This is a genomic window from Micromonospora sp. CA-246542 (assembly GCF_050942905.1).
In the GTDB taxonomy this organism is placed as follows: Bacteria; Actinomycetota; Actinomycetes; order Mycobacteriales; family Micromonosporaceae; genus Micromonospora.
Map to the genome: position 1 here is coordinate 2,800,172 of NZ_CP192040.1, position 57,671 is coordinate 2,857,842.

The 57,671-nt window shown below is 69.7% G+C and carries 49 protein-coding genes (2 of these 49 running past the window's edge); 20 read left to right on the forward strand and 29 right to left on the reverse strand.

The genetic code is table 11. From position 1 onward, the window contains the following. A protein-coding gene (locus ACQP0N_RS13100) for a hypothetical protein (RefSeq protein WP_433120292.1) crosses the window boundary here: on the forward strand, positions 1 to 351 show its 3' portion. Its footprint begins 15 nt before the window's first position; 351 of the gene's 366 nt are visible here — the last part of the coding sequence; its start codon lies beyond the left edge, outside the window; the stop codon is at positions 349 to 351. A 532-nt stretch (positions 352 to 883) separates the two neighbouring features. On the opposite strand, the gene ACQP0N_RS13105 is transcribed toward ACQP0N_RS13100, so the two are convergent. The 4 genes from ACQP0N_RS13105 to ACQP0N_RS13120 are packed head-to-tail and all read right to left on the reverse strand — an operon-like array spanning position 884 to position 4,253. After that, on the reverse strand, positions 884 to 1,696 hold the full coding sequence (locus ACQP0N_RS13105; RefSeq protein ID WP_433120294.1) for an ABC transporter ATP-binding protein: 813 nt from the start codon (positions 1,694 to 1,696) through the stop codon (positions 884 to 886). Then, positions 1,689 to 2,504, reverse strand: coding sequence for an ABC transporter permease (locus ACQP0N_RS13110; protein ID WP_433120296.1), 816 nt, complete (start codon positions 2,502 to 2,504; stop codon positions 1,689 to 1,691). The genes ACQP0N_RS13105 and ACQP0N_RS13110 overlap by 8 nt, the downstream gene beginning before the upstream one ends. After that, positions 2,501 to 3,271, reverse strand: a complete 771-nt coding sequence (locus ACQP0N_RS13115) for an ABC transporter permease (RefSeq protein WP_433120298.1) — start codon at positions 3,269 to 3,271, stop codon at positions 2,501 to 2,503. Before ACQP0N_RS13115 ends, ACQP0N_RS13110 begins: the two co-directional genes overlap by 4 nt. 7 nt (positions 3,272 to 3,278) lie before the next feature. Next, positions 3,279 to 4,253 carry an ABC transporter substrate-binding protein gene (locus ACQP0N_RS13120; RefSeq protein WP_433120300.1) on the reverse strand — a complete coding sequence of 325 codons (975 nt, stop codon included), beginning with the start codon at positions 4,251 to 4,253 and terminating at the stop codon, positions 3,279 to 3,281. On the opposite strand from ACQP0N_RS13120, the gene ACQP0N_RS13125 reads away from it, so the two are divergent. The 3 genes from ACQP0N_RS13125 to ACQP0N_RS13135 are packed head-to-tail and all read left to right on the forward strand — an operon-like array spanning position 4,240 to position 6,688. Beyond that, positions 4,240 to 5,730 carry a flavin-dependent oxidoreductase gene (locus ACQP0N_RS13125; protein ID WP_433120302.1) on the forward strand — a complete coding sequence of 497 codons (1,491 nt, stop codon included), beginning with the start codon at positions 4,240 to 4,242 and terminating at the stop codon, positions 5,728 to 5,730. The two genes, ACQP0N_RS13120 and ACQP0N_RS13125, sit on opposite strands and share 14 nt — an antisense overlap. Beyond that, positions 5,727 to 6,194 carry a MarR family winged helix-turn-helix transcriptional regulator gene (locus ACQP0N_RS13130; RefSeq protein ID WP_433120304.1) on the forward strand — a complete coding sequence of 156 codons (468 nt, stop codon included), beginning with the start codon at positions 5,727 to 5,729 and terminating at the stop codon, positions 6,192 to 6,194. The genes ACQP0N_RS13125 and ACQP0N_RS13130 overlap by 4 nt, the downstream gene beginning before the upstream one ends. After that, positions 6,191 to 6,688: a DUF3237 domain-containing protein gene (locus ACQP0N_RS13135; protein WP_433120306.1), complete on the forward strand. Its 498-nt coding sequence runs from the start codon at positions 6,191 to 6,193 to the stop codon at positions 6,686 to 6,688. Before ACQP0N_RS13130 ends, ACQP0N_RS13135 begins: the two co-directional genes overlap by 4 nt. Positions 6,689 to 6,970: 282 nt before the next feature. Here ACQP0N_RS13135 and ACQP0N_RS13140 read toward each other — a convergent pair whose 3' ends face one another. The 11 genes from ACQP0N_RS13140 to ACQP0N_RS13190 form a co-directional block, all read right to left on the reverse strand. Beyond that, positions 6,971 to 11,071, reverse strand: coding sequence for a tetratricopeptide repeat protein (locus ACQP0N_RS13140; protein ID WP_433120308.1), 4,101 nt, complete (start codon positions 11,069 to 11,071; stop codon positions 6,971 to 6,973). Next, positions 11,068 to 11,394 (reverse strand): hypothetical protein, encoded by a 327-nt coding sequence (locus ACQP0N_RS13145; protein ID WP_355050174.1) that lies wholly within the window; start codon positions 11,392 to 11,394, stop codon positions 11,068 to 11,070. The genes ACQP0N_RS13140 and ACQP0N_RS13145 overlap by 4 nt, the downstream gene beginning before the upstream one ends. 331 nt (positions 11,395 to 11,725) lie before the next feature. Further along, positions 11,726 to 12,805, reverse strand: a complete 1,080-nt coding sequence (locus ACQP0N_RS13150) for a right-handed parallel beta-helix repeat-containing protein (protein ID WP_433120311.1) — start codon at positions 12,803 to 12,805, stop codon at positions 11,726 to 11,728. 172 nt (positions 12,806 to 12,977) lie between these two features. Next, positions 12,978 to 14,039: an LLM class flavin-dependent oxidoreductase gene (locus tag ACQP0N_RS13155; RefSeq protein ID WP_433120313.1), complete on the reverse strand. Its 1,062-nt coding sequence runs from the start codon at positions 14,037 to 14,039 to the stop codon at positions 12,978 to 12,980. Between the two features lie 61 nt (positions 14,040 to 14,100). Beyond that, positions 14,101 to 15,336: a vanadium-dependent haloperoxidase gene (locus ACQP0N_RS13160; protein ID WP_433120315.1), complete on the reverse strand. Its 1,236-nt coding sequence runs from the start codon at positions 15,334 to 15,336 to the stop codon at positions 14,101 to 14,103. A 50-nt stretch (positions 15,337 to 15,386) separates the two neighbouring features. Beyond that, positions 15,387 to 16,451, reverse strand: a complete 1,065-nt coding sequence (locus ACQP0N_RS13165; protein ID WP_433120317.1) for an aldo/keto reductase — start codon at positions 16,449 to 16,451, stop codon at positions 15,387 to 15,389. Positions 16,452 to 16,471: 20 nt separating this feature from the next. Continuing rightward, positions 16,472 to 17,803, reverse strand: a complete 1,332-nt coding sequence (locus ACQP0N_RS13170; protein ID WP_433120319.1) for an LLM class flavin-dependent oxidoreductase — start codon at positions 17,801 to 17,803, stop codon at positions 16,472 to 16,474. Between the two features lie 2 nt (positions 17,804 to 17,805). Further along, positions 17,806 to 18,543, reverse strand: coding sequence for an ABC transporter ATP-binding protein (locus tag ACQP0N_RS13175; RefSeq protein WP_433120321.1), 738 nt, complete (start codon positions 18,541 to 18,543; stop codon positions 17,806 to 17,808). Beyond that, positions 18,519 to 19,355: an ABC transporter permease gene (locus tag ACQP0N_RS13180; RefSeq protein ID WP_433120323.1), complete on the reverse strand. Its 837-nt coding sequence runs from the start codon at positions 19,353 to 19,355 to the stop codon at positions 18,519 to 18,521. The genes ACQP0N_RS13175 and ACQP0N_RS13180 overlap by 25 nt, the downstream gene beginning before the upstream one ends. Beyond that, complete coding sequence (locus tag ACQP0N_RS13185; RefSeq protein ID WP_433120325.1) at positions 19,352 to 20,416, reverse strand: ABC transporter substrate-binding protein; 1,065 nt, start codon at positions 20,414 to 20,416, stop codon at positions 19,352 to 19,354. Before ACQP0N_RS13185 ends, ACQP0N_RS13180 begins: the two co-directional genes overlap by 4 nt. Further along, complete coding sequence (locus tag ACQP0N_RS13190; protein WP_433120327.1) at positions 20,417 to 20,929, reverse strand: flavin reductase family protein; 513 nt, start codon at positions 20,927 to 20,929, stop codon at positions 20,417 to 20,419. 509 nt (positions 20,930 to 21,438) lie between these two features. Between ACQP0N_RS13190 and ACQP0N_RS13195 the strand changes: the two genes are divergently transcribed. From ACQP0N_RS13195 to ACQP0N_RS13240, 10 genes are all read left to right on the forward strand, one after another. Further along, entirely contained in the window at positions 21,439 to 23,082 is a 1,644-nt protein-coding gene (locus ACQP0N_RS13195) for a lectin (protein ID WP_433120329.1), read from the forward strand. Between the two features lie 121 nt (positions 23,083 to 23,203). Further along, positions 23,204 to 23,887: a hypothetical protein gene (locus tag ACQP0N_RS13200; RefSeq protein ID WP_433120331.1), complete on the forward strand. Its 684-nt coding sequence runs from the start codon at positions 23,204 to 23,206 to the stop codon at positions 23,885 to 23,887. Between the two features lie 441 nt (positions 23,888 to 24,328). Next, positions 24,329 to 24,841: a hypothetical protein gene (locus ACQP0N_RS13205; protein WP_433120333.1), complete on the forward strand. Its 513-nt coding sequence runs from the start codon at positions 24,329 to 24,331 to the stop codon at positions 24,839 to 24,841. A gap of 194 nt (positions 24,842 to 25,035) precedes the next feature. Beyond that, positions 25,036 to 27,063: a TIR-like protein FxsC gene (locus ACQP0N_RS13210; RefSeq protein ID WP_433120335.1), complete on the forward strand. Its 2,028-nt coding sequence runs from the start codon at positions 25,036 to 25,038 to the stop codon at positions 27,061 to 27,063. A gap of 2 nt (positions 27,064 to 27,065) precedes the next feature. Beyond that, the gene (locus ACQP0N_RS13215; RefSeq protein ID WP_433120337.1) at positions 27,066 to 28,040 is read left to right on the forward strand and encodes an AAA family ATPase; all 975 of its coding nucleotides are present in this window, start codon (positions 27,066 to 27,068) and stop codon (positions 28,038 to 28,040) included. An 8-nt stretch (positions 28,041 to 28,048) separates the two neighbouring features. Continuing rightward, positions 28,049 to 28,924, forward strand: coding sequence for a hypothetical protein (locus ACQP0N_RS13220; protein ID WP_433120339.1), 876 nt, complete (start codon positions 28,049 to 28,051; stop codon positions 28,922 to 28,924). Positions 28,925 to 29,368: 444 nt separating this feature from the next. Next, on the forward strand, positions 29,369 to 34,534 hold the full coding sequence (locus tag ACQP0N_RS13225) for a caspase family protein (protein ID WP_433120341.1): 5,166 nt from the start codon (positions 29,369 to 29,371) through the stop codon (positions 34,532 to 34,534). A gap of 25 nt (positions 34,535 to 34,559) precedes the next feature. Continuing rightward, on the forward strand, positions 34,560 to 35,417 hold the full coding sequence (locus ACQP0N_RS13230) for a hypothetical protein (protein WP_433120343.1): 858 nt from the start codon (positions 34,560 to 34,562) through the stop codon (positions 35,415 to 35,417). Between the two features lie 62 nt (positions 35,418 to 35,479). Beyond that, positions 35,480 to 36,775, forward strand: a complete 1,296-nt coding sequence (locus tag ACQP0N_RS13235; protein WP_433120345.1) for a hypothetical protein — start codon at positions 35,480 to 35,482, stop codon at positions 36,773 to 36,775. A 383-nt stretch (positions 36,776 to 37,158) separates the two neighbouring features. Continuing rightward, positions 37,159 to 37,257, forward strand: a complete 99-nt coding sequence (locus ACQP0N_RS13240) for a hypothetical protein (protein ID WP_433121609.1) — start codon at positions 37,159 to 37,161, stop codon at positions 37,255 to 37,257. Here ACQP0N_RS13240 and ACQP0N_RS13245 read toward each other — a convergent pair. From ACQP0N_RS13245 to ACQP0N_RS13265, 5 genes are all read right to left on the reverse strand, one after another. After that, on the reverse strand, positions 37,254 to 38,225 hold the full coding sequence (locus ACQP0N_RS13245) for an ABC transporter permease subunit (protein WP_433120347.1): 972 nt from the start codon (positions 38,223 to 38,225) through the stop codon (positions 37,254 to 37,256). The genes ACQP0N_RS13240 and ACQP0N_RS13245 overlap by 4 nt on opposite strands. Next, on the reverse strand, positions 38,222 to 39,121 hold the full coding sequence (locus tag ACQP0N_RS13250; RefSeq protein WP_433120349.1) for an ABC transporter ATP-binding protein: 900 nt from the start codon (positions 39,119 to 39,121) through the stop codon (positions 38,222 to 38,224). The genes ACQP0N_RS13245 and ACQP0N_RS13250 overlap by 4 nt, the downstream gene beginning before the upstream one ends. After that, a complete protein-coding gene (locus tag ACQP0N_RS13255) occupies positions 39,118 to 39,513 on the reverse strand; it encodes a GntR family transcriptional regulator (RefSeq protein WP_433120351.1) in 396 nt (131 codons plus the stop codon). Before ACQP0N_RS13255 ends, ACQP0N_RS13250 begins: the two co-directional genes overlap by 4 nt. A gap of 298 nt (positions 39,514 to 39,811) precedes the next feature. After that, a complete protein-coding gene (locus tag ACQP0N_RS13260; protein ID WP_433120352.1) occupies positions 39,812 to 40,381 on the reverse strand; it encodes an AAA family ATPase in 570 nt (189 codons plus the stop codon). 214 nt (positions 40,382 to 40,595) lie between these two features. Further along, positions 40,596 to 41,462 (reverse strand): NAD(P)H-binding protein, encoded by an 867-nt coding sequence (locus tag ACQP0N_RS13265; RefSeq protein WP_433120353.1) that lies wholly within the window; start codon positions 41,460 to 41,462, stop codon positions 40,596 to 40,598. On the opposite strand from ACQP0N_RS13265, the gene ACQP0N_RS13270 reads away from it, so the two are divergent. Next, positions 41,452 to 42,426 carry a LysR family transcriptional regulator gene (locus ACQP0N_RS13270; protein WP_433120355.1) on the forward strand — a complete coding sequence of 325 codons (975 nt, stop codon included), beginning with the start codon at positions 41,452 to 41,454 and terminating at the stop codon, positions 42,424 to 42,426. The two genes, ACQP0N_RS13265 and ACQP0N_RS13270, sit on opposite strands and share 11 nt — an antisense overlap. 30 nt (positions 42,427 to 42,456) lie before the next feature. On the opposite strand, the gene ACQP0N_RS13275 is transcribed toward ACQP0N_RS13270, so the two are convergent. Continuing rightward, on the reverse strand, positions 42,457 to 44,304 hold the full coding sequence (locus ACQP0N_RS13275) for a glycoside hydrolase family 15 protein (protein ID WP_433120357.1): 1,848 nt from the start codon (positions 44,302 to 44,304) through the stop codon (positions 42,457 to 42,459). 159 nt (positions 44,305 to 44,463) lie between these two features. Here ACQP0N_RS13275 and ACQP0N_RS13280 point away from each other — a divergent pair, with 159 nt between their 5' ends. Beyond that, complete coding sequence (locus tag ACQP0N_RS13280) at positions 44,464 to 45,699, forward strand: low temperature requirement protein A (protein ID WP_433120359.1); 1,236 nt, start codon at positions 44,464 to 44,466, stop codon at positions 45,697 to 45,699. A gap of 87 nt (positions 45,700 to 45,786) precedes the next feature. Here the strand turns inward: ACQP0N_RS13280 and ACQP0N_RS13285 are convergent, their stop codons facing one another. The 7 genes from ACQP0N_RS13285 to ACQP0N_RS13315 all read right to left on the reverse strand — a co-directional run bounded on the left by ACQP0N_RS13285 (position 45,787) and on the right by ACQP0N_RS13315 (position 52,538). Continuing rightward, entirely contained in the window at positions 45,787 to 46,353 is a 567-nt protein-coding gene (locus ACQP0N_RS13285) for a hypothetical protein (protein WP_433120361.1), read from the reverse strand. A 109-nt stretch (positions 46,354 to 46,462) separates the two neighbouring features. Next, positions 46,463 to 47,305: an oxygenase MpaB family protein gene (locus tag ACQP0N_RS13290; RefSeq protein ID WP_433120363.1), complete on the reverse strand. Its 843-nt coding sequence runs from the start codon at positions 47,303 to 47,305 to the stop codon at positions 46,463 to 46,465. After that, positions 47,302 to 48,519 (reverse strand): MAB_1171c family putative transporter, encoded by a 1,218-nt coding sequence (locus ACQP0N_RS13295; RefSeq protein ID WP_433120365.1) that lies wholly within the window; start codon positions 48,517 to 48,519, stop codon positions 47,302 to 47,304. Before ACQP0N_RS13295 ends, ACQP0N_RS13290 begins: the two co-directional genes overlap by 4 nt. Positions 48,520 to 48,526: 7 nt before the next feature. Beyond that, positions 48,527 to 49,105, reverse strand: coding sequence for a hypothetical protein (locus tag ACQP0N_RS13300; protein WP_433120367.1), 579 nt, complete (start codon positions 49,103 to 49,105; stop codon positions 48,527 to 48,529). A gap of 3 nt (positions 49,106 to 49,108) precedes the next feature. Continuing rightward, entirely contained in the window at positions 49,109 to 49,618 is a 510-nt protein-coding gene (locus ACQP0N_RS13305; RefSeq protein ID WP_433121611.1) for a hypothetical protein, read from the reverse strand. A gap of 297 nt (positions 49,619 to 49,915) precedes the next feature. After that, positions 49,916 to 50,965, reverse strand: a complete 1,050-nt coding sequence (locus ACQP0N_RS13310) for an SMP-30/gluconolactonase/LRE family protein (RefSeq protein ID WP_433120369.1) — start codon at positions 50,963 to 50,965, stop codon at positions 49,916 to 49,918. Positions 50,966 to 51,053: 88 nt separating this feature from the next. Then, positions 51,054 to 52,538 carry a family 43 glycosylhydrolase gene (locus tag ACQP0N_RS13315; RefSeq protein ID WP_433120371.1) on the reverse strand — a complete coding sequence of 495 codons (1,485 nt, stop codon included), beginning with the start codon at positions 52,536 to 52,538 and terminating at the stop codon, positions 51,054 to 51,056. 324 nt (positions 52,539 to 52,862) lie between these two features. On the opposite strand from ACQP0N_RS13315, the gene ACQP0N_RS13320 reads away from it, so the two are divergent. Both ACQP0N_RS13320 and ACQP0N_RS13325 read left to right on the forward strand, forming a co-directional pair. Further along, a complete protein-coding gene (locus ACQP0N_RS13320; RefSeq protein WP_433120373.1) occupies positions 52,863 to 53,579 on the forward strand; it encodes an alpha/beta fold hydrolase in 717 nt (238 codons plus the stop codon). A gap of 58 nt (positions 53,580 to 53,637) precedes the next feature. After that, positions 53,638 to 54,096, forward strand: a complete 459-nt coding sequence (locus ACQP0N_RS13325) for an N-acetyltransferase family protein (protein ID WP_433120375.1) — start codon at positions 53,638 to 53,640, stop codon at positions 54,094 to 54,096. Here the strand turns inward: ACQP0N_RS13325 and ACQP0N_RS13330 are convergent, their stop codons facing one another. After that, a complete protein-coding gene (locus ACQP0N_RS13330) occupies positions 54,097 to 55,497 on the reverse strand; it encodes a PLP-dependent aminotransferase family protein (RefSeq protein WP_433120377.1) in 1,401 nt (466 codons plus the stop codon). Positions 55,498 to 55,856: 359 nt separating this feature from the next. On the opposite strand from ACQP0N_RS13330, the gene ACQP0N_RS13335 reads away from it, so the two are divergent. Together ACQP0N_RS13335 and ACQP0N_RS13340 are read left to right on the forward strand one after the other, a co-directional pair. Continuing rightward, on the forward strand, positions 55,857 to 57,320 hold the full coding sequence (locus tag ACQP0N_RS13335) for an anthranilate synthase component I family protein (RefSeq protein WP_433120379.1): 1,464 nt from the start codon (positions 55,857 to 55,859) through the stop codon (positions 57,318 to 57,320). Continuing rightward, positions 57,317 to 57,671 carry the 5' portion of an anthranilate synthase component II gene (locus ACQP0N_RS13340; protein ID WP_433120381.1) on the forward strand. 338 nt of this gene lie beyond the right edge of the window, so the window shows 355 of its 693 coding nt (coding positions 1-355); it begins with the start codon at positions 57,317 to 57,319; its stop codon lies off the right edge, out of view. The genes ACQP0N_RS13335 and ACQP0N_RS13340 overlap by 4 nt, the downstream gene beginning before the upstream one ends.

The window sequence follows — 57,671 nt, forward strand, 5'->3', positions numbered from 1 at the left end:
GTGGTGGTTGTTTGCGCCTGCGCCGTTGGCTGGGTGCGTCAGTTCGGCGTTCCGCTGACGGAGCGTGACCATAGTGCGGAAACGTTCGTAGTGGAGAACCGTCTGGCGAGCAGGCTGACGGTTGAGGAGACGGGTGGCGTCCCTATCACCTATAGCGTGTCTGCTACGAGCTCGGCATTGGTCCCGCTGCGAAGCAGTTGCGAGCGGTTGATGCGGCTGGTGGCCCGAGATCCGGCCGGTCGAGAGATCGCCAGTCTGGATGACCCGCTGTGTGAGCCGCGTACCTGGGTGATCGAGGCCGACGGCTCGACGCAACTGCTGCGTGAGCGCCGCTGGCCCTACCCTGGATAGTGCGCGCTCAACCTGGGCGCAGTGGCCGCCAGTTCGTCTGGGGCGATTGATGATGTTCCGTGGGCTCGCGGCGGTGCCTTTGCTGGTCCGGGGGACACCGGACGCCCATCACCGCGGACCCGTGGGTCTACCGACCGGTGGTTGGAGCCGCAGGCGATCGTGCAAGACAAGAGTCGCCCGGATTTCTTGGCATGGGAAGCGCTTGACGATCCGCGGTAACGAGCCCGGTAACGGAGGGGATCGCGATGGCGGATGAGGCGGTGTGCCACGGCATGAATCGGCAGTTCTGCTCTTGATTGCGCGTCAAGCGCTGCAGATGTTGCCGGCTGTCGCTACGTCGGGCGTCTCGACCTGCCCGGAGGCGAGGCAGGATCGCTGGCTCCCTAGTCCTGGTCTGCTCAAGTCGATCGCAGAAAGTGAACCAACCTGCCATCGCGTCGGCGGTGAGGTCGACGCCTGGCGGGGCTCGGGTGACTACCACCTGAGCGAGCAGCTCGATGAGCGCGCTGTCGGCTTGGTGAGGATCGGCGCGTCACGGTGCCGGGTGGGGCGCCGAGGTCGGCGCACGCTTGGCCCGCTGGATCTGCGCGTAGACGTGGGTCCGCAGCTCGGTGAACCGGGGCAGCGCCCGGGTGGTGAGCTGATCGCGCTCTGGCGGGAGGTCAATCACGAGGTCTTCCTGCACCCGGGTCGGCGAGTGGGACAGGACGAGCACGCGCTGGCCCAGATACACGGACTCGTCGATGTCGTGCGTCACGAAGACAGTGGAGATACCGCGGTTCAGGTGCAGGTCGCGTACGAGGTCCTCCAGGTCCGCGCGGGTCTGCGCGTCCACCGCCGCGAACGGCTCATCCATGATCAGCACCTCGGGGCGGTACGCGATGGCGCGCGCGATGGCCACCCGTTGCTGCATCCCGCCGGAGAGCTGCCACGGGTGGCTGCGTGCCGACTGCGGCAGTCCGACCGCGTCGAGGGCGTCGGCGACCCTGCGGTCGCGTTCGGCGCGGGAGAGCTTCTGGTGTCGAAGGGGAAGCTCCACATTGCCCCGGACCGTCAGCCAGGGATAGAGGCTGCGGCCGTACTCCTGGAACACCACTGCCATCGCCGGGCTCGGGCCCGTCACCGGAGATCCCTCCATCGTGACGAGGCCGCTGGTGGGCCGGAGCAGTCCGGCGAGGCATTTCAGGAGGGTGGTCTTTCCGCAGCCCGACGGGCCGACGACGCACAGCAGTTCGCCGGGCATCATGGTGAAACTGAGATCCCCGATCGCCTCGACCTCGCCCCGGCCGGAGGCGTAGACCTTGCGCAGGTGCTCGACCCGCAGCAGCGGACTCGCGTCAGGCACGGTTGACCTCCCTCATTCCGTGGTACCAGCGCAGGACGCGGCGTTCGACGATCCCGAAGACCACGGCGAGGAGGACGCCGATGAGGCCGAGCAGGAGGATGCCGCTCCACATCTCGGCGATGAGGTAGTTCCGCTGAAAGTAGGCGATCCGGTAGCCGAGGCCGGCCGAGGACGCGAACATCTCCGAGATGACCATGAGGATCAGGGCCACCGAGAGCGCCTGCCGTACGCCGGTCATGATGCGCGGACTCGCCGCCGGGAGGATCAGCAGCCACACGCGTTCCCAGCGGGAGATCCGGTACGAGTCGGCGGTCTCCAGCAGCACGCTGTCGGTCGCCCGGACGCCCTCGATCGTGTTCAGCAGGATCGGCCAGATCGCGCCGGACGAGATGACGACGACCTTCATGGTGTCGGTGATGCCGAGCAGCAGCATCGCGACCGGAATCAGCACCGGTGGCGGAATCGCGCGGAAGAACTCCAGCAGCGGTTCGAGGATCTCGCGTAGCGGGCGGATCCGGCCGATGAGGACGCCGGCGGCGACGCCGAGCAGGATCGACGCGATCAGGCCGGCCAGCAGCCGGTACACGCTCGGCAGCACGTCTTCGACGAACGCCGGGCCGATCCAGGTCTGCCGGAACGCGTCGACGAGTGGGCGGGGGCCGACGAGGAACCGGTTGGCCGACCGGGTGGACCAGACGGCCCAGAGCCCCACGGCCAGGACGGGAAGCCCGACCGCGTACAGGACGTCCTCGGCGACCCGGACGCCGAGGCCGCGAGGGGCGGTCCGGCCCGCACCGAGGGCGGTCATCGGGTTGCCTCGTCCGCGAGCACCGACTGGTGCCAGGCCAACGAGCGGCGTTCGGCGAAGCGGAACACGACGTTCACCACCACGCCGAGGAGCCCGGTGACCACGACGAGGCCGTACAGGCCGACGGCGTTCCCGGCGGAGCGCGACTGCTCGATCATTCGTCCGAGGCCGGGGTTACCGATCACCATCTCCGCGGTGACGGCCAGGATGAGCGCGACCGTCGCGGCGAGGCGCAGGCCGGTCATCAGGTACGGCAGAGCGGTCGGAAGGACGAGATACCGCAGCCGCTCGTAGCGGGTGAGGCCGAAGCTCCGCGCGGTGTCCCGGGCGACCGTGTCGACGTCGGCGACGCCGTAGATCACCTGCACGAACACCTGCCAGAACGCCGCGTAGACGATGATGACGAGTGCGGCGCGCATCTGCAGGCCGAACATCAGCACGGCGAGGGGGATCAGCGCGACCGACGGCACCGGCCGCAGGAACTCGACTGTCGTGTGCGTGGCGCGACGCAGGAACGGCACCATCCCGACCACGGTCCCCAGCGCGATCGCCGCGAGCGTCGCCACCGTCAGGCCGATCGCCCAGGACGTCATGGTGAGCCGGAGCCGCCGCCAGAACGCCAGGTCGCGGACCTCCTGGAACAGCCACCCGAACACGTCCGTCGCGTACGGCAGGTCGTGCGGGTCGGCCAGTCCCAGTGTCGGGAGCAGTTGCCAGACGGCGAGGAACCCCAGCAGACCCACGGCGCCCAGCAGGATCTTGCGCATCGGTCGGCTACTGCTGCTGAATGAGGCGGTCGAAGTCGGGTCGCCGGTCGAGGACGCGGTACTTCTGGGCCAGCGTCGCCAGTTGCTCCAGGCCGGCCCGGTCGAGCTCCCACCCGAATGCCGGGAGCCGTACCGAGTCCGCCACCGGCTCCGGCAGTTCGAGGTTGTCCTTGATGGCCTGGCGGAGGTCCTTCTCGTTCGCCGGATCCTTGGCCCAGGTGAGCGTCTTCTTCATCGCCGCCGAGAAGTCCGCGATCAGTTCGGCGTCGGAGTCCTTCAGCTTGCTCGACGTGATCGTGGTCAGGGTGGTGAGCCCGGGAATGGTGGCCTGGTACGGGGCGACCACGAGGACGTCACCGCGCTTGCGCATCTGGGTGATGAACGGCTCGGTCACCCAGGCGGCGTCGATGTTGCCGGCGGCGAGCTGGGCCGGTGCGTCCGGGAAGGCCACCTCGACGAACTTGACCTTGGTGGGGTCGCCGCCGTCCTTCTCGACCGCCGCCATGATCGTGACATCGCCGGCGGCGCCCAGGCTGTTCACCGACACCTTGCGTCCGGCGAGCTGGGCCGGCCGGGTGATACCGGACTTCGCGGACGCCAGCACGGCGTTGATGTCGTCGCCGTCGGCGTAGGACGACGCGTAGTTCCCAATGATCACCACGCCGAGGTTCTGCAGATCGGCGCGGAACGGGCCGAACGGCTGACCGATGGCGAAGTCGATGTCGCCGTTGATCATGGCCGGGATGGCCTGGGCGCCGCCCTGTGCGGGCACCACCTCCACGTCGAGCCCCTGCTCCCGGAAGATGCCCGCCTTGATGCCGCCCCACAGCGCGGCGGTCTCGCTGATCGGCAGCGCCGCCACGCGGACCTTCCGCAGGTCGCCGCTCGCCCCGGGGGACGGATCGGTGGCATCGGAATCCGTGCAGCCGGTCAGGGCGATCACGACGCCGGCGAGAACAGCGAGGGCGGTGACCTTCTTCATGGACGGGCCCTTCCGTGCGCAGCGCTTGTGCAGCCTGAGGAGTGAGGTCGACGGAGTGCCGGAAGCATCCGACCGCGTCGATCAGCGTCATGCAGGAGCGATTGATTGTCAAGAATTCTTAAAGGGCGAATCGCATAGCGGTGCCAGTGGTCCGATGGCGATGGGAACACGTCTTGACGGCCGACGATTTTGTCACCAAACTGTGCGGTTGGTGGCGTGGGGCGGAGAGGGCGACGACGTGGCAATCGTGATCGTGGGCGCTGGTATCGGGGGCCTCGCCACCGCGCTCAGCCTGCACCGGGTCGGCTTCGGTGAGATCACCGTCTACGAGCGCGCCGCCGCGCTGCGCCCACTCGGCGTCGGAATCAATCTGCTCCCGCACGCCGTCCGTGAGCTGACCGAATTGGGTCTCGGGGAACGCATGGAAAGGCTGGGCGCCGCACCCGGCACGCTTGCCTACTACAACCGCTACGGTCAGCAGATCTGGAGCGAGCCACGCGGACTGGACGCCGGATATCGCTGGCCGCAGCTTTCCGTGCACCGCGGCCGGTTCCAGATGGAACTGCTCGCCGTGGTGCGGGAACGGCTGGGCGCCGACGCGGTGCGCACCGGGCACCGGCTCGTCGGCGTCCGCGACGGCGTCGCGCACTTCGAGACGGCGGCGGGGGAGGTGAGCGTCGCTGGTGACCTGATCGTCGGAGCGGACGGCATCCACTCCGCGCTGCGCCGCCACCATCGGCCGGGCGAGGGGGCGCCACTGTGGAACGGGCTGACACTGTGGCGGGGGACCGCACGGGCACCCGGATTCCTGGACGGGCGAACCATGATCATGGCCGGGGACGCGGAACAGAAGTTCGTGGCGTACCCGATCGGCGCCGGCCTCATCAATGTCGTCGCCGAGCGGCGCGGGCCCGGTTTCGCCGGGCCCAACGCGGACTGGAATCGGACGGTCGACCCCGCGCCGGTCGTCTCGCTCTTCGCGGACTGGCGTTTCGCGTGGCTCAACGTGCCGGAACTGCTGGCCGCCGCCGACGAGATCCTCGAATACCCCATGGTGGACCGCGATCCGATCGACACGTGGACCCACGGCAACACCACGCTGCTCGGCGACGCGGCCCACCCGATGTATCCGAACGGTTCCAACGGGGCGTCGCAGGCGATCCTGGACGCACGTACCCTCGCCTTCCACCTCGCCACCGCGCCGACGGTCGCAGCGGCGCTCGACGCCTATGAGGCGGACCGGCGGCCCGCGACCACCGCGCTCGTGCTGAGCAACCGGCGGCAGGGCCCGGAACAGGTGATGGTGCTCGCCCACGAGCGCGCTCCGGACGGGTTCACGCACATCCACGACGTCATCCCGCCGGAGGAGCTCACCGCCATCGCCACCGGCTACAAGAAGGCGGCCGGTTTCCTCCCCGCCGACCTCAACGAACGGGCCTCCCTGACGCCGACGGCCTTCCCGGGCGCCCTGCCGTGACCGGCCCGGAGCCGACCGAACTGGACGCGGCGCGACTGGCGTCGGTGATCTCGCCGCTGCGCCGCACGCTGCTGGCCGCAGCCCGGGCCGCCGAGCACCTGCCGGAGATCCCGGACGCGCAGATCGAGATCGTGCGGGCCCTGCCCCGAGGCACCGTGGCCGGCCCCGGTGAACTGGCCGAGCGGCTGCGCCTGAGCCGATCCACGGTCAGCAACCTGCTCACCGCGATGGAAGGCAACGGTCTCGTCGAGCGTCGCCCCCGTCCCGGCAACCACCGCCACGTCGACGTCCTCGCCACAGCGAAGGCCCTCGACCTGTTCGACCGCTTCGACCTCGCGAGCGGAGACCTGGTCGCCCGCGCCGCGGCGACCCTGCCGGCGGCGGACCGCGCGGCCCTCGCCGCCGCGGTGCCCGCGCTGGAACGCCTCCGCGACGCCCTCGCGCACGACAAGGACACTCCATGAGTACGCGCCGAACCGCCGGTCGGGACGCCATCACTACCCCGCCGGTTCCCGGGCTGGAGGCCGCGTTCGAGGTGGAGGTGCGCCTCGGCGCGCTGGAGGACCACGGGATAACCCGTGCCGGTCACCGTCGCGTGGTGCCTGTTGTCGGCGGCCGGGTCACCGGTCTCTTCGAGGCCGACATCCTGCCCGGCGGCGCCGACTGGCAGGTCGTTCGCCCCGACGGCGCGATCGAGATCGACACGCGCTACTCGGCGCGTACCGCCGACGGCGGTCACGTCTACCTGCGTACCTTCGGCGTCCGCAGCGGCCGCGCGGAGGTCCTCGAGGCGTTGCTGCGCGGCGACGCCGTCGAGGTGTCCGAGTACTACTTCCGCCTGGGCGTACGACTGGAGACGTCGGTGCCCGCGCTGGCCGTCCTGGAGCAGTCCGTCTTCGTGGCGTCGGCGATCCGCGAGGCCGACCAGGTCCGCTACACCGCCTACCGCGTCACGTAGCTGTTCCCGCCCCGGGCTGCGACGGGGCGCGCTTGTCGGGCTTGCCGCTGGGCGTCACTGCCACCCGGACGTTCGACTGGATGGTCCGGGGGGCCGACGGTTCCCCAAGCGTCCGCGCCACCACCGCACGCAGCCGTTCGGCATCAGGCACGCGACCGGCGGCAGGCGCCACGTACGCGTGCGCCGCCCCTCGGTGACGTCGTCCGGACGCGCGCGATTGATGTGTTGCGGGCTCGCGGCGGTGCCTCCGCTGGTCCGGGGGACACCGGACGCCCCAGCAGGTCACCGATTGCTGTCGTCGATGGCGACGTTCAGGGCGTCGATGAAGGCCTGCGTCGCGTTTGCTTGAACGACTCTTTCGAAGTCGACCCTGTTCAACTGTTCCCGAATCTGCTCTAGAGCAGTCAAGGATTCAGCAGGCCATTGGTCGTAGATGATTCGCCACATCACAGCCGCTTTGACCAATGCTTCCGCTGCTTCCTCAAAGCGCTGCTGTTCCTGCGCGACCATGCCGAGCTGGTGGTGGGTGATGGCGGCGCTGTGCCGGTCGTTGAACTCCTCGAAGAGTGTGAGGGCTTGCCGGTAGTGGGCTTCGGCTTCTTCGAGGCGTCGTTGTTCCTGCGCGACCATGCCGAGCTGGTGGTAGGTGATGGCGGCGCTGTGCCGGTCGTTGCCTTCCAGCTTGATGTCGAGGGCTTGCCGGTAGTGGGCTTCGGCTTCTTCGAGGCGTCGTTGTTCCTGCGCGACCGCGCCGAGCTGGTGGTAGGTGCTGGCGGCGCTGCGCCGGTTGTTGAACTCCAGCGCGGTGTGGAGGGCTTGCCGGTAGTGGGCTTCGGCTTCTTCGAAGCGTCGTTGTTCCTGCGCGACCCTGCCGAGCTGGTGGTAGGTGCTGGCGGCGCTGTGCCGGTCGTTGAACTCCAGCTTGATGTCGAGGGCTTGCTGGTAGTGGGCCTCGGCTTCTTCGAAGCGCCGCTGTTCCCGTGCCACCCAGCCGAGCTGGTGGTAGGTGCTGGCGGCGCTGTGCCGGTCGTTGAACTCCTCGAAGAGTGTGAGGGCTTGCCGGTAGTGGGCTTCGGCTTCTTCGAAGCGCCGCTGATTCTGCGCGACCATGCCGAGCTGGTGGTAGGTGATGGCGGCGCCGTGCCGGTCGTTGAACTCCAGCGCGATGTCGAGGGCTTGCCGGTAGTGGGCTTCGGCTTCTTCGAGGCGTCGATGATCCTGCGCCACCCTGCCGAGCTGGTGGTAGATGCTGGCGGCGCTGTGCCGATCGTTGAACTCCAGCTTGATGTCGAGGGCTTGCCGGTAGTGGGCTTCGGCTTCTTCGAAGCGTCGTTGTTCCTGCGCGACCCTGCCGAGCTGGTGGTAGGTGATGGCGGCGCTGTGCCGGTCGTTGAACTCCAGCTTGATGTCGAGGGCTTGCCGGTAGTGGGCTTCGGCTTCTTCGAAGCGTCGTTGTTCCTGCGCGACCCTGCCGAGCTGGTGGTAGGTGCTGGCGGCGCTGTGCCGATCGTTGAACTCCTCGAAGAGTGTGAGGGCTTGCCGGTAGTGGGCTTCGGCTTCTTCGAAGCGCCGCTGTTCCTGCGCGACCACGCCGAGCTGGTGGTAGGTGATGGCGGCGCCGTGCCGGTCGTTGAACTCCAGCTTGATGTCGAGGGCTTGCCGGTAGCGGGCTTCGGCTTCTTCGAAGCGCCGCTGATCCTGCGCGACCATGCCAGCCAAATGATGTAGTTCTGCCAGCTCTCGACGTAGATCGGTGCGGCCAGGCTCGCGGTCGGCAGCGATGGCGATATCGAGAAGGTGGCGGCGGGCGTCCTGTTGTTTGGTCTGGTCGAGGTACTCCTCTACTGCGGCAACGATGCCGATGACGGGTTGCCCCGTGCGTAGTCCATGGTTGAGAGTGGTGGTGAGGTTGGCGTACTCGATGCCTGCGGCCACATGCCCGACCGCCCGCTCTTGCGGCTCAGTGGCGGTGAGTAACTCCTGAATCGTCTGCCCCAGTAATGTGTAAAGCTGGTAGTGCGCCTGTCGTACGGCTTGCTGGAGGTCGGGGTGTTGGTGGAGCCGGGTGCGCAGGAAGTACGGCAGCACCGGCAGGATCTGCACCCAAGTGACCAGGCGCGGGTGCGGCGCGGCCAGTCCGACGCGGACGGTCTCGGCGACCGCTGCGCGAAGGTCGATCGGGCCGAGGGCCTTCACCGCGTCGTGATCTGTCAATAGCTGATGGTAGGCGTCGAGGAACCCGGTGGGGATACTGGCGGTGAACGGCGCCAACAGCAGCAAAGAGTTCTGTGTGCTGGGGTCGAGTTTGCCGTGGCTGTACTCGATCGCCCGGTTGATCAACCCGACCGACTCCACATCGCTCGTCCCTTGCTGGAGGTCGGCTAGGACCTGGGCCGGCGTGTGGGCGTTTAGGGCGGGCAGGACCACAGTCAGGGGGAGGGGGTACCCGCCGAGCAGGGTTGTCAGGTCGTTCAGCGCTTCGCGTTGGTCTTTGTCGGTGAGGTGGTGCGTGCCGCCGTGACGGGTCAGGATGGCGTCAATGAGCACCGACGCGGCCTGGTCGTCTAGGCCCGCTAGAAGGTAGGTATTGTCACCGAAAGTGCGTGGGCCGATCCACTGCTCATCCTCCCGCGACCCGAACAGCACAAGGGTTTTGCCGCCCCGCAATCGAGCCAAGAAAGTGGCAAGGCGCTCACGTTCCGGCTCGGGCAGGGCGTGGGGGATCGCCGCAGGGGTAGCAGTGATGGACTCGGTGTTGTCCAGCACTATCAGGTAGCGGCGTGCCCGTAGCAGTTGCGCGATACGCGAGGTCTGCCCGGCTTCGGTCAGCATCTCCAGCTTCGCCTGCTCCACCTTGTCCAGCAGCCTGGAGGCGACGTCGCGGACGATCTGGTTGAGGGTCCAGGCTCGGTCCTCGTAGCTGAATCGGAACACCATCTCCACCAGCCCGGTGCGTTGCCACCACCAGGCCAGATGCGCCAGCAGGGTGGACTTGCCGGCCCCGGCCATTCCCCTGACCAGCAGCATGTTGCGGTCCTCGCGGATCAGCAACCGCCGTTCGATCGCCTGGATGTCCAGATCGCGGCCGACGAACCCGTACTCGGTGTGAGGCTCGTCGCCAACCAGCGCCTCCCGCTCGAAGTAGCGGGCCTGCTGCTCCACCGACATCTCCGACAGCTGCAATCGCACGTCCTGCTGGGCGAACACAACCGGCAGGACCCAGTCCTCCAAGTCGAGGCTCTGATCGAAATACGCCCGCCGAGCCTTGTCATCAAACAAGGACCGCCGCGCCGTCTGCATCGCCGTGACCAAGTCGTCGCCCTGCGCCAGACCCGTATACAGCAGCGGGACCGCCTTTTCAGCGGCCGACACGGTTACCGAGTACGCCATGCCCACGGTCACCGGCACGCCGGCGGCGACCAGGCGCTGCGCCAAGCTGGACTCGCTGACCGGTTCCTTCGCAGACTGACACGCGTTCAACACCGCAACGGGCACTCGATGCTCGGCCAGCAGGTCAGCGATGTCCTGCGCCGACACCGGCTCGGCCTTACCCTCCTTGGTGGTCTCGAAGAACAAGAACGCCCGCTCGCCGTCGAATGCTGCTAGCCGGCCGGACCCGAACAGGTACTGGTCAGCGGCACGGCCCTGCTCCAGCTCGTCGTACCCGGCCACCGCACCGTGCACATCGAAATGAATCACCTGGTAGTAACCCGACCCGTGCAGTTTCGTCGCGGACCGTAGGTGCTGCACAAGCGCCTGCCAGGTCCCTGGGCGCACCAGATCCACAACTAGTGGCCGGTCGGCGATGCGTAACCCGTCCAGCAGCGGCCGCGAGATGGTGCGGTAGCCGACATCAGCACGGCCCGCGGGTCGAGCCGTGACTACCAGGATGTTCAGCGTTGATCGCTCGGGCGGTAACTCGAAACCGGCCGGGGTCAGGTCTACCCGGCGGGTCACCGGCAACCGCATCACCGCGGGGACCGGCAACTCCGGGTCATAGAGCGCTTCCCAGTGCATCCGGTGAAACGCCGCCGAACCCGTCACCTCAAGCCGGCACCCATCGAAGCCGCGCCGAGCCAACGTCCGGTAATGCCCTGCGCCAGCACCCGTGAAAACCTGCGTGAACAGTCGCTCACCGTAAGCCCGCAACCGTCGCACGGCATCCTCGGCCCAGTCCCGGTCCAGGAACGGGAACCGTAGGTGTTCTTCGAAATACCAGGCCAGCCGAGCCTCGTCGCCAGGCTCCGCGGGGTCCGTGACCGTGACCTCGTACTCGGCAACGCCTGGGAAGGACACCCGCGCGACGAACGAGCCGTCCGGCTGGCAGGACCGTTCGGACACACTGATGGCTCTCACCCGTTCGGGGCTACTGCTGGTGGTCACTGGGCGCTCCGGCGTACCCGGACCACCACCACTCGGTCATCACCAGATACCGTCTCGGCCAGCTCCAACTCCGTCACGTCTACTGCCGGACGTTGCTGCACCAGCAACCGCCGGAGCAGGTCATACAGCACACTGCTAGCCAGATTCACGGCCAACGGAACCCAAATCAACTCGGCCAGACCGGGCAGAAACGCGCCCGGAGAAGACGGCTGCACCGCCGCCGTGCCCAACCCGGCGGCCTCCTCATCGCTGTCCCACGCCTTCGCCAACGCGGCCGGCTCCACACCCACCGCAGGATCCACCGCCACCACCAGCCGAGCCATCCACCAACCTCCGGTCTCGACGCAACGTGCCACCACGATGACACAGCGATCAAGCAGACAACATGGCACGAATACCTGAGACCAGAGCGCAGGGAGACGACAATCGGACAGCGCGGCAACCTTCCAGCTTCACCCCTTGCGCGGCGCGTGCGCGCGACGTGCCCGTGCTATTCGTCGACAAGGATCAGCGGGCGGCCGCGTCACCGGATCGGCGGCGAATGAAGGGCGGGATCACTTGTCCCGGCAGACAAAAAGCCCTGACCAGCACCTCTGCTGGTCAGGGCTTCGAGCGTGTCTATGAGTTCTTGGACCGCTGTCCAAAACCCCTTTGCTACCAGGGCCTGGTGGAGACGTACGAGTTGGTGCCGCTGAAGGTGATCGGGTCACTCGAGCAGCCGTAGAGGTTGGCGTCAGTCGCTGCGTCATGCCCCCACAGACGCACCCGGACGATGCTGATCGAGCCCTGACCGTCCTCGTTCCACCTGTCGTTGTTGTACGTCGTGGTGCCGACCTTGTTCGCCGAGAAGATCCCGTTCGTGCTGCATCCCTCGGTGGTGTACCGCCAATCGCTGAAGATCGCGTACGAGCCGGTCTTCCAGAACATGTTGCCGTCGACGAGGGTGTTGTTCGCACGGTTGCGTGTCCGTACCGGGTCACCCGAGATCGACTCGAACTTGTTGCCGTAGATGGTGGTGTTGCTCCCGTAGTTGGCGACGTACACGCCGTGTATCTCGGCGACGCCGGTGCCCGCGGTGTTCTCCAGGTTTTGGAACATGTTGCCCTCAACCCGTAGCCGGGTCGTGTAGGTCGCGTGTACACCTCCGTAGCCGTTGCCGGGCCCGGCCTGGTACTTGCTGCCAAGACGTCGGAACGTGTTGCCGTAGACATTCAACGCGTCGAGCGGGTTGGCCGCTGTTCCGTTGGCCCGGATGCCTCCGTTGCGGCAGTTCTGGTACGTCTGACCTGAGATGCGGACGTTGTCAGCGGAGACGATCACGCCGTACTCGGTGTTGGAGCTGCCGTCCTCGTACAAGCTGCAGTCGATCACGGCCGCGGCGCCGATCCCGGCGATCGTGAGGCGCCCGCCCGGAGGTGACCAGTCCACCTTGATCGGCTCGGTCGGCTGGTAGAGGCCGTCCGCCAGGAGCACCTTCGCGTCCTTGACGTTCCGGGTGCGCAAGATCGCCTGCGCCTGCTCGATCGAGGAGACAGCGGTGTCGCGGGTCAGTCCGGCACGGCTACCCATCGCCGTGGCGCTGGCGGTGCCCGTGGGGCTCACGTACACGGTCAGCTGGTCGACCGGGGCGGCGCTCGCGGGCACCGGCGGGAGCGCGCCCGCGAGCGCGGCGCAGGCCACCGCCGCTGCCAGGAAGGACCATCGTCTGCCACCCGATCGTTGCCAACTTCTCATTGAACTCCCCATTCTGTTCGTGGGGACATTCGGTCCGTCGCCCCCGTGCCGATGAACCTAGGGACGGGACCTGCACTGCCTCTTGTAGCGACCTTGAATCCTCAGGGCAGAGCAGGGCACGGGCAGGACAGCGAAGGGGAACCCGGCGACGGGCACCGACGGGGCGGCGTGGTCAGGAGCGCAACAGCGGTAGCAGTTGCTCGCCCTGACGCCTGATCTCGCCGAGGTAGGGCGTGTCGGACAGTACGAAGTGAGTGACACCGAGCCGCTGGTATTTGCGCAGCGAGCTCGCGACGTCCGCGGGGGAGCCGACCAGCCAGGTGGTCCCCGCTCCGCCGCCACCGTACCTGCCGGGGGTGGTGTAGAGGTTGTCGTCGAGGACCTCTCCGCGTGCGGCGAGGTCGAGCAGGCGGCGCTGGCCGACGGCGGTCCGCCACCTGTGGTCGTGGGCGACACCGGTGCCCTTGGCCATGGCGGCGACCTTGGCCTCCGCGTCGGCCCAGGCCTCTTCGGTGGTGTCCCGCACCAGTGTGGTGACCCGCAACCCGAACTCCAGCGGTGCGTGCTCGCGTCCCAGTTTCTCGCTGAGCTGTTTGAGTCGCTCGATCCGCTCGGCCACGCCGTCGAGTGGCTCGCCCCAGAAGAGCTGGACATCGGCTTCGGTCGCGGCGACCTCCTCGGCGGCGGGGGAGGCGCCACCGAAGTAGAGCCGAGGATGGTGGCGACCGCCGTGAACGACCGGTCGCAGCGCCAGGGTGGAGCCGGTGACGGCGAAATGCTCACCCTGGTAGGTGACGCTTTCCTGGGTCCAGAGCTTGCGCACGATCTGCAGAAATTCCCGGGTACGGGCGTAGCGGTGGGCCGGGTCGCTCTCGCCGTCGCCGTACGCGGCCAGGTCGTCCTTGCCCGAGACGATGTTGATCAGCGTGCGGCCCTGGCTGAGGTGGTCGAGGGTCGCGGCGGCGGAGGCGAAGTTGGCGGGCCGCCAGTAGCCGGGTCGGATCGCGATCAGCGGCTGGAACGTGGTCGTCCGGGCGGCGAGCGCGGTGGCCACGGTGAAGGTGTCGGGCCGACCCCAACCGGTTCCGATGAGCGCGCCGCCCCACCCGTGCTCCTCGAGAGCCCTGGCGTGGTCGGTGAGGGTCTCCAGGCTGTTGTGGTTGTCGGTCACGTCGTCGCCGCGATGGCCGGGCTGGACCTGGTTCGGGATGTACCAGAGGAACTCGAGGCTCATGAGAGGTTCTCCCCGCTTCGGGGGCGGGGCGGCTGTCGCCGCTCCGCCCCGATGGGTTCGGTCAGCGGAACAGCTGCCGTGCGTTGCGGAGCGTGTGCGCGGCCACGTCACGGCCGAGCCGTACGCCGACCTCGTCCGCGGTACGGGTGTGGATGCCCGACCACACCCGGGCGTCGACGTTCTCCCTGGTGGGCCGCCGCCAGTCGCGGTAGGTCCGGGTGGCGCCGGGCTGGCTCGGGCTGGTGACGGTGTACGGCTCCCGGGCCTGCGGCCCCAGCAGCGCGGTGAGCACCTGTTCGGCGGCGCCGGAGTAGGTGTTGTGTCCGCTCGGGTAGTCCGGATGCGCCGGCGTGGTGTGCAGCGGCGTCCAGGCCGGATCGCCGCCCGCCTCGGCCCGGATGGCGGTAAACGGTCGCCAGCGGAGGTACGCGTACTTGGCGTCGGAGGTCGCGATCTGGGTGTCGACGAGCGCGACGTGGAAGAGGGCCACGAGGCTCGCCCGCCCGGCGACCGACCCGGAGGACTGCGCGAGCGCGGCGCGCAGGATCCCGGTGTAGAGGGTCAGTGAGGAGCCGAGCCAGAAGGTCGCCGTGTCGGTCTGCTGCGGTGTGCGTACGGCGCTGTCCACAGCCCCGTACGCCCGGACCTCGGCGAGGTCCGCCCGGTAGGGCTCCGAGTCCAGGGCGGGCGGTGGGCCGGGCCGGTACCGGTCCGCACGGTCGAGCAGGAACGGCCGGGCGAAGCGAGTTCCGGCCTGCTGACCGGGGGAGAAGTCCGGTGGGGTGGGCTGCCAGCTTCCCGGGCCCGGTTGGGGGTTCGGATACGCCGGGTTCACCGAGGCCGCGTCGAGCCCGTCACCCGTCCGCTGGGCGAGCAGCCGGCGTGCCTCGGCGCGGCCGGTGGCCGTGCCCCGGTCCTTGGCCCGCCCGTCCGGGATCCGGTCCAGTGTGGTCCCCAGTGCCGTGTCGAGCGCGGCAGCATTCTCGGGAATCAGGGTGCTCAGCGCGGTGTGGACGGCGGACGCGAGCGCGGCGTCCCGGTAGTGGCGGGGGTTCCCGGTAGGCGCGGTGCGGGTGGCGCGGGCGGCGGCGAGCCAGCTGATCGCCCACGCGCGGCTGTTGGCGACCTGTGGCCGGGTGCCGGTCGCGACGGCGGCAGCGGTGGCGTCGTACCACTCGAGAGCAGTGTCGGTCGTCGTGGTGGCCGCGGCCGGCACGGCGGGCAGGCCGGCGACCAGGACGGCGGCGGCGATAATCGCCAAACCACGGCGCCAGCCGCGGTGGCTCGACAGGGTCATGATGCGGTTGCTCCTCGGGTGGGAAGGGTGCAAGGGGGAGGAAAGGCTGCTCATCGGGCTGGTCCGGCGGCGTGTGGCGTCGTCCCGCCGCGTCGGCGGTTGGCCGGATCGGTCAGCGACGGCGGCTGGTAGCCGGCATCGGCGGGGTTGAGCGTGGTGCCGGGCGGGACGATGGCGTCGATGCGGTCCAGCACGTCCTTGGACAGCGTCACCTTGGCGGCGCCGAGCTGTGACTCCAGGTGTGCCAGGGTGCGCGGTCCGATGATCGCCGACGTGACCGCGGGGTGTTCGAGAACGAAGGCGATCGCGAGGTGGATGAGGGAGAGGCCGGCCTCGTCGGCGAGCGTGGCCAGCTCGTCGACGGCGGTCAGCTTGGCGGCGTTGGCGGGCAGTGTCGGGTCGAACCGGGCCGGCAGTCGTTCGGCGCGTCCGGAGATCGGCGCCTGCAGGCCGGAGTGGTAGCGGCCGGACAGCCAGCCGCCGGCCAGCGGGCTCCACCCGATGACCGCGAGCCCGTACCGCTGGGCCACCGGTAGCACCTCGCGCTCGACGCCGCGGGCCAGGATCGAGTACGGCGGCTGCTCGCTGACCGCCCGCTCCCGGCCGCGCCGCTCCGCGATCCACTGCCCCTCGACGATCGCGGACGGCTCGAACGTGGACGTGCCGATGTAGCGGATCTTGCCCTGACGTACCAGGTCGGTGAGCGCGCCGAGGGTTTCGTCGAAGTCGGTCTCCGGCTCCGGCCGGTGTGCCTGGTAGAGGTCGATCCAGTCGGTGCCCAGCCGGCGCAGGCTGTTCTCCACCGATCGGACGATCCAGCGGCGCGAGTTGCCGCGGTGCTGCGGGTTGTCACCGACCTGGCCGTGGAACTTGGTGGCCAGGAAGATGTCCTCGCGCCGCCCGCCCGCGAGGGCCTTTCCGACGATCTCCTCCGACTCGCCGTTGGAGTAGACGTCTGCGGTGTCAATGGCGTTGATGCCCTCGTCGAGGGCCCGGTGGATGATCCGGATAGCGTCCTCGTGGTCCGGGTTGCCCCGTTGTCCGAAGTTCATCGCGCCCAGGGTCAGGGAGCTGATGCGGACACCGGTGCGTCCGAAGGGCCGTTGGTCGACCATGACTTCTCCTTCGCGCTGGGTCAGCGGGACGCGGTGGTGAGTTGCCGCGTGAACTGGTTTGTCGGTCGGGTCAGCCCGTAGTGCTCGCGCAGGGTGGTCCCGGTGTACTCGGTGCGGAACAGCTTGCGGCGTTGCAGGATCGGCACGACGTGGTCGACGAATGTCTCCAACCCGGACGGCAGCACGGGAGGCATGATGTTGAATCCGTCCGCCGCGCCGCCGTGGTACCACTGCTCGATGGCATCGGCGACCTGCTCCGGCGTGCCGGCGAAGGTGCGGTGCCCGCGCCCACCGCCGAGCCGGCCGATGAGTTGGCGGACGGTCAGGCGTTCGCGCCGGGCCAGGGTGACGATCAGCGTGTAACGGCTCTTCGCGCCCTCGATCTCGTCCTCGCTCGGCAGGTCGGCGGGGAGTTCCCGGTCCAGGTCGAGGTCTTCCGGGGCGACCCGCAGCGTCGTGGCGAGCTGCTGCCGGGCGTACTCCGGTTTGATCAACCGGTCCAACTCCTCCTCCAGCGCGCGGGCCTCGGCCTCGGTGGCCCCGATGGCCGGCACGATGCCCGGCAGGATCTTGATGGTGTCCGGGTCGCGGCCGACCTGCGCGGCACGCTGCTTGAGGTCGCGGTAGAACGCCTGCGCCTCGCTGAGTGTCTGCTGGGCGGTGAAGACGGCCTCCGCGTAGCGGGCGGCCAGGTCCTTGCCGTCCTCGGACGACCCGGCCTGCACCAGCAGTGGATAGCCCTGGGGTGAGCGCGGGACGTTGAGTGGGCCGGCAACCTTGAAGTACCGCCCGGAGTGCTCCGGCGGATAGAGCAGCTCGTCGTCGCCCCACCGCCCGGCGTCCTTGTCGCCGAGCGGCGCGGCGTCGTCCCAGCTGTCCCAGAGTTTCTGGGACACCTCGATGAACTCGGCTGCCCGCTCGTACCGGTCCCGATGCGCCGGCAGGTCGTCCAGGTTGAAGTTCCGGGCCGCCTTCTCGCCGGCGGTGGTGACGATGTTCCAGCCCGCCCGTCCGCCACTGACGTGATCCAACGAGGCGAAGCGGCGGGCCAGGTTGAACGGCTCGTTGTACGTCGTCGACGCCGTCGCGATGAGCCCGATGCGGCTCGTCGCTCCGGCCAGGGCGGTGAGCAGCACGGTCGGTTCCAACGTGCCGCCCGGCCGTCGACCGATGCTGTTCCAGAGCACCGGGCTGTCGGCGAGGAACAGCGAGTCGAGCTTGCCGCGTTCGGCAATCCGGGCCAGGCGCGTGAAGTGTTCGACGTCGGTCTGCGCGAACGGGTCGCTGTCGGGCAGGCGCCAGGCGGCCTCGTGGTGGCCGACGCCCATCAGGAACGCGTTGAGATGCAGCATGGTCATCCTTCTGTCTGGTCGACGCCGAGCGCCCGCAGCAGGGTTTCGCGGTACGCGAGGAACTGCGGCTGTCGGTACGACCTCGGGGCGGGCAGGTCGATGGCGAGGTCGACGGCGATCCGCCCGCTGTCCAGCAGCAGCACGCGGTCCGCGAGAGTGATGGCTTCGTCGACGTCGTGGGTCACGAGCAGCACCGTGGGTCGGTGCCGGGCATGCAGCACGCGCAGGAGGGCATGCATGCGCAGGCGGGTCAGCGCGTCCAGCGCGCCGAACGGCTCATCGGCGAGCAGGAGGTCCGGTTCGGACACCAGCGCCCGGGCCAGCGCCACGCGTTGCTGCTCGCCGCCGGACAGCTCACTGGGCCAGGCCCGTTCCCTGCCGGCGAGGCCGACCTCGGCGAGCGCGGCACGGCCGCGTTCGGTGGCGTCCGGCCCGCGCAGGCCGAGGACGACGTTGTCCAGCACGCGCTGCCACGGCAGAAGCCGGGCGTCCTGGAAGACGACAGATGATTTTTCCGGTACGTCGATCAGGCCTGAGCCGGTGGCGTCGCCGTCCAGGCCGGCGAGCGCGCGCAGCATGGTGCTCTTGCCCGAGCCGCTGCGCCCCAGCAGCGCGACGAACTCGCCACTGGTGATCTCCAGGTCGAATCCGTCGAGGATCACCCGGTCCCCGAATCCTCGCGCCAGGCCGTGCACGCGTACGGCGCGAGACGCGGTCAGTCCGCCAGCGTGCGTCGCCACGACAGCGCCCTCCTCTGCGCGAGTCGGACGGCGCCGTCGGACAGCAGCCCGAGTAGTCCGTACAGCACGAGTCCAACGATGATCACGTCGGTCTGGCCGTACTCGCGGGCCAGCTCCATCATGTAGCCGATGCCGCTGGTGGAGTTGATCTGCTCGACGACCACCAGGGACAGCCACGCCCCGACGACCGCGAACCGCATGCCGAGCAGGAAGCCGGGCAGGGCGCCGGGCAGCACGATCCAGCGGATGAAGGCGGTGCGCCGCAGCCGTAGCGACTCGCCCAGTTCGACGTACCGGCTGTCGATGGTGCGCAGCCCGTTGTGGGTATGTATGTAGACGGGAACGAACACACCCAGCGTGATGGTGATGACCTTCATCTGCTCGCCGATGCCGAACCAGAGGACGAGTAGCGGAATCAGTGCGAGGGCGGGGATGGCCCGTTTGATCTGGACCGGGCCGTCGAGGATGGCCTCGCCCCACCGGCTCAGACCGGCGAGCAGGGCCAGCGCCGTGCCGACGGCCGTGCCGATGGCGAGGCCCAGGCCCGCCCGTTGAGCCGAGATGGCCAGGTTTTCCTGCAACCGGCCGTCGGCGATGAGGTCACCTGCCGTGGTCACCACGGTCCAGGGCGCGGACAGGGTGCGGGGGTCGATCCAGCCGGTTGCCGAGCCGGCCGCCCACACCGCCAGCAGCAGGGTCGGGCCGATCGCCGCCCCGAACGGGATGGGGCGGCGCGGCGTGAGCCGGCGTCGCGGCCGGCCGGCGCGAACGGCGGCGTCCGACCGGGGTCGGGCCAGGGTCGAGGCGGTCACTGGGCACCTCCGGCAGTCAGTGCCTGCGCGCCCAGCGATTCGTACCGTCGGTCGTACAGGTCCTCGGCCGTGAGGCGCTTGTTGCCGGTCTCCTTCGCCAGCAGGTCGATGGTCTCCTGGTGCCGGGCGATGGCCTCGGTCCAGCTCGCCGGGATGTCGGCCACGCCACTGTTCGCGACCAGCCACCTGCCGTCGTCGGCGGTCAGGCCCTGGTCCTTGACGTAATACCGCTCGATCCACTCATCCGGATTGGCCTCGCGCCACCGCCAGGCCCGCGCCCACGCCTGCACGTACTCGCGGATCGCCGCGGCCTTCGCCGGATCCCCGAGTACGGTGACCGGCGCGTACAGGTGACCGGGGTCGTCGCGCAGGCCGTGCGCGATCGTCGTGCCACCGTCCCGGGTGTACTTGGTCTCGTACCGCTTGATCTGGACACCGCCGATCGGCGCGACCTCGACCTGGCGGCTGGCGAGCGCGGTGTTGTAGACGTCGCCCGTGCTCGGCAGCTCGACCAGCTTGACGTCCTTCTTGCCAAGGCCGGCCTTGTGCAGTACCCGCAGTACCAGTGCCCCCTGCGCCTGGCCCGGGCTGTACGCGATCTTCTTGCCGGCGAGGTCGGTGAGGGTGGCGACCGTGACGCCCGGTGCGATGCCGAGCCGGTAGATGGCGTGGTTGAGCGGGTCCTGGCGGAACTTCGAGGCCACGATCTTCGTCGGGATACCCGTCCAGTGCGAGTGGATCGGCGGGATGTCCGCCACCGAGCCGATGTCCAGCGCCTTCGCGCGGAACGCCTCCAGGGTCTGCGGCCCGCCGCTGATGTTGGCCCACTCCACCTCGAAGCTGAACCTGTCCGCCTCGCCGGAGAACTCGATCGCCTTCTGGTGCTCCTTGTCGCCGACGACGAGCTTGGTGCCCTTCGGCACGGACTGCGGCAGCGGAGCGCCCGCGGCCAACGCCGCAACGGGTGTGTCGTCGCCGGCGCAGGCGGTCAGGCCCAGTGTGACCGCGCCGAGGGTCGCGGACAGGAAGGCCCGACGGTCCAGGAGGGATGGTGAGGTCACTTACAACTCCTTCGTCGCTGGTTGCAGGGCGGCGTAGCGCCCCATGTGGTAGAGCAGTGGCGCACCGTCGCGGTGGCTGGCGGTCAGCGGTTCGGCGATCACGATGGTGTGGTCGCCCGCGGGTACCCGTTGGGTCACGCGACACAGGAGCCACGCGACCGGCTCGTCCAGCAGCGGCACGCCGTGCGGCCCGTACCGCCACGCCGGATGGGCCGCGAACCGGTCGATGCCGCTCGTCGCGAAGGTCCGCGCGACGTCCTCCTGGTCCGCACCGAGCAGGTGCACCGCGACGTGCTCCGCGTCGGCGAGAGTCGGCCAGCTCGACGACGATCGGGCCAGGCAGAACGACACCAACGACGGCCGTAGCGACACCGACGTGAGCGAGGAGACGGTGAACCCGACCGGTGGCTCGCCAGCGGCGGTGACCACCGCGACCCCGGCGGCGTGCCGCCGTAGAAGAGCACGAAACATGGTCGCGTCGAGCGGAGTCACGGGTTCGGCGATGACGGTCATGGCTGTCCTCCTGGGTCGACGACGACAGCTACGCGCCGTCACGGGTACGCGTGGACCCAGGGCGGCGAGCAACCGTCGATCGGTACGAGGAATCGGCTGCCGGTCGTCGTCGAGCCGGCGGCGCGAGTGGAAACAGAGGGGATCGCGGGCTCAGCGGCAGCAGCCGCAGGCGGCGGTCCAGCCACGGCAGCATCCCCGCGACACCGCGATGGCGGTGCCCTGAAGCAGGGTGTGTTGGCTGGTCACGGATACGACGCTATCCCACATTTCCTATGTGTCAAGTAGGATTTCAGGCGCTGGGACGTACGGTGGTGTATTGAGGCCATCGACCGGCGCGGCGGTCGGCCGTCGACGAACGGGCGGCCGGAATCCTCGTACTCTTAAGGTTCTTTGAAGTTCTTCCGCTCCGCTTGATGCTCGGCAAACCGGCTCACTAACCTCATCCCGTCCGGATCACCCTCAGCTCCGCGATCCGGGCGAAACGTCCCCTGAGGAAAGTTGCCGCTGTCATGAGGCTGTCCCGCCGTACCCTGCTCGGCTCCGCGATGGCCGGCACCGCGGCCACCGTCGCCGGCGTCTCGCTCGACGCCCTGACGGCCAGTCCCGCCGCTGCCGCGGTCAGCCCGCCCGGCGACGTGGTCGGAAAGATCACCGTCGGCTACCAGGGGTGGTTCACCGGGGCCGGCGACGGAAGCCCGTTGTCGGGCTGGTGGCACTACGGTCAGGACTGGCAGAAGACCCCGTCGCCCGTCAACGAGGCGCTCAAGTCGTGGCCGGACGTGCGCGACTACGACCGGGTGTACAAGACCGGATACCAGAACCTGGGCAACGGGCAGCCCGCGTCGCTGTTCTCGTCCTATGACCAGCAGACCGTGGACACGCACTTCCGCTGGATGCGGGAGAACGGGCTGGACACCGCCGCGCTACAGCGCTTCAACCCGGTCGGCGGAGAGGGACCGATCCGCGACGCCGTCACGATCAAGGTCCGCAACGCGGCCGAGGAGTTCGGCCGCAAGTTCTACATCATGTACGACGTCAGCGGCTGGACGGACATGCAGCAGCAGATCAAGGACGACTGGACGAACAAGATGAAGGCGTACACGGTCTCCCCGGCGTACGCGAGGCAGAACGGCAAGCCCGTCGTCGGCATCTGGGGATTCGGCTTCAACGACAGCAACCATCCGTGGAGCGCCCCGGTCTGCCTGGACGTCATCAACTGGTTCAAGGCGCAGGGCGTGTACGTCATGGGCGGTACGCCGACGCACTGGCGCAGCGGCGACAGCAACGGCGACTCGCGGTCCGGCTTCTCCGACGTCTACCACGCGTACGACATGATCTCGCCGTGGATGGTGGGCCGGATCGGCGACGTCTCCGGGTCGGACTGGTTCTACACGAACGTCACGCTGCCCGACGTGCAGGACTGTGTGGCGCACGGCATCGACTACCAGCCCTGCGTGCTGCCCGGTGACCTGCAGGAACGTCAGCGTGCGCACGGCGACTTCATGTGGCGGCAGTTCTACAACATGATCAGGGCCGGCGCACCGGCGATCTACATCTCCATGTTCGACGAGTACAACGAGGGCAACCAGATCGCCAAGACGGCCGAGACGGCCGCGTTCGTCCCGGTCGGCTCGAAGTTCCTGCCGTTGGACGAGGACGGCACGAAGTGCTCGGCGGACTACTACCTGCGGCTCAGCGGTGACGGTGGTCGGATGCTCAAGGGCGCGATCGCGTTGACCCCAACCCGCCCGACCGCACCGGTGCTCGGCTCCACGCCGACCCCGCCCGCCGCCGTCGGCATCCGGTCCCGGGCCAACGGCCGCTTCGTCGGAGGCTCGCCGTTGGTCGCCTCGCTGACCTCGGCGTCGGAGACGTTCACCGTCGTCGACGCCGGTGGCGGTCTGGTGGCCCTTCGATCCAGCAGGACCGGCAAGTACGTCTGCGCGGAGGAGGCCGGCGCGGCGGCGTTGGTGGCCGACCGCGACGCGATCGGCGGCTGGGAGACGTTCACGAAGGTGACGAACCCGGACGGCAGCGTCAGTTTCCGCAGCGCCGCGAACGGCAGGTACGTATGCGCCGAGGACGCCGGCGCCGGGGCGCTGATCGCGAACCGCACCGCGATCGGCCCGTGGGAGTCCTTCGACCTCGTCTAGGCCGGCGGTCCTGGCCTGCGACTGTTCCGCAACAGCGGAAATGCCGGGGCTTGGCCGCAACTGTCGCGAACGGTAATGCCCCGGTTCGTATCAGTTGACATCCCGATTCATGATGACCCGGATGCGACGAGTAGCGACAGCGATGGTCAACCGTCATTGGGACCTGACGGAGTTGGTCGGCGCCGTGTGGGGGTCGATCATTGGTGGCGTGGCCGGTTGGGTGTTCGGCAGCGGCGCGGGCTACATCGGCTGGGTCGGCGCCACGCTCGCCGCGTACTTTCTGGGACTGGGGCCCGTCGTTGTCGCGATCGCGCACGAGCGGGGCGTTCTACGCGGCCTGGGCGTCGCTGTCTCGCGCGTCGCCTGGTCTGTCGCCGGCGTGGCGGTGGTGGTGGTGCTCATGGCAATCGTCGCCATGCCGCTGGCCGCCGTCCTGGACACCCCGGGAGGCGGTTGGCTACTGGAGCGTTTTCCCAACGCAACGGACGCCCTGGTCCAGGGGGTGCTCGTGGCGGTCAGCGTCGCCATCGTCGGACTGCTGGTCAAGACGGAGATCGGGTTGGTGGTCCTGGGCTTCGCGTTCCAAGGGATGGGCAAAGGCGCTTTCGTGATCGTTCCAGTGGTGTGGCTGGTGTTCATGGCGCTGCCGACCTACCCGCTCGTCCTGTTGATCGTCTGGCTGCTCGGATGGCCGGACGGGTGGATCGGAGGGCTGTTCGGCCTGACGCTGGGCGCTGCGGTCGGTGGCTTCCACGGATATCGGTCGGCGGGCGACACGTCCATCGAGGCGGGACAGGACTGGTGACGGCGTCACGACGCCAGGGCCGGCGATCCCGCGCAACTGCGCCGTGACCCCGTTCGCAGAACGACGTCGCTGCTTGATACTCCGGGCGCGCGGTGTCTACTCATCCCCCGGTGATCCAGGTCGGGCTCGAAAGACCCCCACCACCTCGCCCACCATGACCGCGCTCCGGAACCCTTCGGGTCCCCTCTCGGGTTGCTAACCCGGGGGCACACCGCGCGAAGGAGCGCCCCTCCGGGCGTCGCCCGGCGCGCACGTGGCGGCGGGGTCGACGGGCGGGTGGTGATGGCAGAGGCGCTGCGGAGGCTGTCGGCCATCTGACCGAACCGCGCGAATCGACTCGTCCAAAGTTAACTTGCGCAAAGTCGCCCCGGAGATCGATGAGAACCTGGCTCTCCCATCCACGTCGCAGGCACCGGTCTTGCCGACAGATAGGACAACGTCGTGGCCGATTCCGATAAATCAGTCGAAGCGATGGAGCGCCTTCTGCAGGCTGCGGAGGAGGCGGCGAGGCAGGGCAATCTACCGCTCCTGGAAAGTCTGGAGCGCACCATCAGATTCGCGATGGAGGACGCGCGGACCCGGCAAGCGTTTGAGCAGCAGGAGCAGCAGTCGAGCGCGACTTCGTCGTTGCGTAATCGGGCATTCTTGCATCGATCGAGATTGGAGACCATGCGATTCGGTGTCGCTATCCTCCTCATCGTTGCGCTTTTCGGCGTGATTCTTGCGGGCGTGTTGAGGGATGTCGAAGGTGGCAGCGTGGCCCAGTTCGCAGCTCCGGTCAGCGGCCTGGCGGGTATCGCCATCGGCTGGCTCTTCAGTGGTCGTGATCAAGGATCTGTGGTGACTGAGCCGGCACCTTCCCTCGGGCCGCAGGCGACCGAAGTTTCTCCTGTGCCACCTGGCATTTACGTCGGCGGTAGCAACTTCGGTACCGTGGGAAATGATCGCCATTAGCCGTCCCTGCCGGAGTCGGGGACGGATGGCGACGCGAGCCGGGCACGCTGTCCGCGGTGCGGTGAGGGTGCTGGTCCGGCTCCACGCGGCGATCGCGGAACGCATACGCAGGCTGCCCCGATTGCCCGGAGCCGAACACTCCACTTTCTCGCGTCGACCCCATACCGTGAGGGCACGTCGATCAGGGAGCGTCGGTGCTGTACTTCTACCTCAGCTATGCGCGGGGGGACGACGACGCCCTCGTCAACCGCTTCTACGAGGATCTGAACGCGGAAGTCCGCCTGATCGCGGGTCTTCCCCGCGACCCTGAGGTCGGGTTCGTGGACCGGGCTATCCCCCTAGGCGAGACCTGGTCCGAGCGGCTCAGCGCCGCGCTCTCCACCTGCCGGACGTTCGTCGTCCTCAGCTCGCCACGCTACTACCTGAGCGACGTGTGCGGCAGAGAGTGGTCGGTCTTCAGCAGGCGTCTTCAGCAGGTGCCGGACCAGCTCTGGCAGGCGTCGTCGAGAACTCTGGTCGTGTTGCCGTGGATCCCGCACGACGACGACCGGGTACCGGAGATCGTCAGACCGTTCCGACCCTCGACCCTGATGCCTGAGCCCGTCTTCGAGCGCGACGGGGTGCGTCGGCTCATGCAGCTGCGGCGGCTCCATGACGACTATTTGGAACTGGTGTCCAGGCTCGCGTACCGCATCGTCAGGGCGGCCCGGGAGTTCCTCGTCCCCGACACCGAACTCTTCTCCGTCGCCTCGGCGCCGAACGCCTTTCAACCCGATCGCAAGAGTCCTATCAGGTCACCCGCCGGCCGGGACGCTCTGGCGGTGGTGCAGACTGCCTTCACCGCCGCTGGTCGCCCGTTGGACGAGACACGATTGCCGGGCATGTTCACGCCCGGTCCGGTCTGGGTGGTCACGGACGCGACGACCGCGGCCAGCGGGCTTCCGCTCTTCGGCGAATACGCACGCCATGGCCGCCTCAGCTATCTCGTGCACGCTGACGCGCTACGGAGCGACGTGGAACGCGGCCTCGACCGGGTGCGGCTCGAGGGCAAGCCGGTGGTGACGGTGCCACTGCGCGCCCTCCGGGCCGCGCTCACCGACGGCCGGGCCAAGCCGTTCCTCGATGAGCTCGAACGCCGCTACGGCACCCAGGACAACCTCTTCGACACCAAGAACGCCCTCACCGACGAGCGTTTCCTCTTCGGTCGCGAGGCCCTGCTGAACACCATCGGCGGCGCGATCAAGCGTGACGAACATGTGCTCATCACCGGTCTGCGTAAGGTCGGCAAGACCAGCCTGCTCAACATCCTGCGCCAACATCTGGTGGACCAGCCCGTCTGCATGGTCGACCTGCAACGCTTCGACCGCCACACCGAGGACTGGCCCGCGGAGTTGTCGCGCCTGATGATCGAGGCGTTCGACCGGTGGGGCCGGCTCGAGCAGGTCGACTGGCCGTTCACCACATCGACGCCCGCCACCATCAGCGAGCTGGAACGGCAACTGCACGCGCGGATCGACCACCTGGGACGGTCGATCCGTCTCACCGTCGTACTCGACGAGATCGAGCGCGTGTTTCCCGAGCCCAATGAGCTCGATGCGGGCCGCCGGTGGGTACGCGCCAGCGGAGCGCTCCGCCTGCTGGCCCAGGGCGACCGGCGTACGGTGGTGGTGATCGGGGCGGACCTGCGGCCCGTGGCCAACCGGGTCAACGATCTGGGTCCGGCCGGTACGAACCCACTGTTCAGCTTTTTCCAGGAAATTCCGCTGCCGCTCCTGGACGCCGAGGCGCTCACCGAGATGGTCCATGCGCTGGCCCGCGAGATGGGCGTCCTCGAGGTCACGAGCGGCTTCACCGAGCGGCTGTTCCGGCTCAGCGGTGGCCATCCGTCGCTCGCCCGCACCATTGCCGCCGAGTCGTACCGTCAACGGCGGGACGCCACGCTGCTGACCGACGTGGATCTCGATGCCGGGCTCGACTACCTCGAAGAGTCGGACGCGGTGGGGTATGTCCTGCGCAACAACCTCTGGGATTTCCTGACGCCCCAGGAGCGGGAGGTCCTGGAGGGGTTGGCCCGACCGGGTTCCACGCCCCCGTACCGCACCGCCGAGCGCAGCCAGGCCGAGGCGACGCTGCGACGGCAGGGACTCGTCGCCGACCAGCGGATCCGCATCGGACTGTTCGAGAAGTGGATACTCGACCGCGACGAAGCTGGGAGGTGGTAGCCATGCCCCAGAACCCGCTGCTCTCACCTGACCTGTTCGTCGGGCGTCAGGACGAGTTGCGGCAGGTTTCGGCCCTCCTTCGGCAGGGAAAGTCGACTCTCCTCATCGGGGGACGGCGGGCCGGAAAGAGTACCCTGGCGCGCCAACTACGACGTGGCGAGCTTGACCGGAACCTCGTCTGGACCGACGCCGCCGGCTGGGACCTCACCACCGAAGCCTCCGGGCTGGGTGCGCTGCGCGGCGCGGTGGAGCGACGGCCGGAGACCACCTACCGGCAGGCGACCCGTGCTGAGATCGTGCGCGCGCTCGGTGACCTCCGGCCGGTCGCCCTGGTCATCGACGAGGCAGACCGCCTCCTCCAGGCGCGCTGGGGGCCGGGCTTCTACTCCTTCCTCCGCTGGCTGGACGACACCTATCTCCGCGGCGACATCTCGATCCTGCTGGTGGGTGGCCCGGTGCTCGTCATGTTCCGGGACCCGGACGACAAAGGTTCACCGCCGCTCAACACCGCCGAGGTGCGCTACGTCGATCCGCTCGATGTCACCGCGGTGGCGGAGTTGGTGGAACTCGCCGGCGCGGACGTCCTGGACCGGGTCATGGAGCTCGCCGGCGGTCATGCCTGGCTCTCCACCCGGTTGCTCGCCGAGGTGTGGGACGGTCGGACGCTCGACGAGGCGGAAGACAACGTCGCCGACAGATGCCTGCCCACCTTCCATGCCTGGCAGCAGCAGGTCGGCGTCGATGGCATGGCGCTGGTCCGCAAGTTTCCCGAAGCCGGTCTGCCCCGCGCCGACCTCGGAAAACCGCCCTGGTCGCGGTATCGGCGAGCGGCGCGGTTCGCCCGGTGTGTCGGTGTCCTCCGACTCGACGGTGCGCGACTGTGTCGCGGACCGCGGCTTTTCTTCGACTGGATGGCCCAGCATGACGTGGGCGACGGAGCTCGCGACATCGCCGTCTCGTACGCGTCGGACGACTAGGGTCTGGCGTGCGAGACGTCGCTGACGCCGTCGGGGAGGCCGTGCGCTGGCTCACGGTGGACCGGCTGTCGACGGCGGTGGCGCTGTTGGCGCTGCTGGGTCTCTTCTACAGTTGGCGTTCCGCGCAGGCGGCCAGGGCGTCGGCCGAGGCGGCCCGTTCGCAGTCGGAATCGGCGCGGGAGCAGACCGAACTGGGGCGACGCCAGATCGAACTGCTGCTCCAGCAGCTCGCCCAGACCGATGCCGCCCAGCGTGCGACCCGGCAGGCGCAGGAGGAGTCCCTGCAACCGATGGTGGTGGTGGACATCGGGCCGGCTCCGAACGACCGTAGCGTCCTGATGCTGACGATCGAGAACATCGGCCCGTCGATCGCCCGCAACGTCCGCATCGACCTGGCGGATCCGATAGCCACCTCCCTCGACGACGAGGGGCGGGCCGCCATCCACGAGTGGCACGTCATCACCAGGGGAGTGAAGACGATGCCGCCGGGTCATCGGATGGAATTCTTCTTCGATATCGGGCAACGGCGCTTCAAGCCCGGTGTCACCAACGAGTTCACCTTCACGGTCCGGGCCGACGGACCGTTCGGTCCCGCCCCGGAACTCACGTACGACATCGACCTCGCGCCGATGCGGGACACGTGGATAGGACAGACCACGACCGGCACGTTCGCGGAACAGCTACGACAGATCAATTCGAGGTTGGCGAGCCTGAGCGCGGCCGTCAGGGAGACCGGCACCGAACTGGCCGAGGCAGCACGGCACCCCGGGGAACCGAACCCACAACCGGGCCGCCGGAGCCTGCCGCGACGCTCCCTGGCTGCCCGGGGCCATCCGCTGTCCGCCGGTGCCAGGCACCGACTCTGGCGTGGCCGGCGGAGCTGATCGTCGTGGGGACGTCGTTCCATCGCGGGGGCGATGTCTGAGCTGTGGTCCCTGACCGTCGGCCGTGCCTGCCAAAGGCTAGTTGTACAACCAGGCAGCGCCGTAACACAGACAGAGCGTGATGAGCGCGGCCGAGACGAGAAGCAGGACGAGAAGCGTGGTCACTTCGCTGCGCGCTGCCGGCGTAGATGGTTCCTGCGGCGGCCGGTCTTCGGCGGAGTCAGGGGCTGGACACCGCATGAGCATGCCAGAGCCACCGTCGGAGTCAGCTGCTGCTCGCGGTAGCCCAGGGTGGGCTGGAGACCCGTCCTGAAGCGCCGCTGCGAGCTCTGGTTCCACGATCAGGTCGTCGGATGATCGACGTTCTCCACCATGAGTGTGCGGGCGTCGATCCGATATGGTCGGTGCTCTCAGAGTTCAGACCATCACACGAGGTGAACGGCGATGCCCGAGTCTCACCCGGCTGCCCCCGTGCGCCGACACCTCATCACGATCGGCGCAGCCCGTTACCGCAACCTTCCGGACGCGGCCTACCTACCGCAGGTGGAGGCAGATGCCGCGACGGTGGCGGCGCTCTTCGAGCGGTTTGGATACCGTCGTGCGCTGGCGGGTCTCGGCGAGTACGCGACGGCCGACCATGTCCGCCGGGTCATGTCGCACTGGTGCCAGGACGCCGGTATCGGGGACGACGACATCGTCGCCGTCTACTACGCCGGCCACGGTCTGGTCGACGACCGCCACTACCTCCTCTGCTGGGACAGCACCGAGGCGGACCTCGCGGCCAGCGCGTTACCCACCGAGGACCTGGTCCGGATCCTCACCCGGACCGGTCTGCGCAATCTGCTGCTCATCCTGGACACTTGCTACGGCGGCGCGGGCAGCGCCGAGGCTGCGCGGGTGGCGCTGCAGACGTTGTCCCGCCGGCTGACTGGCGACGCCGCGATCACCGGCATGTGGTTCCTCTCCTCCGCCAGGAGCCGGGACGAGGCCGGAGACGGAACGATGGTGGCAGCGCTCCCGGCCGCGGTCGAGGCGGTGACGGCGCGAACTGGCCAGCGTCAGGAGTTCCTGGACCTGCACGACCTGGTCGCGGAACTCAACGCCACCTTCCGGCAGGGCGACAGCCCGCAGCGGGCCGAACTCACCTCCGGGTTGAGCACCGGCGTCGCCCCGTTCCTGCCCAATCTTGGCTATCGGGCTGACCTGCCGCCGCAGGGCACCGACCTGGAGATGCAGCGTCTGGCCGCCAAGCGGGACCTGGTGGAGCACTTCGGGCCGCGTTCCCGTGGCGTGGACTTCGAGTCGGAACAGGGCACCTATTTCAGCGGGCGCGACGCTGCGCTGGCGCAACTGATCACCTGGTTCAGCACGCCTGGCGGGGACGGCAAGGGCCGGGTGGTCACCGGCAAGCCCGGCTGTGGCAAGTCCTCCGTGCTCAGCCGCGTGGTCGCGCTCTCCGACCGGGACTACCGTGCGGGACTCGACGTGGCCGACGTCGACCCGGCCACCGTCGTACCGGTGGGGACCGTGGACGTGGCGGTGCACGCCCGCCACAAGCGGCAGGAGGAACTCGTCGCCCGGATCGCCTCCGGGCTCGGGGTGGAGGCCGACGGCACCGGCGAGTTGCTCCGGGCGATCAGCCGTCGGGCGCAGGCCGGCGTCAAGACGGTAATCGTGGTCGACGCCCTGGACGAGGCGGGCAGCGGCACCGCCACCGACACCGGTGGACGTGGTGAACCCCGGCGGATCGCACGGGAACTGCTGCGCCCACTTTCCGAGATCCACGGGGTGCACCTGCTGGTGGGCAGCCGTCGGGAACTCGTCCGCAGTCTCGGGCCGGCGATGCGGACGATCGACCTCGACGACCCGGACCTGCTCGGCCCCTCGGATATCTCCCGGTACGTGGTCAAGATGCTCATCGCGCCGGACGAGCCGGACCTGGACACCCCGTACCGGGACCGCCCCGACCTGGCCGAGGCGGTGGCGCGAGCAGTGGGCGAGCGCGCCGCCGGCGTCTACCTGGTGGCCCGGATGACCGCACGGAGCCTGCGACTGGCCGCCGAACCGGTCGACGTCAGCGTGCCCGGATGGGAAGGTCGGCTGCCGAGTGAGATCGGGGAGGCGTTCGACGACTACCTGAGCCGGTTCGGCCCGGACGAGACCCGGGTGCGCCGCCTGCTCACCCCGCTCGCCTTCGCCGAGGGGCAGGGCCTGCCGCGCGGGCTGTGGCCGGCGCTGGCGACCGCCGTTGCCGGCAGGGAGTGCACCGAGGACGACGTTGACTGGCTGCTGGTCGCGGCCGGTGCGTACATCGCCGAGGTGGTCGAGCACGACCGCTCGGTCTACCGGCTCTACCACCAGACGCTCGCCGAGCACCTGCGACAGGACCCGCGGCGGCCGGCGGTGCAGGCGCAGCAGCGGATTGTGGCGGCGCTGCTGGCAGAGGTGCCGTGGCACGACTCGGGACAGCCGAGCTGGTTCGAGACCCACCCCTACCTGCGACTCAATCTGGCCACCCACGCGGCGGCGGCGGAGCGGATCGACGAGCTGGCCCACGATCCGGGATTCCTGCTCGCGGCCGACCAATCCGCGTTGCTCAGCGCGCTCACCCTGGTGCACTCGGACACCGCGCGGCGTATTCGCACCGCATACGAGCAGGTGGCGCACCGGATCGACCGGGGTGACCTCGCCCAGCGAGCCGCGTACCTGCAACTGTCGGCCCGCCGCTGCGAGGCCGGTGGACTGGCCGAGGACATCGATCGGTTGGGCCTGGCGCTGCCCTGGACCACCCGGTGGGCGGAGTGGTCGAAAACGGGTGCGCATCGGCGCCTGCTCGGGCATGAGGGATGGGTGACAGCGGTCGCGGTCGGCGAACTCGACGGTCGCCCGATCGCGGTCAGCGGCGACGATCGGGGCTCGGTCCGGGTCTGGGACCTGACGATCAATCAACAGATCGGCTCGCCCCTGGAGGGTGGGCCGGAGGGCACCGACGGGATCACCGCGATCGCCCTGGTGGAAGTGGACGACTACTCGCTCGCCCTGCTCGGCACGGAGGACGGCACCGTGCGGATCTGCGACCTGTCGACCGGCCAGGAGATCCCGACGACCCTGCGCGGGCACACCAACGGCGTGACGTCGATCGCGGTGGGCGAAATCCAGGAGCGCCCGGTGGCGCTCACCGGCAGCCGTGACGGCTCGGCGCGGCTGTGGGACCTGCGGCTCTGGCGCCAGCTCGGCCGTCCGATCACCGGCCACCACGGTGGTGTCCAGGCGGTGGCGCTGGCCGATATGCCGGACTGGCCGGTGGCCATCACCGGGGGAGCGGACGGCCAGGTTCGGATCTGGGACACCACCACCGCGGAGCAGGTGGGCGACCCGCTGAGCGGCCACACCAGTGCGATCTTGACTATCGGGCTGGTCCGGCTGGACGAGCGGATCGTCCTGCTCACCGGCAGCCTGGACGAGGCCATGGTGCTGTGGGACCTGGCGTCCGGTCGCCAGTTGGGGGAGCCGATGCCGGCCCACCGTGGCGGCGTCTGGTCGGTCGCCATCGACAGCGACACGGTCCGCCCGATCGCCATCAGCGGCGGCAACGACGGCCTGGTCCGGCTGTGGGACCTGCGCAGCCGGCAGCAGCTGGACCAGCCGCTGACCGGGCACACCGACCGGGTGCGGGCGGCCGCCTTCGGCGTGGTGAACGGGCGGCCGGTGGCGGTGACCGGGGGTGACGACCGCACCGTGCGCGTCTGGGACCTTGCGGCCGACCGGCCGCACGGTGGTCATGTCAGGTCGGTCGAGGCATACGCGCTGGACGCCGACGGCGTGCTTCCGTATCTGGTCACCGGCAGTTCCGACGGCAGCGCCCGGGTCTGGAGCCTGCACAGTGGGGCGGAGGTGGGTACGCCCCTCACCGGGCACTCCAAAGGCGTCACCGCGGTCGCGATGGCCGCCGGTTCGGGCGAACCGGTCCTGGCCACCGGTGACGGCGAGGGGGTAATCCGGGTCTGGGTGGGCGACCCGCCGCAGGAACCTCGCAGCCCGCTGGTCGGGCACACCAACCGGGTCTCCTCACTGCGAATCCTGCGCAGCGGCGAGCGACGTCTGCTGTTGTCCGGCAGTGAGGACGGGACGGTCCGGTGCTGGGACCTGGTCACCCACGCCGCCGCCGGCCCGCCGCTGACCGGGCACAACGACGACGTGGACATCCTCGTCGCCGGCATCGTCGAGAATCGATTCGTGATCATGGCGGGCTCGGCCCTGGGTCGGGTCTCCATCTGGGACCTGGAGACCCGGGAGCCGCTACTGTTGCGCAGCCCGAAGGACCGCAAGAGCCACACGGTGGCCCTGGCCTGCCTGGACGGCCGTCCGGTGGCGTTGCGGCAGTCGCCGGACCACAGTCTGGCCGGCTGGGACCTGCTGCGGGACCGGCCGGTCACCCCCGTGCTACGGGGACACACGGGGCGGGTCCGCAGCGCCGTCGTCGACGCGTCATGCGACCAGCCGATCGCGCTCACGGCCAGCTACGACGGGTCGGCCCGGGTCTGGGACCTCCGCGACGGGGTCGCTCTCACGGCTCCCCTGCGGGGGAACTTCCTGTGGCACGTGGCGCTCGCCCAGATGAACGGGCGGCCGGTCGCGATGACCGCCGATTCGACGTCGGCCCGACTCTGGGACGTCACCTCCGGCACCCAGATCGGCGATCCGCTTGTGGAGTACTACCCCGGGGTCAGAGGCCTGGCGGTGACGGTAGCCGGCGGGACGGCGAGGTTGATCGTCGGCCTCGAGGACATGCTCCGCGTTCACGACCTAGCGCCCGAGCCCACCGTCACCTCCCGGATCCCCTTTGCGAGCTGGGTCAAGTGCGTCGCGGCCGCGACCGAGGCCGACGGCACGGTTCTGCTGCTCGCCGCCTGTCAGGACCACACCGTCCGGATTGTGGACCTCGACCGGCGGCAGGAGATCGGGCAGATCTTCGATCCGTCGTCCGAGCCGTACGGCGGTGTTGGGACGTTGGCCACCACCCGGCGGGACGGCCGGACGATCGTCATCACCGGCTCGGAGGTGGCGACACCCCGGGTGTGGGACCTGGCGACCCGTAGCCTGCTGGCGGAGTTGGCCGGCCACACTGCCGAGATCATCGCGGTCGCGGTTTCCGACGACGGGTCGCTGGCGGTCAGCGGCTCCCACGACGCGACCGCCCGGCTGTGGCGGCTCGACGACTTCACCCCGTACGGGACCGCGCTCACCGGTCACGACGGCCGCGCCCGCGCGGTCGCGTTCGCCCGGGCCGGCGACCGACCGGTCGTGGTCACCGGCGACGACGAGGGCACGCTGCGCTGCTGGGACGTGGAGACCCAGCAGCCGGTCACGCATCCGCTCACGGGTCACGCGTTGGGGATCACCTGCCTGACCACCGGGTCGGTCGGCGCAACCGACCTGCTTGGCGTCGCCAGCGCGGACGGAACGGTCCGGATCTGGCGGCTCCGTGACCAGACGCTGCTGACCGAACTCAACCTGGAGACGTACGTCAGCCAGATCGCCATCGCGCCCGACGGGCTGCTCTGCGTGGGCACGAACTCCGGCCTGGCGACGTTCACGCTCCGGATCTGACCCACTCGACGGAAGCAGGTTGCGAATGGCGCGTGTCGTCCTGGTCCACGGCGTGGCCCAACAGACCATGGGCCCGGAAACGCTGCTGGCGCAGTGGTTGCCCGCGCTTCGGGACGGGCTGACCCTCGCCGGCGGCACGTTGGCGTCGGAGCAGGTGACGATGGCCTTCTACGGTGATGTCTTCCGGCGGGCCGGTACCCGGACCCTGGGCGAGCCACCGTTGACCGCCGCGGACGTCACGGACCCGCTCGACCAGGAGTTGCTGTTGACCTGGTGGGCGGAGGCGGCCCGGATCGACCCCGGCGTCACCGGTCCGGCCGCCACCACCCGCCTGCGTACCCCGTTCGTGATCCAACGGGCGCTCGACGCGTTGAGCCACTCACGGTTCTTCACCGGCCTCGCCGATCACCTGCTCGTCGGTGCGTTGCGACAGGTCCGCCGCTATCTGACCGAGGACGACCTCCGGCAACGGATCCGCCGGCGCGTACGCGACGCGCTGACTGAGGACACCCGGCTGGTGGTGGCCCACTCGCTCGGTTCTGTGGTGGCGTACGAGGCGCTCCACGCGGCCACCACCACCCACCCCCCAGCACTGATCACTCTCGGCTCACCTCTTGGCATCCGCGGGATGATCTTCGATCGGTTGGTGCCAGCGCCGCAGGCGGGGGCCGGTCAGTGGCCAGGTCAGGTCAGGAGCTGGACCAACATCGCCGATCGAGGGGATGTCGTCGCGCTGGTGAAGGCCCTGGCCCCGGTCTTCCGAGGCGGAGCGCTGACAGATGTGGCCGTACACAACGGGGTCAAGGCCCACGATGCTCGCCCTTACCTGACAGCCCGGGAAACCGGCGCTGCCGTGCGGGCAGCGCTCGAACCCCTGCCCTGAGTTGGGCGCGCCAAGCACCTCAAGGTCGCCAAACAAGGCACCGTGATCGGAGGGATTGACCGTTGCTGCCTGAGACACTGACGAAGCCAGGCGCGTACGAGGTCGTATCGACGTGGGAACTTGTCGATCTGGTGCGCAAAGAGTTGTCTTCCAGCTCGATGCGGTCGGAAGCCGACGTCCGACCGGTGCCTGAGCTGCTGCCCCTGACGCGGCGGGACGGTGTCCGGCCCATCGAGGTCCTGCTCGCCCTCGGCAAGACCACCAGCGCCCTGCCCGGTCTCGCGACCGCCGGAGCTGCCGGCATGGCCGGCTTGACGGCGCTGCGAAGCGCGAGTCGTTGGGCGATCCTTCGATACCTCTGGGCCTTCTCCGATGGGCGACCAGACCTGTGTCTGTCTGATCTGACCGAGCAGGTGAGGTTCCACCAACGAACCATCCTCTCCGAACAATTCGGAATCGCTATCGCCGCCGATGTCGTCGAACAGTTGATCCTCCGCGAGCCGGCATCGGTCATCGACGCGGACGCCGTCGCCTACGACCCCGTTCTGGGAATCTCGATGAGTGGCTTGCGGTCACACAAGCCGGACTACTTCTGGTACTGCCACGAAGGTGAGCAGTTGTCGCAGGTCGTCGTGGTCGAAGCGAAAGGTACGACGTCTGGCACCCGCAGGACCATCTCGCAGTTGGCCAGGGGAGTGGAGCAGGTGCTCGTCCCGAGTCGGATTCCCGGGGTTCCCACGCGCCGAATCGTGGTGGGCGCGGGATTCCGGGGTCGCCGCATCTGCGCCTACGCGGTTGAGGTCGGCGAGCCGGACGTCGCCTTGCGCCAGGATGCCGTGGCTGTCATTCGGAAGAGAGAGGCGTCGACGCCCGGACGGCGGCATCGCACCTTCACCGAGGACGACGAGGGTTACGGGGTTGAGGACGAAGCGGCCTACTTCGCTACGGTGGACTCGGCGGATGCGGCCCGAGAGGTTCTGATCGAGGACCAGGTGAGGCTGCACACCTTCGCCGGGCAGTCGGTGACGAGAGAGACGATCCTCGCCGATTCCCAGTCGGCCCGCGCGAGGATCGAGACGCTCGAGCCGGTGTACGCGGAGGGTGCGACGTTCAGGTGCGAAAGCACCCGGGTCGCACTTGGTCAGCGGATGCTCCAGGTACGCACGGGCGTCGCCGACGAACTGCTGGTGCCGCTCGACGAGTTTGCTGGCCGGGACCTGAGCGCGCGTCGTGAGCACCACCGCCGTGGGCGTGACGGAGCTGGCTACCGTCTCGTGCATGCCGAGACCGCCGACGGTCAAGGGCTCGACGTGGTGACATCACCCGACGGATGCATGCTGTCGGTCTCGCTGGAGTGACCGCCTCCCGGGTCACCGGTCGTGGCCCACGCCGCCCTATCCAGTGAGCGGTAGTGCCTCCCAAAGACTGACTACCCCGCTGGTTGAAGACGGCGCGGGGAGGAGTTTGGTGACACCCTGCCGACCGCCTCGTCCTGGTCGTCTCCACCACGCCGCCTGGCCCGCTAGCGTCACCCGCGTGGCCGCCACCCCAGGTGCGAGTACCGATTCGCGCCACTGGCGGAAGGTCGTTCTGACGCCTTCCTCGCTGGCGGGTGGGTAGAGGCCCGCAGTCTGCGCCTTGGCCACCTTGATCATGGCGTCGACGACGTCCGGACTCGCTCCGGACGACGCGTACGGGGCGCGGTAGTCGGCTACCCACCGAGAAGCTCGACCTCGTCGGGCTGGCGGTCCACGGCCCGCGCAACGCGGTGGACAGGGTGCTGAGGGGCGCCGAGATGCACCCCCGACCGATGGTCGCCGATGAAGGGGTCAGGCACTAGATCGTGCGACGCCGTACCCGCCACACCACCACACCGATCAGGACCGCCGCGACCGCGACGAACAGCGCGGCCTCGATGAGCTGGAACGTCCAGAACCGGTCCGCCGGGTGGTAGACCCCGAACTGCTGGATGCCCCGCGCGTGCAGGAACTGGTTGAGGTTGGTGCCGGCCTGGTTGGCGGCGTCCTCCAGTTCGTGGTACTCGGTCGAGCTGAGCCTGCGCCCGGTGGCGTCCGCGTAGCCGCGTTCGACCACCCAGTCGGCGAAGTCGGGCGCGGCCCGTTGCCCCGCGTTGGAGCCGCCGACGGGGACCGGCGCCATGGTGGTGAGCGGGGTGGCGTACGCGGGACGGGCCAGCAGCGCCACCGTCATCCGGGCGGCGAGGAACGCCCCGAGCGCGACGCCGAACGCGGGCAGGCTGCGCCGCAGGATCGCCCCGGCGGCGGTGGCGACGCCGAACGCGAACAGCGCGTACGCCACCGGAACAAGCCCCTCCAGGTCGAAGGCGTCGTACTGGAACCGCCCTTCCCACGCGTCGAACGGCTGACGGAACCAGGTGAGCACCGCCGTGAACATCCCGGTGAGGGTGACGGTGACGCCGGCCAGCGCCACGAGCTTGGCCGCCAGCCAGCGCATCCGCGGCACGGCCTGCGTCCAGGCCAGCTGCCAGGTGCCGTCCTCCAGCTCACGCGCGAGCAGCGGCGCGCCGAGGAACGCGCCGATCACGACGGGGACCAGATAGAAGGCCGCCAGGAGATTCTCGACGTTGCCGTACCCCTCGTCGAGCCGGCGGAAGGACGCCGCGCAGGCCTCGTTGACACCGGCGTCTCCCGCACACCGGGCGGGACCGCCGGGGAACAGGTCGTGGGCCTGGGTCCCGAGCACGAACAGGACGATGGCGAACAGGCCGACGAGCAGACCCAGGACGCAGACCTCGGTCCGGTGCTGGCGCCAGATCAACCACGTCATGCCGCCACCTCCGACGGGACCGGGGCGACCGGCTCGGACGGCCGGCGCAGGTACGCCAGCACCAGGTCCTCCAACGCGACCGGCTGGGCCTGCCACCCGGGTGCGACCGGTATCCCGCCGTCGCGTACCAGCAGGGTCGTGTGCCGGTCGCTGTGGACCGCCTCCACGACGGTGCGGGCCCGGTCGAGGTCGGTGGCCGTGCGCGGGCCGACGAGCAGCCGGTGTTCGGCGAGGAGGGTGTCGATGTCGCCGGTGAGCGTGACCCGACCCTGGTTGAGCACGACCAGGTGGTCGCAGACCCGCTCCAGCTCGTGCACGACGTGGGAGGAGAACAGGACGGTCACCCCGCCTTCGGCCACCGCGCCCATGAGGACTTGGAGAAACTCGTGCCGGGCCAGCGGGTCGAGGCTGGCCACCGGCTCGTCGAGGACGAGCAGGTCCGGCCGCTTCGCCAGGGCCAGCGCCAACGCGACCTGGGCCTGCTGCCCGCCGGAGAGGGTGCCGGCCCGGCGGTCGAGCGGGATCCCCAGCTTCGCCAGCCGGCGCTCGGCCAGCCCCTGGTCGAACCGCAGGTTGCAGGCCCGGCCGAAGCGGAGCATCTCGGCGACGGTGAAGCGCTTGTACAGCGGGTGGTCCTGGGCCAGGAACCCGACCCGGGACAGGGTCTGCGGGGTGCTGGCGGTGACGTCGTGGCCGAGGACCTCCACCGTGCCGGTGGTCGGTGCCAGCAACCCGACGGCCAGGCGCAGCAGCGTGGTCTTGCCCGCGCCGTTCGGCCCGACCAGGGCGATCACGCCGCCCGCTGGCAGGGTCAGGGTGCAGTCGCGCAGCGCCCAGCCCTTGCGGTACCGCTTGCTCACACCCTCGGTGCGCAGTGCGAACTCCGTCGCCGTCACGCCACGTCCTCATTCCTGGTCTGCTGGTGGACGGACGTGAAGAGCGCGTCGACCGCCTGCTCGTCGAGGCCGGCCGCGTAGGCGCGGCGCAGCCAGGTCGCCAGGCCGCGTCGCAGTGACGTGTACGTCGATGCCGACATCACGGCCGACTGCTGGGCATTGACGAACGTGCCCTGGCCGGGCCGGCCGGTGACCAGGTCCTCCTGCTCCATCTGCCGGTACGCCTTGGCGACGGTGTTCGGATTGATCGCCAGGTCCTCGACCACCTCGCGGATGAGCGGGAGGCGATCACCGGGTTGCAGGAAGCCCAGCAGCACCGCCTGGCGGACCTGCTGGACGAGTTGCAGGTACGGCGGCACGCCGGAGTGGGTGTCGAGCCGGAAGACGAACACGGTAGCCCCTTACTGCTTTACTAGGAACATAGTAAAGCAGTGGGTCGGGCTACGTACGACAGCGACCCTCTACGGTGAGGTGATGTCCGAGCAGTGGTCCCTGACGACGGCGCCTTCATCGAGGACCCGGACGGCGTCCGGCCCGGGCATCTCGTTCCTCAAGGTGCCGGAGCCGAAGGTGGTGAAGAACCGTATGCACGTCGACATCCAGGTCGGCGGCGGCCGGCACGAGCCGTCGGTGACGTTCCTCCCGGGCCGGGCCGGGCCGAGCCGGTGCCGGTCCGATGGACGTGCGGCCTCAGTTCCAGCCTCTTCCAGCCCGGGTCCACGCCTCCTGGTCCACCGGCCGAGGACCCTGTTGCAGCCACCTGATGATGCTCTGGGCGTGCTCCTCGGGGGTCCCGGCGGATGACTCCAGGCGGAGGGCCTCGTCGAAGTACGGGAACGCATCGGCCCGCTCGCGAACGAGCGCTTCGTCGAGATCCGTGGCTTGATGACGGTCCCGGAATCGGCTCACGGCCTCGTCGGGCGTCACGAAGAACTCGACGACCCAGAGCGATGCCGAGGAGCCGGCCAACGCTTTCCGGAGACTGGCACGCTGGTCACGCCGAGCGTAGGTGCACTCGAGGACCACCGTCTCTTCCTGATCCACAAACATGCGGGCGAGGAGGTGCGCGGCGTCGTAGGCGCGCAGGCGATCGTCACGATTTCGATCGGATCCAGGGAACAGGAGGTCGAAGAGGGTGTCGACCTGCAGGTGAATCCGACCGTGACCCGAAAAGGACCGCTCGGCGGCCAGAACCGCCCCTGCCGTGGTCTTGCCCGAGCACGGAGGGCCCGAGAGCAAGACGACCCCGTTGCTGGTCATTCCCCTCGCGTTTCATGATCGTGAGGACGCGTCCCAGTCCGAACGGACAAGGTCTGGAAGCGCCCGAAAGTCTATCCACCCGGATCCGCCGCAGTTTGGTCGCCAGCCCTCGTCCAGCGATCGAGCACCGTGAGCAGGGGAACCGAGTCGCCGGTGCCGGCGCCGAACGCCCGGCAGATGTCCTCGGCGTGCCAGGACGTGGTGCCGGTGCCGGTCAGCCGACGGATGGGGCGAGCACCGATGCGCACCACTGGCGGAAGGTCGTCCCCAGGCCCCCGTCGCTGGCGGGTGGGTAGACGCCCGCCGTCTGCGCCTCGGCCATCTCGATCATGGCGTTGACGACGGCCGGACTCGCTCCGGACGACGCGTACCGGGCGCGGTAGTCGGCGAGGGTGGCCTGCTGGTAGGCGACCGGCCGGCCCAGGGTCTCGGAGATGATCTGCGCCATCTCGCGCGGGGTGTGGTCGACGGGTTCGCGCACGGGCACGCCCTGGTGGCCGGTCCAGGTGGTGTCGGTGAGCAGGTCGGTGGCCGTGTGGGCGATGTCGGTGGTGGCTACCGCCGCGAGCGGCGCGTCGGGCTCGGCGGTGAGCACGAACATCCCCTGGCTCCTGATGAGGTCGACCTGGTGCAGCAGGTTCTCCATGAAGAACGCCGCCTGAAGCGAACGGTAGGCCGCGCCGCTGGACTCCAGCGTGTCGTCCATCGCCCAGGCCGCCGAGAGCAGCCCGGCCGGCCCGTGGAATCCGCGGCCGAGCGAGGAGACGGCCACGACGCGGGGTACGGCGTGCGCACGTACCGCCTCCGCGATGGGGCGCGCGAAGCCGAGGTAGTGCTCGGTGACGTCCAGGGCGCCGAAGTTCGGTGGTACGAGCACGAAGAGCGCCGTGGCGTCGGTCAGCGCGGTCGTGAGCACGGCGGGGTCGGCGTGGGAGCCGACGATGACGTCGGCGTGCTCGCGAAGGGTCTCGGGCAGGCGGAAGGGATCGCGGGCGATCAGGCGCAGCGGTGCGCCGGCGGCGCGCAGGGACTCGGCGACAGCGGCGCCGATCGTGCCCGTGGGTGTCGTGATGACGATCATGGTTGCCATCGTCGCGCGGGAGATCGCGGGCGAGAAGGACCAGTTCGGGCGGCATTATTATCCTGAGGGTATGAATCCCGTGGAGTCCCGGCCGCTGCGTTACTTCGTGGCCGTCGCCGAGGAGCTCAACTTCAGCCGGGCCGCCGAGCGGCTCGGCATCGCCGCACCGGCCCTGTCGCGCGCGATCTCCGGGCTCGAGGCGGACCTCGGTGTCCGTCTCCTCGACCGCACCACCCGAAGCGTCGCGCTCACCGAGGTGGGCGCGGTGCTTCTCGCCGACGCGCGGGCAGCGCTCGTCGCGCTCGACGCCGCCACCCGACGCGCCCGGCGAGCCGCGGGTGTGCCCGGAGGCAAGCTGGTGGTCGCGGTGAAGGCCGACGTCGAGGGCGGCCTGCTCGAGGACGTGCTCGCGGCGTACCAGGCGGAGCACGCCGCCGTGCCGATCGAGGTCATGTTCACCGGCTGGCGCGAGCAGCCGGCCCTGCTGCGCGCGGGCGAGGCCGACGTGGCGATCGTCATCGAGCCGTTCGACGCCGACGCTCTGGACGTCGAGCCGCTGCTGTGCGAGTCGCAGGTGCTGGCGCTACCGGCCGGGCATCCGCTCGCCGCACCGCCCCGGCTGCGGATGGCCGACATCGAGGCCGGGCATCAACGGACTGTTCCCGGCGCCCACGTCTACGTACGACGCGGCGAGCAGGCGCCGCCGTTCGGCGACATGGTGCAGATGCTGCGCCAGATCGAACTCGGGCGGATGCTCGCCCTGCTGCCGGTCTCGCTCGCCGAGCGCAACGCCCGGCCGCAGCTCACCTGGCGGCCGGTCGACGACGCGCCGGAGGCCGCCTTCTCGGTGGCGTGGCCGCAGAACTCGCACTCGCTCGCGGTCGCCGCGTTCGTCCGGGTCGCCACGGCGATCTCGTCCCGCCACGGGACCGGCCGGATGGCGGACGCCGCGGAGACCGCCTGAGCACCCGTCCGGTCAACCACCGTGACGACACTAGCGACGGCGGCGGGCGTCGGCCTCGGCGTCGAGCAGGCTGTTGAGGGTCAGCGCCGTGTTGATCAGCGACAGGTGGCTGAAGGCCTGCGGGTAGTTGCCGATCTGCTCACCGGTCGCGGCGATCTCCTCGGCGTAGAGGCCGAGGTGGTTGCTGAAGGTGAACATCTTCTCGAACGTGAGTCGGGCGTCGTCGAGGCGGCCGGACCGGGCCAGCGCCTCGACGTACCAGAAGGTGCACATGTTGAAGGTGCCCTCGTGGCCCGGCAGTCCGTCGGGGGAGTGGACCGGGTCGTACCGATGGACGAGGCTGTCGGAGACGAGTTCGCGTTCGATCGCGTTCAGGGTGGACAGCCACAGCGGGTCGCTCGGCGTGACGAATCCGACCGCCGGCATGGCCAGCAGCGCGGCGTCGAGCACGTTCTCGTCGTACGCCTGCACGAAACTGCCGCGTTCCGGGTGGTACCCGCGGGCCATGACCTGGTTGTAGATGCGGTTGCGCTGTTCGGTCCAGCAGGTCAGGTCACCGGGGCGGCCGGTGCGGTTGGCCAGGCGGATGGCCCGATCCAGCGCCACCCAGGACATCACCCGCCCGAACGTGTAGTTACGGGGGTGGTGCCGGCTCTCCCAGATACCGGCGTCGCGCTGGTCCCAGTTGTGACAGAGCCAGTCGACGAGCCGGACGGTGCTCTTCCACACCTGGTGTGAGACCCGGATGCCCTGCTCGTCGGCGAGGTGCATGGCGTAGAGCGCCTCGCCGTGGATGTCGAGCTGGAGCTGGTCGGCGGCGCCGTTGCCGATGCGCACCGGCCGGGAGCCGCGGTAGCCCTCCAGGTGGTCGAGCACCTCCTCGTGCAGGTCGGAGGAGCCGTCCACCCGGTACATGATCTTCAGTGGGTCCTGGTGCTCGCTGGCCGTGCGGATGCGCTCGTCCAGCCAGTCCATGTAGCGGCTGACTTCCTCGGTGAAGCCGAGGCCGAGCAGCGCGTGCACCGAGAACGACGTGTCGCGTACCCAGGTGTAGCGATAGTCCCAGTTGCGGCTGCCGCCGACCAGCTCGGGCAGCGCGGCGGTGGGCGCGGCGATCATCGCGCCGGTCGGCGCGTACGTCATGAGTTTCAGCGTGATGGCGGAGCGCTCGACCATCTCCCGCCAGCGGCCGGTGTAGCTGGAGCGTTCCAGCCAGCGCCGCCAGTAGTCCCGCGTCCACTCGAACATGCCCTGGATCTCCTCCGGCGGGAAGATCCGCGGTTCGGTGCCGCCCGTCTCCAGGACCACGCCGCCGACGTCGCCCTCGTTCAGGGTGCCGTACGCGACGAGGTCGCCGCCCTCGAGGCGGACGTCGCCGTGTTCGCGGATCAGCCGCCGGATGGGGTCGACGGGGTTGAACGTCAGTGTCGCGGACCGGCTGCGAAAGACGTAGCCGTTGGGGTGGGGCTCCAGTTGGTGCTCCTCCCGGGCGAAGTCGAAGCGGGGTCGGCACTCCACCCGGAAGCGCATGCTGCCGCGGACCATGGTGACGATGCGGACCAGCCGGTGCGCGTCGGTGGCCCGCTCACCGGTGACCGGCATGAAGTCCATGACCTCGGCCACCCCGTCGGCGCTGATGAACCGGGTGATCAGGATGGGGGTGCCGGGGAGGTAGAGCTGTTTGGTCACGTACCGCACGTCGTGCGGCGCGATCCGGAAGTAGCCGCCCTTGTCCTTGTCGAGCAGCGCGGCGAAGATGCTCGGCGAGTCGAAGCGCGGCGCGCAGAACCAGTCGACGGTGCCGTCGCACGTAACCAGCGCGGCGGTCTGCAGGTCGCCAATGAGTCCGTGATCTTCGATCGCCGGATAGCTGTCCACGTCTCTCCCCGGTTCGGCCGCGTCCTGCGCATCGAACTTAAGGGGGATTTGTCAAAGTTAGGGGATATTCACGTTGAACCACCCTGTCGCGTACCCCCGACGGCACATCCCCCTCGGTGGGCCGCTCGTTGGTGCGACGAGGGCGGACGGAGGGGGTCGATGTCGGGGAAACGCGGTGCGGACCTCCTGCGTCCTCCGGACAGCGCTGGCCGCGCCACGTTCCTGGAGCTCTTCTTCGACCTCGCCTTCGTGGTGGCGCTCACGCGGGTCTCGCAGCGCTTCGTCGAGCTGGACGGCGACGCGGGGTGGGAACTCGTCAACGGGCTCGGTCGTACCCTGCTGCTGTTCCTGGCGCTCTGGCTGGTCTGGTCGCACACCACCTGGATCACCAGCCGCTACGAGCCGGAGAGCGCGATCATCCAGGCCGTCGTGGTCGGCACCATGTTCGCCGGCCTGGTCATGGCGGTCACGCTGCCACGGGCCATGGAGGAGCGGGCGTTCCCGTTCGCGGTCGCGTACCTGCTGGTGATGGTGGTCCGGCCGCTGGTGATCGCGGCCGCGCTGCGCGGCCATCCGCGGCGGCTGGTCGCGTTCCGGCTCTCCGCGTGGGCCGCGCTGAGTGCGCCGATCTGGCTGGTCGGCGCGCTCGGCCCGGAGCGACTGCGCCTGCCGCTGTGGGCCATCGCCGTCGGCGTCGACTACCTCGCCTGGTTCCTGGGGTGGCCGCTGCCGCGCCTGGGCGCCGCGGCGGTGTCGCACTGGCGGATCGCCGGTACGCATCTCGCCGACCGCTACCAGCAGATGTTCCTCATCGCGCTCGGCGAGTCGATCCTGGTGATCGGCGTGGTGTTCAGCGGCCAGGACTACTCCGCGGGTCGAGCGGCCGCCTTCACGGTCGCGTTCGTCACCAGCGCGCTGATCTGGCGGATCTACTTCCACCGCGCCGGTCTGCTGCTGACCGAGGCGCTGGGTGGGGCGGGCCAGCCCGCTCGCCTCGGTACGGCGTTGGAGCGGACGCACCTGCTCATCCTGCTCAGCGTGCTCCTCACCTCGGTCAGCTATGAACTGGTGATCGACGACCCGTTCGGCGCGCCCCGGCCGATGTGGCTGCTGTTCGTGGTGGGCGGGCCGGCGCTCTTCCTCGTCGCGCGGTTGCGGCTGGAGTACGAGGTGTTCGGCCGGATCTCCCGATCACGGCTGATCGGACTCGTGATCCTGCTGCTGGGCACGCCGCTGTTGATCCGGTGGCCGCCGATGGTCGGCCTGTGTGCGGTGGCCGGGGTGCTGGCCCTGGTCGCGGTCCTCGACGCACTCGGCAGCCGCCGGTCCGCGCCGCAGGTGACCACCCGGTCGGGCGGGCGGGAGACGCCCGGCGGCCGCGACTTCGAGGCGTGACGGTAAGCCTCGACCGTGCCGCGAAGACGGCGCGGGGGTGGGCGACGCGGGGGCGGGCGGTCGAGCCGACCGCCCGCCCCGGTGTCGTCAGCTGAAGGTGAAGGTCACGTCGTCGACGTCGAAGGCCGTGACGCCGTTGCCGGCCGTCTCGCTGCTCAGGAAACTCGCCGTCGCGGTGCGCTCGACCGCCGCCGTCCCGCTCGACATGCCGTACTCCCGCCACTGCGCCCCGCCGTCGAAGGCCAGCGAGAACCTCGTCTTCGGAGGAATGCCGGTGACCGCCAGCCCGACGTTCAGGTAGTCACCGCGGGTGGTTTCCGTCGTGATGGTGCGGACCCAGAAACGGACCGTCAGGTTGCAGTTGGCCGGCACGGTGACGGTCGTGCGCAGCAGGTCGCTACGCGTCACGTCCAGGCCGGCGAAGGTGGCGTACGCGTGACCGGTGTGCGCCGGCCGGGTCTCGTCGCCGAGCACGACCATGCGCGGGCCGGCCGTCCAGCCGTCGGCGCCGCGCTCGAACGACGGGTTGGGGTGAACCTGCCCGGCACAGGGCGCGGCGGGTGCCGGTGGTGCGTCGGATGCGCCTCGGGCGGCGGATGCGCCGCCTGTGACCAGGAGCAGCAGGGCTGCGGCGGTGGTGGCGATTGCCTTCATCGGTCCTCCTCGAATCATAGAAGGTTGCCGATATCTGACCATCCGTTACGGTGGCCGCCACGTCAAGCCGTTCCCGAGCCTGGCGGCCTCGGCGCCGACCCGCCGCTGATCAGTGCAGGCCGAGCTGGCTGATCTCGTACCCCTGGGGGTAGGTCCGAGCCCTGATGCCGTCGGCGAAGAGCGGCGTGGCCCGGGGCGCCCCGAACCACCGCTGCCACCGCGCGCGCGTCCGCAACGCGAGGCGCAGCCCGGCCCGGACCGGCCACGGCGGTGTCTCGACCAGAGTCGCGCGCCGCAGCGGCTCGTCGTACATGGCACTGACCAGCGCGTTCCCCAGTGGCGCGAGCGGGCGGGGGAGGCGGGCGAGCATCAGCATCCGGGTGGCCCGCTCGATGGCCGCCGCGTCGTCGTTGGGCAGCAGGTGGGCGGCGTCGTGGGCGTCGAACCAGGTCTCGAACTCCTCGAACGACCCGGGGATGTCGGTGATGCCCATCCGGCGGCCGAGCTCCCGGTAGAACAGGTAGGTGGCCTGCCGCTCGTGGCAGCAGGGCGGACGCCAGCCGTAGGTGCGCAGCCACCGGATCGGAATCACCACGAGGCAGCCCAGGACGTAGCGGAAGTCGTCGTTGCCGATGCCGTACGGGCGGTGGATCTGGTTGACCCGCCGGAGCGCGTCCCGGCCCCGGGGCTGGTCGAAGCCGTTGAGGACCATCTCGTACATCAGCAGGCCGGTGTCGTCGATGCGCTTCTGGGTGCGCTCGGTCAGCTCGCCGGTGGTGGTGTGTACGGCGGCGATGGCCGGCACCGAGAAGGACCTGTTGAACGCCAGGTTGAGGCCCAGCTTCAGGTCCCACGGGAACTCGTATCGCAGCATCGTCTGATAGATGTCCAGGTAGTCGCGCTGCGGGTCCAGCGTGCGGATCCGCTCCAGGTTGTCGTAGCGACCCCTCATCGGCGTGCGTCTCCTACCGTCGGGCGCGGGGTGGCGGCGTCGAGCGTCCGGGCCACCACGGGTGATCGGGCGTAGGCGTCGGTGACGAGCGTCAGCCACGCCACCTCGCCGGCGTAGCCACCGTCCGGCCGGTGCAGCTCGTCGGCGGGTTGCGGGGCCGCGGCCAGCTGGCCGGCCCGATGCCGCCGCAGCGCGCAGGCCAGGTGGGCGGCCTCGATCGCCGCCTGCCGGTCGGTGGCGCCGAGGCCGGACCGTTCGGCGAACCGCTCGGCCAGGGCGGTCACCCCGCTATCGGTGTACGGGCGCAGCGCCAGGCGGCCGTCGCGGATCTCGGCAACCCGGCGGGTGAGCGCGTAGTCGCTGTCGCGCAGGGCCGCGAACCGGCGGCGCAGGGTGGGGTCGAGTTCCAGCTCGGGAAGGGCCGCGACGAGGTCCCGCCAGAGCGGTTCGAGCCGCCGGTAGGAGTGGAAGTCCTCCCATCGTTGGCCGATCTTGAGGGTGGGACCCCACGCCGGCATGGTGAGGCCGATCGTGATGAGCAACGCGCCGATGGTCACCAGCACCGCCGCGATCTGCCGCTCGCCGGTCGGCCGGTAGCCGGCCCAGTAGGCGACGAGGTAGACGATCTTGTTGGTGCTGTAGAGCAGCGCGACGGCGGCGCCCACGGCCGTGATGCGCAGGCCGCGGCGCAGCCAGGGGCGTCCGCAGATCTTCGCGAAGCCCCAGCACAGCCGGGTGATGTCGAAGCAGTAGGCGAAGAATCCGAGAAGCAGGAAGATCAACAGGTAGGCGGTGACGACCGGGTCGGTCGCGTACTCGACGGTCAGGCGCACCGGCTCGTCGTACGTGAGGGTGACGGCGAACAGGCCGAACATGACGAGGAACGCGCACGCGGTGACCCAGACCCACCGGCGGGCGCGGACGGCGGCCGTCGCCGGGGGCAGCGCGAAGTGCAGCAGCATGATCTCGGCGTTCGCCGAGATGGTCAGGGCGCCGGCGTGCGCCATCACCTTGGCGAGGTTGGGCAGGCCCGACACCTCGTCGATCGCGCTCGCGACGGGCGGGATGGCGACCGTGATCCCGGCGGCGAACGCACCGAGGCCCGCGCAGATCGCGCGGCGGGCCCGGCTCGGATGCCGGCGCTGCAACCGCACCATGTACACGAACGCGACCCAGCCGGATGCCGCGCACACGGTGTAGAGGACGGTGTCCATTCCCGCGCTACCAGTGGGGGTGTTCGAGGGAGTGCCGCAGCCGGCCGTACAACTCGGCGTCCTTCCCGTCGACAGGTGCCTCGTCCGCCGCGCCGCGCCCGCTGCGGACCCGCCGCAGCAGCAGCGAGCCGATCATCTCGGCCTCGCGCTCCTCGGCCGCGGCGTAGCTGCTGCGGCCGAGACTGCGCCGCACGAGTTGCGGGTCGAGGTCGGGCAGCAGCAGCCGGGACGCGTCCGCGTCCAACACCTCGGTCGCCTGGTGCCCGGCGAGCAGGTGACCCAGCTCGTGGCCGATGATCAGCAGTTGGTGCAGCGGCGAGGTGTCCTGCTCGTAGAAGATCGCGTCGAAGTCGTTCGTCGGCACGCACATCCCGCACACCGTCTGCGCCGGCAGCGCGATCGGCACCAGGTGGATGGGCCGGCCGCGCCGCTCACCGAGGATGTCGCACAGCCTCCGGACGTCGAAGGGGTCCGGCATCTCCAGCTCGTCGACGATGCGTTCGCAGCGTCGGCGTAGACGATGCAACCTCACGTCGGTGTTCCCCCACTCGTCGGTGTGCTCCCACCGCAGGATCTGCACGGCCACCCGCTACCGACGATCGTCGGACGCGGTCGTGCCGGTGCCCTCTGCCACGGCCCGTAGCCGGGCCACCATCTGTTCGATGAGCCGCGTGTCGGTCGCGGAGAGGCCGTTGTCGGCGAGCACCTGCCGCAGCGCCACCCGCTTGACGTCCATCCGCCGAAGTTCGCTGAGCAACGTGATCTGGTCCTGGATACGTCGTGCCGCCGCGTCGTCGACAAAGTAGCCCGAGTTGACGCCGAAGGCGGCGGCCAGGGCGCGTACGTGCGAGGTGCGGGGATCGCTCGCCACGCCACGACGCAGCTCGCCGATGTAGGCGGCGCTGATCGTCACGCCCGTCTCGGCCGCCGCTTCGTTGATCTTGTCGGCGATCTCCCGATTGGTGTACCTGCGACCGGGCTCGTCGGCGTCGCCGAGCTCGTCAGGCGTGGGACGGATCTTGTCGAACAGGTACTCCAGCCGTGCTGCCAACGTGTCGAGGGGCGGCAACTCCCGCTCCGCGCGCCGACCGTCCACCATGCTCTTCACCCTCCGGCGACCTGAACGACAGTGTCGCAGATGTGCCCCGCCGCGAAACAGGCGTTGACACGCGCACGGAACGTGAGCGTAAGCTCGCTCCTGTTCGGAGCAACACCCGTTGAGCGTGAACCCGTTGTGCTCAACGCTTGTTGCGCGACGGGTCCGATCGGGCCGGTCCGGGCCGAACCTGGGGGGGTAAGCGGGGAGGAATCCGCTCCGCGAGGAGCACAACGGGGGATTCCTCCCACGGCCCACCCGGGTCGTGCGGTCCTTGTCGTCGGCCCGGCACCACCTACCTCAGTACGGGTAGCCCGGAACGTTGAGCCGGACGCTGTAGAGGCCGGAGTCGTTCCGTGGACCCGAGGTGATGAACAGGGTCTGCCGGTCGGAGCCGCCGAAGGCGACGTTGGTCGTGCCGGTGAAGCCGGACCGGATCGTGCCCAACTGGACGCCCGTGGGGGAGTAGACGTGGACGAGGGAGTCCCCGCCCGAGGTCCAGTACACGTTGCCGGCGCAGTCGATCGTGCCGCCGTCCGGGCCTCCGATGTAGTTCACGAAGACGCTCCGCGCGCCGGTGCTGCCATCGGGCTGGACGGCGTACTTGTAGATCTTGTTCTCGGAGTAGGCGCCCACGTAGAGCGTGCTCCCGTCCGGTGAGAGCGAGATGCCGTTGGGCTGACGCAACTGGTCGTCCACCAGCGACACCTGCCCGTTGACGACGCGGAAGACGCTGGTGCGCCCGTTCATCTGGTCCGGGCGGTTGCCGCGCTGGAAGTTGGGGTCGGTGAAGTAGGTGACACCGTCCGAGCGGACCGCGACGTCGTTCGGTGAGTTGAAGGCCCGACCCTGGTAGTTCGCCGCGACGGTGCTGCGGGCCCGGTCACTCAGCCGGTACGCGGACACGTTGCGCTGGTCGTGGGTGGCCGCCACGAGCTGCTGGCCGTCGGCGCTGAGCGCGATGCCGTTGCTACCGGCGTTGGAGATGAACGTGTCGAACGTCGACGGCGGCGTGAACCTGCGGATCGTGGACGGCTGCACGTTGTACGGCCCGGTGCCGGCCGCCATGTCGGAGAAGAGCAGGTAGCCGCCGTCGGCGACCCAGACGGGCCCTTCGAGGAACGAGAACCCGCCCTGGATACGGGGCGCCGTCACGGAGCTGGCCGGCAGTGGCGAGCCGTAGCTGGCCCCCGTCGGGCAGGCGCCGGGCGGCGTGCCGGGCGGGCCGGCGAGCCGGGCGTACGCGCCGGCCTGGGCGGTCGCCGCCGGTCGGGCGGCGGCGGGAACGGGTGCCGCGCTGACCGCGAGGCAGAGCCCGGCCAGGATGGCGATGGTGGGACGCCGGTTCATCGGTGCTCCAATCGGCGTCGACGGGTCGCGCGGACCGGCCGACGGTGTCGGGGGCGCGTGCGGGCGCGGTGCGGCCCGCCCGCCTGGGCTATTCCAGGTGGAAGGTGGCGGAGCTTCGCTCGGCGCTCGTGCCGACCGCCTCCAGGTAGAGCAGACCGTCGCGGTGGCGCACGTAGCGGCCCGGGTAGTTCTGTGACTCCAGCGAGAGTCCGGCGCTGTCGGCCAGGCCGGCCCGGCGCTGGAAACTCGCGTCGCTGGCGAAGATCGACGACCCGTCGTACGGCGCGATGGACAGGGCGAATCCGTAGTGGCGCAGGTAGTAGCCCGGGAAGTTGGTCGACTCCAACGACACGCTCCCGCCGCCGGCCAGGCCGTTCACGATGCGGAACTGGGAGTCGGCCAGGTTGGTCACGTTCGGCTCGACCCGTGCCCGGTAGTCGTAGTGCCGGACGTAGCTGGTCGCCAGGTCGTGTGACCGCAGCCGGACCGGGGTTGCCCCGTCGGGGACGGGGATGCCGAAGTTGGGGGTGCCGTCGGCGTTCCAGTACAGCTTCTGGATGCGGGTCCGCCGGTTCGGATCGTTGAGGGGATCGCCGCTGATGTCGCGGTAGTTCCGGTCGTGGTAGACCAGGATGTCGCTCTGCCCGTCCTCGGAGACGGTGAACGAGTTGTGGCCGGGGCCGTACTGGCCGGTGGCCGCGCTGGTGGCGAAGACCGGGTTGGGGCTCTTGCTCCAGGAGGCCGCGTCGAGCAGGTTCGCGGTGGTGGAGGCGCTGAGCATCCCGAGGCAGTAGTTGGCATCGGTGGCGCTGGCCGAGTAGGTCAGGAAGAGGCGGCCGTTGCGCTGGATGACCGCCGGTCCCTCGGCGACCCGGTACCCGCGGGTCTCCCAGGCGTACGTCGGCACGACGAGCCGGGTCACGGTGCCCGTGATCTGCCACGGGTTGGCGCCCATCCGGGCGAGGTAGACGTTCGAGTTGGTGGAGATGCCCGGCTCCTGCTGCGCCCAGGTCAGGTAGCGCACCCCGTTGGCCACGAAGGTCGAGGCGTCCAGGCTGAAGGTGTCCCAGGGCGTCGTGATGCGGCCGCGTTCGGTCCACCCTCCGCTGGGCGGGTTCGCGTTGGCGGTCTCCAGCACGTACATCCGGATGCGCCACACGTCGTCGGTCCGGCCGGCGGCGAAGTAGACGTACCAGCGGTTGTTGATGAAGTGGATCTCCGGGGCCCAGATGTGCGCGCCCATCTCGCCGCTGGTGTGCCGGCTCCAGATCGTGGTCTCCGCCGCCGTCGCCAGCCCCTGCAGCGTGGTCGCGCGGCGCAGGACGATCCGGTCGTACTGCGGCACGGTCGCGGTCAGGTAGTAGTAGCCGTCGGTGTGCCGGAAGATGTGCGGGTCGGCCCGCTGGTTGACCAGCGGGTTGGTGTAGTTCACGGCGGGCGCGGCCTGCGCGGGCCGCGCCACGGGCAGCCCGGCCGACACGGCGAGCACCACCAGCATCGCGGCCAGGACCGACCGTCGGTGACGGCGGGGGACGCCCGGACCGGAGGTCCTCCGGTCGAGTGGCAGCGGCATCTGTCCTCCGTGAGCTGTGGGTGCCGCGCTGGTCGACGCGGCCCCGGCGGCCTACCTGCGGCACGTCGAGGGCGCGAACGCCCGTGGGCAGGAACGTGTGACGGGAGTGTTGCGCCCAGGTAACGGCCTCAGTGTTGGCGCTAACATCGAAGAGTGTCAAGGTCTTCCGGTAGTTCCCGGGACACCGCGCAGCACCGACCACCACCCGCGACAGCGGGTGACGCGGTCGGTGGGAACGGAGGTTTCACCATTGCCTGGCGGGTACTCAGGCGCACCGGCACGGCCGGGGCGGGAACAGTGTCACCGAGTGAGGGAGCGCCTGTCATGCCCGATGCGGAGCCCACCGTCGTCCTGGTGCACGGCGCGTTCGCCGAGTCGTCGAGCTGGAACGGCGTGATCGAGCGGCTGGGTGCCGCGTACAACGTCGTGGCCGCCGCCAACCCGCTGCGTGCCGTGGCGGGCGACGCCGCGTACGTGCGGGACGTGGTCCGGGGGATCGGCGGGCCGGTCGTGCTCGTCGGCCACTCGTACGGCGGCATGGTGATCACGCAGGCCGCCGCGGGCGACACGTCCGTGCGAGCCCTCGTGTACGTCAACGCGTTCGCTCCGGACACCGGCGAGTCGGCGTTGTCGCTGTCGGGAAAGTTCCCCGGCAGCACGCTCGCCGACACGCTGGTGCAGTACCCGGTGTCGACCGGCGGCAACGAGGTGGCGATCGGCCAGGACGCGTACCACGCCCAGTTCTGCGCCGACGCGACGGACGACCTCGCCGCGCTGATGGCCCGCACCCAACGGCCGATCACCGAGCAGGCCCTGAGTGACGGGCTCACCGGCGAACCCGCCTGGCGATCCCTGCCGAGCTGGTTCGTGTTCGGCGACGCCGACATGAACATCCCGGTCGCCGTACACCGGTTCATGGCCGAGCGGGCCGCCCCGCGCGGCCAACGCGAGCTGGCGGGCGGTTCGCACGCGATGGCGGCGGCCCCGCAGGCCGCGAGCGAGATCGCCGAGACGATCATCGAGGCGGTCCGGGCCACCTGACCGCGTACGCCGACGGCTCGACGCGAGAGTCGGAACACGCCCGCGTAGCCTTGCGGTCGTGCGGAACTGGGCGCTGCGGCCGGCGCTGATGGCGGACGTCGAGGCGGTGGCCGAGTTGCGGTCCGTGGTGCTGCGGCCGGATCTGGAACGGCTCGGGCGGTACGACGCGCAGCGGGTCCGGCAACGACTGCGGGACGGTTTCTCACCGGCGCACACCTGGCTGATCGAGGTGGGCGGCGCGTTCGCCGGATGCGTGTCCCTGCGACCGGGCGAGGACGCCCATTGGCTGGAGCACTTCTACCTGACGCCACACGTGCAGGGCGGCGGCATCGGCGCGGCCGTGCTGCGCTGGCTCCTCGACCGATGCGACCGCGACGGCATCCGCGTCCGGTTGAACGTGCTGCGTGGCAGCCCGGCCCGGCGGCTGTACGAGCGACACGGGTTCACCCTCGAGACCGAGGACCCGATCGACGTGTTCATGGTGCGCGAGCCGACCCGGGCCGGGCCGGCCGACTGATCACGCGCGACCGGTCGTCTCGCGGTACGCCGCGGCTATCCCGGCCAGGCCGCGTCCCAGTTCCGGGCCGCGTACCCCGGCGTAGCCGAGCACCAGCGCCGGTGGGCGGTCGTCCGGCCGGAGGGCGTAGAAGCGGCCACCGCGGACCAGCACCGAGCGACGCCGGGCCGCGTGCACCACGGCCTCCTCCGCACACCGGGCCGGCAGTAGCAGGTACGCCTGGAGTCCGCCGTTCGCGCCGAGGAGGGTGACGTCGGGCAGGTGCCCGGCGACGAAGTCGCGGACCGCCTGCCGGCGCTTCTGCACGTCCGCGCCGAGTCGGCGCAGGTGCCGGTCGAAGGCGCCGGTGTCGATCAGCCGGGCGAAGGCGAGCTGTTCCAGGCCGGAGCAGCCGATGTCCCAGCTGGCCCGGATCCGCTCGACCGGCGCGGTCAGGTCGGCGGGGATGGCCAGCCAGCCGAGGCGCAGCGCCGGCGTGAGGACCTTGCTGGCGCTGCCGGCGTAGACCACCCGGTCGGGCGCGAGGCTCTGCACCGCCGGCAACCGGTGTGCCGGGGCGACGAGGGCGGCGTCGAAGTCGTCCTCGATGACGTAGCCGTCGACCTCCTTCGCCCAGGCCACGAGCTGTGCCCGGCGTCGTGCGGTGAGCGTGACCCCGGTCGGGAACTGGCTGGCCGGGGTGACCAGCACGGCCCGGACGCCGCTCGCGGCCAGCGCGTCCACCCGGATGCCGTCGGAGTCCACGGGGATGCCCACCGGACGCAGGCCGGCCTCGGCGACGAACTCCCACTCGCCCGGGTGCCCCGGATCCTCCACCCCGAGCGTGTCGTGGCCACGGTCGCGCAGCACGCGGCAGAGCAGCGCGAGCCCCTGCGCGAAGCCGGACGTGACCATGAGGCGCTCCGGCCGGGTCCGTACCCCACGCACCCGGCCCAGGTAGCCGGCGAGGGTGTGCCGCACGACCGGCAGCCCGGACGGCGGGGCGTACCCCAGCTCGCGACGGCCGGCCGAGGTGACCACCGCGCTGACCGCCCGGATCCAGTCCTGGCGGGGGAACGTCGAGTCGTGCGGGCTACCGGTACGCAGGTCGCAGACCGCCGGGGCGGGCGTGTGATCGTCCGGGGTGAGCGCCGAGGCGACGTCGGCGCGTGCCGCCGCCGCCACGGAGGTGCCCGAGCCGTGCTGGGAGACGAGGTACCCCTCGGCGCAGAGTTGCTCGTACGCCTCGACGACCACACTGCGGGACACGCCGAGGTCGGCGGCGAGCTGCCGGCTCGACGGCACCCGGGTGCCGGGGCGCAGCGCGCCCTCCTCGATCTGCGTACGGAATGCGTTACGGAGCTGCACTGCGAGCGTTCCACGCGATTGCCCATCTATTGACAGGCTTAGATTAAGGGTCAAGTGGTCCGCTCCGAGATCGTCGAAGTGGTATGGACAGCGTGAGCCGTGCCTGTGGAAAGTGTTGGTCGGGTGCGCAACCGCCCGGTGGCCGGCGAATCAGGGCGTATGTTCCGAGCGTGTCCAATGCGGACGCTCCGCCGCCGGCACCGGGGTGGTCGTGCGAAGTCCTTTCGCCTGGGGGGAAGGGTCCGACCTGCCGCGTCGTCGGCGGGACCAGCGCCAACGGTGGTGCGGAATCGGGCTGTTCAGAGGGGGTTCCGCAAGTGTCTCTATTGTCAACCGAGCGCACCGCGTGGTCGAACCGAGCACATTCGTCGACCGATACACGTACCGCATTGATGGACTCTATTCAGGTGGAAGTGACATCTGTCACACTGCCGTCGATCGATCCGTTGTCGCTCTACACGGCACTCGCCGACAGTCTTTCCCACGACGACCTGTATCTGTTCGAAAGCCTGGACGGTCCTGTTCGGGACCGATATGCCGCAGCCGTCGGCTGGGGTCTTCTCGCCGAGGTGCGACTCATCGCCGACCGCCTCGAGCTGACCGCCGACGGTCGGCTGGGTGACGCCCTGGCCGCCGTGTTCACCGCCGTCCTGGGCGAACCGGGCCGGCGGGCCACCACGGCGCGGGTCTGGCCGGTCGCCGGACCGACCGAGGTGTGGGCCGCCGTCCGGGCGGCACAGCGCGCGTTCGCCGTGCGCACGACCGTCCCCACCGACACCTTCGCCTTCGGGTTCCTCACCACCCTGGCGTACGAGGCCGCGCGGGACATGGACGAACTCGGGACCGAGCGGGTGGTCGACGACGTTCCCCGCTGCACGCTCGCGCTGTTCCGGCACACCGTCTGGTGGGATCTACGCGCCGGCACGGTCCGCCGGCTCGACGCCAACGGCCCGCACCTGCCCCCGGACGACACCGCCCGTCTGCCCGAGCTGCCCGTGCTACCGACCGCCCCGCACCCGCACGTGCCGGACGCCCCGCCGCCGCGTCTGATCCGGGACACCGTCGACGAGGAGACGTTCGCCGCCCGGGTGAAGCAGTGCCTGCGGCACATCGAGGTCGGGAACAGCTACCAGATCCAGATCGGCCACCGGATCGACGTGGAGACGACGCTGACACCGCTGGAGGTCTACCGGCGGCTGCGTCACCGCAACCCGTCGCCATACATGTACCTCACCCCGTGGGCCGGCCGGACCGTCATCGGGGCGAGCCCGGAGCTGTTCCTGCGCATCGAGGACGGCCGGCTCTCGATGCGTCCGATCGCCGGAACGGCCCCCCGCGCCGCCGACCCCGAGACCGACCGACGGCGGGTGGTCGAGCTGACCACGAGCGAGAAGGAACGGGCCGAGCACGTCATGCTCGTCGACCTGTGCCGCAACGACATCGGCCGGGTGTGCGTGCCGGGGACGCTCAGCGTCGACAGCATGTTCGACGTCGAGCCGTTCGCGTACGTGCACCACCTGGTCTCGACCGTCTCGGGCCAGCTCGCCGACGACGCCGACGTGTGGGCGGCGATCTGCGCGACCTTCCCGGCCGGCACCATGACCGGCGCCCCGAAGCTGCGGGCCATGGAGATCATCGACGGTCTGGAGGACGAGCCCCGGGGCGTCTACGCCGGCGCGGTTGGGCTGGTCGACGTCCGTGGCTACGCGGTGCTCGCCCTCTGCATCCGGACCGCCGTGCACGACGGCCGGCACTACCGGACCCAGGCCTCGGCCGGGGTCGTGGCCGACTCCACCCCGGGCGACGAGTGGCGCGAGACGTTGGCCAAGATGAACGCCACCTACTGGGCCCTGACCGGTAGGGAGCTGCTGCCGTGAAGGTCCTGCTCGTCGACGCGTACGACAGCTTCACCCACATCATCGACCAGTACCTGCGGACCCTCGGCGCACGGACCGTGGTGGTCCGCTCCCGGGCGGCGACCACCGACCAACTCGTGGCCCTGCGGCCCGACGCGGTGGTGCTCGGCCCCGGGCCCGGCCACCCCGCCGAGTCCGGGCACGTGGAGCTGGTGCACGCCTTCGCCGGTCGGGTCCCGCTGCTCGGGGTGTGCCTCGGCCACCAGGCGATCGGCCTCGCCTACGGCGGGACGGTCGCGGTCGCCCGGCACCTGATGCACGGCAAGACCAGCGTGGTCACCCACGACGGCCGGGGCGTCTTCGAGGGCACGC

Bases quoted from the DNA above. Each gene is read 5' to 3' on its own strand.
- ACQP0N_RS13115 (WP_433120298.1), bottom strand. From the start codon at position 3,271: ATGCGCAAGATCCTGCTGGGCGCCGTGGGTCTGCTGGGGTTCCTCGCC.
- ACQP0N_RS13165 (WP_433120317.1), bottom strand. From the start codon at position 16,451: ATGGTCGACCAACGGCCCTTCGGACGCACCGGTGTCCGCATCAGCTCC.
- ACQP0N_RS13320 (WP_433120373.1), top strand. From the start codon at position 52,863: ATGCCCGATGCGGAGCCCACCGTCGTCCTGGTGCACGGCGCGTTCGCC.
- ACQP0N_RS13305 (WP_433121611.1), bottom strand. From the start codon at position 49,618: ATGGTGGACGGTCGGCGCGCGGAGCGGGAGTTGCCGCCCCTCGACACG.
- ACQP0N_RS13280 (WP_433120359.1), top strand. From the start codon at position 44,464: ATGTCGGGGAAACGCGGTGCGGACCTCCTGCGTCCTCCGGACAGCGCT.
- ACQP0N_RS13225 (WP_433120341.1), top strand. From the start codon at position 29,369: ATGCCCGAGTCTCACCCGGCTGCCCCCGTGCGCCGACACCTCATCACG.
- ACQP0N_RS13230 (WP_433120343.1), top strand. From the start codon at position 34,560: ATGGCGCGTGTCGTCCTGGTCCACGGCGTGGCCCAACAGACCATGGGC.
- ACQP0N_RS13215 (WP_433120337.1), top strand. From the start codon at position 27,066: ATGCCCCAGAACCCGCTGCTCTCACCTGACCTGTTCGTCGGGCGTCAG.
- ACQP0N_RS13270 (WP_433120355.1), top strand. From the start codon at position 41,452: ATGACGATCATGGTTGCCATCGTCGCGCGGGAGATCGCGGGCGAGAAG.
- ACQP0N_RS13245 (WP_433120347.1), bottom strand. From the start codon at position 38,225: ATGACGTGGTTGATCTGGCGCCAGCACCGGACCGAGGTCTGCGTCCTG.
- ACQP0N_RS13265 (WP_433120353.1), bottom strand. From the start codon at position 41,462: ATGATCGTCATCACGACACCCACGGGCACGATCGGCGCCGCTGTCGCC.
- ACQP0N_RS13200 (WP_433120331.1), top strand. From the start codon at position 23,204: ATGCGACGAGTAGCGACAGCGATGGTCAACCGTCATTGGGACCTGACG.
- ACQP0N_RS13120 (WP_433120300.1), bottom strand. From the start codon at position 4,253: ATGAAGAAGGTCACCGCCCTCGCTGTTCTCGCCGGCGTCGTGATCGCC.
- ACQP0N_RS13260 (WP_433120352.1), bottom strand. From the start codon at position 40,381: ATGACCAGCAACGGGGTCGTCTTGCTCTCGGGCCCTCCGTGCTCGGGC.
- ACQP0N_RS13170 (WP_433120319.1), bottom strand. From the start codon at position 17,803: ATGCTGCATCTCAACGCGTTCCTGATGGGCGTCGGCCACCACGAGGCC.
- ACQP0N_RS13295 (WP_433120365.1), bottom strand. From the start codon at position 48,519: ATGGACACCGTCCTCTACACCGTGTGCGCGGCATCCGGCTGGGTCGCG.
- ACQP0N_RS13150 (WP_433120311.1), bottom strand. From the start codon at position 12,805: ATGAGAAGTTGGCAACGATCGGGTGGCAGACGATGGTCCTTCCTGGCA.
- ACQP0N_RS13315 (WP_433120371.1), bottom strand. From the start codon at position 52,538: ATGCCGCTGCCACTCGACCGGAGGACCTCCGGTCCGGGCGTCCCCCGC.
- ACQP0N_RS13135 (WP_433120306.1), top strand. From the start codon at position 6,191: ATGAGTACGCGCCGAACCGCCGGTCGGGACGCCATCACTACCCCGCCG.
- ACQP0N_RS13110 (WP_433120296.1), bottom strand. From the start codon at position 2,504: ATGACCGCCCTCGGTGCGGGCCGGACCGCCCCTCGCGGCCTCGGCGTC.
- ACQP0N_RS13285 (WP_433120361.1), bottom strand. From the start codon at position 46,353: ATGAAGGCAATCGCCACCACCGCCGCAGCCCTGCTGCTCCTGGTCACA.
- ACQP0N_RS13190 (WP_433120327.1), bottom strand. From the start codon at position 20,929: ATGACCGTCATCGCCGAACCCGTGACTCCGCTCGACGCGACCATGTTT.
- ACQP0N_RS13290 (WP_433120363.1), bottom strand. From the start codon at position 47,305: ATGAGGGGTCGCTACGACAACCTGGAGCGGATCCGCACGCTGGACCCG.
- ACQP0N_RS13145 (WP_355050174.1), bottom strand. From the start codon at position 11,394: ATGGCTCGGCTGGTGGTGGCGGTGGATCCTGCGGTGGGTGTGGAGCCG.
- ACQP0N_RS13155 (WP_433120313.1), bottom strand. From the start codon at position 14,039: ATGAGCCTCGAGTTCCTCTGGTACATCCCGAACCAGGTCCAGCCCGGC.
- ACQP0N_RS13195 (WP_433120329.1), top strand. From the start codon at position 21,439: ATGAGGCTGTCCCGCCGTACCCTGCTCGGCTCCGCGATGGCCGGCACC.
- ACQP0N_RS13160 (WP_433120315.1), bottom strand. From the start codon at position 15,336: ATGACCCTGTCGAGCCACCGCGGCTGGCGCCGTGGTTTGGCGATTATC.
- ACQP0N_RS13310 (WP_433120369.1), bottom strand. From the start codon at position 50,965: ATGAACCGGCGTCCCACCATCGCCATCCTGGCCGGGCTCTGCCTCGCG.